Annotated in this window: 56 protein-coding genes (2 of these 56 only partly in view); 18 read left to right on the top strand and 38 right to left on the bottom strand. The window is 72.0% G+C overall.

The features are described from left to right. A protein-coding gene (locus tag OG439_RS42695) for a LysR family transcriptional regulator (RefSeq protein ID WP_326946079.1) crosses the window boundary here: on the bottom strand, positions 1–574 show its 5' portion. Its footprint begins 329 nt before the window's first position; 574 of the gene's 903 nt are visible here — the first part of the coding sequence; the start codon lies at positions 572–574; the stop codon falls past the left edge of the window. Positions 575–678: 104 nt separating this feature from the next. Between OG439_RS42695 and OG439_RS42690 the strand changes: the two genes are divergently transcribed. Continuing rightward, positions 679–1,647, top strand: coding sequence for a DMT family transporter (locus tag OG439_RS42690; RefSeq protein WP_247060669.1), 969 nt, complete (start codon positions 679–681; stop codon positions 1,645–1,647). Between the two features lie 24 nt (positions 1,648–1,671). Here the strand turns inward: OG439_RS42690 and OG439_RS42685 are convergent, their stop codons facing one another. Together OG439_RS42685 and OG439_RS42680 are read right to left on the bottom strand one after the other, a co-directional pair. After that, positions 1,672–2,340 carry a response regulator transcription factor gene (locus OG439_RS42685; protein WP_326946078.1) on the bottom strand — a complete coding sequence of 223 codons (669 nt, stop codon included), beginning with the start codon at positions 2,338–2,340 and terminating at the stop codon, positions 1,672–1,674. 40 nt (positions 2,341–2,380) lie between these two features. Continuing rightward, complete coding sequence (locus OG439_RS42680; protein ID WP_247060666.1) at positions 2,381–3,706, bottom strand: ATP-binding protein; 1,326 nt, start codon at positions 3,704–3,706, stop codon at positions 2,381–2,383. A 178-nt stretch (positions 3,707–3,884) separates the two neighbouring features. Between OG439_RS42680 and OG439_RS42675 the strand changes: the two genes are divergently transcribed. Both OG439_RS42675 and OG439_RS42670 read left to right on the top strand, forming a co-directional pair. After that, the gene (locus OG439_RS42675; RefSeq protein WP_326946077.1) at positions 3,885–5,180 is read left to right on the top strand and encodes a PspC domain-containing protein; all 1,296 of its coding nucleotides are present in this window, start codon (positions 3,885–3,887) and stop codon (positions 5,178–5,180) included. After that, positions 5,173–5,412: a hypothetical protein gene (locus tag OG439_RS42670; RefSeq protein WP_326946076.1), complete on the top strand. Its 240-nt coding sequence runs from the start codon at positions 5,173–5,175 to the stop codon at positions 5,410–5,412. The genes OG439_RS42675 and OG439_RS42670 overlap by 8 nt, the downstream gene beginning before the upstream one ends. 66 nt (positions 5,413–5,478) lie before the next feature. Here the strand turns inward: OG439_RS42670 and guaA are convergent, their stop codons facing one another. Next, positions 5,479–7,035, bottom strand: coding sequence for a glutamine-hydrolyzing GMP synthase (gene guaA, locus OG439_RS42665; RefSeq protein ID WP_326946075.1), 1,557 nt, complete (start codon positions 7,033–7,035; stop codon positions 5,479–5,481). Positions 7,036–7,160: 125 nt separating this feature from the next. Between guaA and OG439_RS42660 the strand changes: the two genes are divergently transcribed. Beyond that, entirely contained in the window at positions 7,161–7,706 is a 546-nt protein-coding gene (locus OG439_RS42660) for a DinB family protein (RefSeq protein WP_326946074.1), read from the top strand. 92 nt (positions 7,707–7,798) lie between these two features. Beyond that, positions 7,799–8,269, top strand: a complete 471-nt coding sequence (locus OG439_RS42655; protein WP_326946073.1) for a hypothetical protein — start codon at positions 7,799–7,801, stop codon at positions 8,267–8,269. Positions 8,270–8,300: 31 nt separating this feature from the next. On the opposite strand, the gene OG439_RS42650 is transcribed toward OG439_RS42655, so the two are convergent. Next, a complete protein-coding gene (locus tag OG439_RS42650; RefSeq protein WP_326946072.1) occupies positions 8,301–8,900 on the bottom strand; it encodes a rhomboid family intramembrane serine protease in 600 nt (199 codons plus the stop codon). Between the two features lie 74 nt (positions 8,901–8,974). On the opposite strand from OG439_RS42650, the gene OG439_RS42645 reads away from it, so the two are divergent. Both OG439_RS42645 and OG439_RS42640 read left to right on the top strand, forming a co-directional pair. Continuing rightward, complete coding sequence (locus tag OG439_RS42645; RefSeq protein ID WP_326946071.1) at positions 8,975–10,009, top strand: zinc-dependent alcohol dehydrogenase family protein; 1,035 nt, start codon at positions 8,975–8,977, stop codon at positions 10,007–10,009. Positions 10,010–10,075: 66 nt separating this feature from the next. Next, positions 10,076–11,521, top strand: coding sequence for an aldehyde dehydrogenase family protein (locus OG439_RS42640; RefSeq protein WP_326946070.1), 1,446 nt, complete (start codon positions 10,076–10,078; stop codon positions 11,519–11,521). A gap of 1 nt (position 11,522) precedes the next feature. Here the strand turns inward: OG439_RS42640 and OG439_RS42635 are convergent, their stop codons facing one another. The 3 genes from OG439_RS42635 to OG439_RS42625 all read right to left on the bottom strand — a co-directional run bounded on the left by OG439_RS42635 (position 11,523) and on the right by OG439_RS42625 (position 15,622). Beyond that, positions 11,523–13,058: an FAD-dependent oxidoreductase gene (locus OG439_RS42635; protein ID WP_442792254.1), complete on the bottom strand. Its 1,536-nt coding sequence runs from the start codon at positions 13,056–13,058 to the stop codon at positions 11,523–11,525. Between the two features lie 118 nt (positions 13,059–13,176). Beyond that, on the bottom strand, positions 13,177–13,899 hold the full coding sequence (locus OG439_RS42630; RefSeq protein WP_326946069.1) for a maleylpyruvate isomerase N-terminal domain-containing protein: 723 nt from the start codon (positions 13,897–13,899) through the stop codon (positions 13,177–13,179). A 10-nt stretch (positions 13,900–13,909) separates the two neighbouring features. Then, the gene (locus OG439_RS42625; protein WP_326946068.1) at positions 13,910–15,622 is read right to left on the bottom strand and encodes a GMC family oxidoreductase; all 1,713 of its coding nucleotides are present in this window, start codon (positions 15,620–15,622) and stop codon (positions 13,910–13,912) included. Between the two features lie 164 nt (positions 15,623–15,786). Between OG439_RS42625 and OG439_RS42620 the strand changes: the two genes are divergently transcribed. Next, positions 15,787–15,990 (top strand): DUF397 domain-containing protein, encoded by a 204-nt coding sequence (locus tag OG439_RS42620; protein WP_326946067.1) that lies wholly within the window; start codon positions 15,787–15,789, stop codon positions 15,988–15,990. Here the strand turns inward: OG439_RS42620 and OG439_RS42615 are convergent. The 4 genes from OG439_RS42615 to guaB form a co-directional block, all read right to left on the bottom strand. Beyond that, on the bottom strand, positions 15,974–17,107 hold the full coding sequence (locus tag OG439_RS42615) for a GuaB3 family IMP dehydrogenase-related protein (RefSeq protein WP_247060642.1): 1,134 nt from the start codon (positions 17,105–17,107) through the stop codon (positions 15,974–15,976). The genes OG439_RS42620 and OG439_RS42615 overlap by 17 nt on opposite strands. Positions 17,108–17,183: 76 nt before the next feature. Further along, positions 17,184–17,678 carry a hypothetical protein gene (locus tag OG439_RS42610; RefSeq protein ID WP_326946066.1) on the bottom strand — a complete coding sequence of 165 codons (495 nt, stop codon included), beginning with the start codon at positions 17,676–17,678 and terminating at the stop codon, positions 17,184–17,186. 2 nt (positions 17,679–17,680) lie between these two features. Then, positions 17,681–18,175: a hypothetical protein gene (locus OG439_RS42605; protein WP_326946065.1), complete on the bottom strand. Its 495-nt coding sequence runs from the start codon at positions 18,173–18,175 to the stop codon at positions 17,681–17,683. A 225-nt stretch (positions 18,176–18,400) separates the two neighbouring features. Continuing rightward, on the bottom strand, positions 18,401–19,912 hold the full coding sequence (guaB, locus tag OG439_RS42600; RefSeq protein ID WP_326946064.1) for an IMP dehydrogenase: 1,512 nt from the start codon (positions 19,910–19,912) through the stop codon (positions 18,401–18,403). 129 nt (positions 19,913–20,041) lie between these two features. Between guaB and OG439_RS42595 the strand changes: the two genes are divergently transcribed. After that, positions 20,042–20,437, top strand: a complete 396-nt coding sequence (locus tag OG439_RS42595) for a DUF5319 domain-containing protein (protein ID WP_247060636.1) — start codon at positions 20,042–20,044, stop codon at positions 20,435–20,437. A 67-nt stretch (positions 20,438–20,504) separates the two neighbouring features. Here OG439_RS42595 and OG439_RS42590 read toward each other — a convergent pair whose 3' ends face one another. From OG439_RS42590 to OG439_RS42570, 5 genes are all read right to left on the bottom strand, one after another. After that, positions 20,505–21,449 (bottom strand): anti-sigma-D factor RsdA, encoded by a 945-nt coding sequence (locus OG439_RS42590; RefSeq protein ID WP_326946063.1) that lies wholly within the window; start codon positions 21,447–21,449, stop codon positions 20,505–20,507. Continuing rightward, the gene (locus tag OG439_RS42585; protein ID WP_247063912.1) at positions 21,450–22,022 is read right to left on the bottom strand and encodes a sigma-70 family RNA polymerase sigma factor; all 573 of its coding nucleotides are present in this window, start codon (positions 22,020–22,022) and stop codon (positions 21,450–21,452) included. 397 nt (positions 22,023–22,419) lie between these two features. After that, a complete protein-coding gene (locus tag OG439_RS42580) occupies positions 22,420–23,016 on the bottom strand; it encodes a response regulator transcription factor (RefSeq protein WP_003073605.1) in 597 nt (198 codons plus the stop codon). A 131-nt stretch (positions 23,017–23,147) separates the two neighbouring features. Further along, complete coding sequence (locus OG439_RS42575) at positions 23,148–24,002, bottom strand: hypothetical protein (protein WP_326946062.1); 855 nt, start codon at positions 24,000–24,002, stop codon at positions 23,148–23,150. Between the two features lie 264 nt (positions 24,003–24,266). Further along, a complete protein-coding gene (locus OG439_RS42570; protein WP_326946061.1) occupies positions 24,267–25,211 on the bottom strand; it encodes a MerR family transcriptional regulator in 945 nt (314 codons plus the stop codon). Positions 25,212–25,402: 191 nt separating this feature from the next. On the opposite strand from OG439_RS42570, the gene OG439_RS42565 reads away from it, so the two are divergent. Next, positions 25,403–25,723: a WhiB family transcriptional regulator gene (locus OG439_RS42565; protein ID WP_305879369.1), complete on the top strand. Its 321-nt coding sequence runs from the start codon at positions 25,403–25,405 to the stop codon at positions 25,721–25,723. A gap of 271 nt (positions 25,724–25,994) precedes the next feature. On the opposite strand, the gene groL is transcribed toward OG439_RS42565, so the two are convergent. The 3 genes from groL to OG439_RS42550 all read right to left on the bottom strand — a co-directional run bounded on the left by groL (position 25,995) and on the right by OG439_RS42550 (position 28,611). After that, positions 25,995–27,608, bottom strand: a complete 1,614-nt coding sequence (gene groL, locus OG439_RS42560; protein WP_247060629.1) for a chaperonin GroEL — start codon at positions 27,606–27,608, stop codon at positions 25,995–25,997. Positions 27,609–27,705: 97 nt separating this feature from the next. After that, entirely contained in the window at positions 27,706–27,999 is a 294-nt protein-coding gene (groES, locus tag OG439_RS42555) for a co-chaperone GroES (protein ID WP_007031106.1), read from the bottom strand. 210 nt (positions 28,000–28,209) lie between these two features. Continuing rightward, complete coding sequence (locus tag OG439_RS42550) at positions 28,210–28,611, bottom strand: ArsI/CadI family heavy metal resistance metalloenzyme (RefSeq protein WP_326946060.1); 402 nt, start codon at positions 28,609–28,611, stop codon at positions 28,210–28,212. A 73-nt stretch (positions 28,612–28,684) separates the two neighbouring features. Here OG439_RS42550 and OG439_RS42545 point away from each other — a divergent pair, with 73 nt between their 5' ends. Continuing rightward, complete coding sequence (locus OG439_RS42545; RefSeq protein WP_326946059.1) at positions 28,685–29,017, top strand: metalloregulator ArsR/SmtB family transcription factor; 333 nt, start codon at positions 28,685–28,687, stop codon at positions 29,015–29,017. 72 nt (positions 29,018–29,089) lie between these two features. After that, positions 29,090–30,982: an N-acetylmuramoyl-L-alanine amidase gene (locus tag OG439_RS42540; protein WP_326946058.1), complete on the top strand. Its 1,893-nt coding sequence runs from the start codon at positions 29,090–29,092 to the stop codon at positions 30,980–30,982. A gap of 61 nt (positions 30,983–31,043) precedes the next feature. Here the strand turns inward: OG439_RS42540 and OG439_RS42535 are convergent, their stop codons facing one another. After that, on the bottom strand, positions 31,044–32,420 hold the full coding sequence (locus tag OG439_RS42535) for a glycosyltransferase family 2 protein (RefSeq protein ID WP_326946057.1): 1,377 nt from the start codon (positions 32,418–32,420) through the stop codon (positions 31,044–31,046). Further along, positions 32,417–32,926, bottom strand: a complete 510-nt coding sequence (gene xrtP / locus OG439_RS42530; protein ID WP_326946056.1) for an exosortase P — start codon at positions 32,924–32,926, stop codon at positions 32,417–32,419. The genes OG439_RS42535 and xrtP overlap by 4 nt, the downstream gene beginning before the upstream one ends. Before the next feature lie 312 nt (positions 32,927–33,238). Here xrtP and OG439_RS42525 point away from each other — a divergent pair, with 312 nt between their 5' ends. The 3 genes from OG439_RS42525 (at position 33,239) to wecB (ending at position 35,443) form a co-directional block, all read left to right on the top strand. Continuing rightward, on the top strand, positions 33,239–34,003 hold the full coding sequence (locus OG439_RS42525) for a choice-of-anchor P family protein (RefSeq protein WP_326946055.1): 765 nt from the start codon (positions 33,239–33,241) through the stop codon (positions 34,001–34,003). A gap of 11 nt (positions 34,004–34,014) precedes the next feature. Then, complete coding sequence (locus OG439_RS42520; RefSeq protein WP_326946054.1) at positions 34,015–34,197, top strand: LPXTG cell wall anchor domain-containing protein; 183 nt, start codon at positions 34,015–34,017, stop codon at positions 34,195–34,197. 94 nt (positions 34,198–34,291) lie between these two features. Next, entirely contained in the window at positions 34,292–35,443 is a 1,152-nt protein-coding gene (gene wecB / locus OG439_RS42515) for a non-hydrolyzing UDP-N-acetylglucosamine 2-epimerase (RefSeq protein ID WP_326946053.1), read from the top strand. 62 nt (positions 35,444–35,505) lie between these two features. Here the strand turns inward: wecB and tsaD are convergent, their stop codons facing one another. Genes tsaD through tsaB form a run of 3 tightly spaced genes read right to left on the bottom strand, consistent with a single transcriptional unit; the run spans position 35,506 to position 37,693 of the window. Continuing rightward, positions 35,506–36,552 carry a tRNA (adenosine(37)-N6)-threonylcarbamoyltransferase complex transferase subunit TsaD gene (gene tsaD, locus OG439_RS42510; protein ID WP_326946052.1) on the bottom strand — a complete coding sequence of 349 codons (1,047 nt, stop codon included), beginning with the start codon at positions 36,550–36,552 and terminating at the stop codon, positions 35,506–35,508. Further along, a complete protein-coding gene (gene rimI, locus OG439_RS42505; RefSeq protein WP_326946051.1) occupies positions 36,552–37,031 on the bottom strand; it encodes a ribosomal protein S18-alanine N-acetyltransferase in 480 nt (159 codons plus the stop codon). The genes tsaD and rimI overlap by 1 nt, the downstream gene beginning before the upstream one ends. After that, positions 37,028–37,693 carry a tRNA (adenosine(37)-N6)-threonylcarbamoyltransferase complex dimerization subunit type 1 TsaB gene (tsaB, locus tag OG439_RS42500; RefSeq protein ID WP_326946050.1) on the bottom strand — a complete coding sequence of 222 codons (666 nt, stop codon included), beginning with the start codon at positions 37,691–37,693 and terminating at the stop codon, positions 37,028–37,030. The genes rimI and tsaB overlap by 4 nt, the downstream gene beginning before the upstream one ends. 146 nt (positions 37,694–37,839) lie before the next feature. Between tsaB and OG439_RS42495 the strand changes: the two genes are divergently transcribed. Next, positions 37,840–39,264 (top strand): acyl-CoA synthetase, encoded by a 1,425-nt coding sequence (locus tag OG439_RS42495; protein WP_326946049.1) that lies wholly within the window; start codon positions 37,840–37,842, stop codon positions 39,262–39,264. Continuing rightward, complete coding sequence (locus tag OG439_RS42490; RefSeq protein WP_326946048.1) at positions 39,257–40,588, top strand: carboxyl transferase domain-containing protein; 1,332 nt, start codon at positions 39,257–39,259, stop codon at positions 40,586–40,588. The genes OG439_RS42495 and OG439_RS42490 overlap by 8 nt, the downstream gene beginning before the upstream one ends. Before the next feature lie 24 nt (positions 40,589–40,612). Here the strand turns inward: OG439_RS42490 and tsaE are convergent, their stop codons facing one another. The 8 genes from tsaE to glmS form a co-directional block, all read right to left on the bottom strand. Next, the gene (gene tsaE, locus OG439_RS42485; RefSeq protein ID WP_326946047.1) at positions 40,613–41,068 is read right to left on the bottom strand and encodes a tRNA (adenosine(37)-N6)-threonylcarbamoyltransferase complex ATPase subunit type 1 TsaE; all 456 of its coding nucleotides are present in this window, start codon (positions 41,066–41,068) and stop codon (positions 40,613–40,615) included. After that, positions 41,065–42,165 carry an alpha/beta fold hydrolase gene (locus OG439_RS42480; RefSeq protein WP_247060599.1) on the bottom strand — a complete coding sequence of 367 codons (1,101 nt, stop codon included), beginning with the start codon at positions 42,163–42,165 and terminating at the stop codon, positions 41,065–41,067. The genes tsaE and OG439_RS42480 overlap by 4 nt, the downstream gene beginning before the upstream one ends. Beyond that, positions 42,162–43,280, bottom strand: coding sequence for an alanine racemase (gene alr, locus OG439_RS42475; protein ID WP_326946046.1), 1,119 nt, complete (start codon positions 43,278–43,280; stop codon positions 42,162–42,164). The genes OG439_RS42480 and alr overlap by 4 nt, the downstream gene beginning before the upstream one ends. Positions 43,281–43,309: 29 nt before the next feature. Next, positions 43,310–44,401: an ABC transporter ATP-binding protein gene (locus OG439_RS42470; RefSeq protein ID WP_247060595.1), complete on the bottom strand. Its 1,092-nt coding sequence runs from the start codon at positions 44,399–44,401 to the stop codon at positions 43,310–43,312. 5 nt (positions 44,402–44,406) lie between these two features. Further along, positions 44,407–45,837: a xylulokinase gene (gene xylB / locus OG439_RS42465; RefSeq protein ID WP_326946045.1), complete on the bottom strand. Its 1,431-nt coding sequence runs from the start codon at positions 45,835–45,837 to the stop codon at positions 44,407–44,409. Beyond that, a complete protein-coding gene (locus OG439_RS42460; protein WP_326946044.1) occupies positions 45,827–46,660 on the bottom strand; it encodes a DeoR/GlpR family DNA-binding transcription regulator in 834 nt (277 codons plus the stop codon). The genes xylB and OG439_RS42460 overlap by 11 nt, the downstream gene beginning before the upstream one ends. Before the next feature lie 434 nt (positions 46,661–47,094). Further along, a complete protein-coding gene (locus OG439_RS42455) occupies positions 47,095–48,531 on the bottom strand; it encodes an NAD(P)H-hydrate dehydratase (protein WP_326946043.1) in 1,437 nt (478 codons plus the stop codon). 15 nt (positions 48,532–48,546) lie between these two features. Continuing rightward, positions 48,547–50,409 carry a glutamine--fructose-6-phosphate transaminase (isomerizing) gene (glmS, locus tag OG439_RS42450; protein ID WP_326946042.1) on the bottom strand — a complete coding sequence of 621 codons (1,863 nt, stop codon included), beginning with the start codon at positions 50,407–50,409 and terminating at the stop codon, positions 48,547–48,549. A 204-nt stretch (positions 50,410–50,613) separates the two neighbouring features. On the opposite strand from glmS, the gene OG439_RS42445 reads away from it, so the two are divergent. Then, complete coding sequence (locus OG439_RS42445) at positions 50,614–51,438, top strand: dienelactone hydrolase family protein (protein WP_326946041.1); 825 nt, start codon at positions 50,614–50,616, stop codon at positions 51,436–51,438. A 52-nt stretch (positions 51,439–51,490) separates the two neighbouring features. Here the strand turns inward: OG439_RS42445 and OG439_RS42440 are convergent, their stop codons facing one another. The 5 genes from OG439_RS42440 to OG439_RS42420 form a co-directional block, all read right to left on the bottom strand. Then, positions 51,491–51,964: a hypothetical protein gene (locus OG439_RS42440; protein WP_326946040.1), complete on the bottom strand. Its 474-nt coding sequence runs from the start codon at positions 51,962–51,964 to the stop codon at positions 51,491–51,493. Positions 51,965–52,009: 45 nt separating this feature from the next. Beyond that, a complete protein-coding gene (locus tag OG439_RS42435) occupies positions 52,010–54,628 on the bottom strand; it encodes a WXG100 family type VII secretion target (RefSeq protein ID WP_326946039.1) in 2,619 nt (872 codons plus the stop codon). Then, positions 54,628–54,939 (bottom strand): hypothetical protein, encoded by a 312-nt coding sequence (locus OG439_RS42430; RefSeq protein WP_247060586.1) that lies wholly within the window; start codon positions 54,937–54,939, stop codon positions 54,628–54,630. The genes OG439_RS42435 and OG439_RS42430 overlap by 1 nt, the downstream gene beginning before the upstream one ends. A gap of 149 nt (positions 54,940–55,088) precedes the next feature. Beyond that, the gene (locus OG439_RS42425) at positions 55,089–55,349 is read right to left on the bottom strand and encodes an acyl carrier protein (RefSeq protein WP_247060584.1); all 261 of its coding nucleotides are present in this window, start codon (positions 55,347–55,349) and stop codon (positions 55,089–55,091) included. Then, positions 55,342–56,383, bottom strand: partial view of a fatty acyl-AMP ligase gene (locus tag OG439_RS42420; RefSeq protein WP_326946038.1) — the 3' portion only. Its footprint extends 509 nt past the window's final position; only the last 1,042 of its 1,551 coding nucleotides appear in the window; its start codon lies beyond the right edge, outside the window; the stop codon is at positions 55,342–55,344. The genes OG439_RS42425 and OG439_RS42420 overlap by 8 nt, the downstream gene beginning before the upstream one ends.

Here is a 56,383-nt window from a genome sequence, read left to right as displayed (position 1 = left end):
CGGCGAACTCCGTCAGGTCGATGACGCGCTTGCGGGCCAGCGGGTGGGTCTTCGGCAGCACAGCGCGGTACGGGTCGTCCAGCAGGTGCACCAGCTCGACGCCCTTGCCGGGCGGGGTCTTGCGCGGGAAGACGGTGATCGCGACGTCGGCCTCGCCCGACTCGACGTCGGCCAGCGGGTCCAGGGGTTCGACGAGCTTGAGGTCGAGGCGCACGCCGGGGTGCTCGCGGCGCACCGCGGCGATGGCGGGCGGGACCAGCGACGCGCCGGCCGTCGCGAAGTAGCGGATGGTGATGCGGCCGATGCGGCCCTCCTTGAGCTCGGTGAGCGCGGCCTCGGCCCGCGCGAGCTCGGTGCTGAGCGTCTCGGCGTGTTCGGACAGCAGCGAGCCCGCCGGTGTCGGCCGGACGCCGCGCCCGACGCGTTCGAGCAGCTCGGTGCCCGCCTCGCGTTCGAGCGCGGACAGCTGCTGGCTGATCGCGGACGGCGTGTAGCCCAGGTTGCGGGCCGCGGCGGTGATCGACCCGCTGGTGATCACGGCGCGGAGGACCTGCATGCGGCGGACGTCGAGCATGGCCCCGATCGTACAGCTCGGCTTAAGTGTTCCTGCAGTTATTTGCGCTTGTCCTTACGTCTCGTGGGCGCGAAGCTGGCGATGATCGTTGAAGGAGGACAGGGGTGGGCGAGACGAAGACCCTGCTCAGGATCGCCGCGCTGGCGCTGATGTGGGGCTCGAGTTTCTTCTGGATCAAGCTGGGGCTGGGGATGTTCTCGCCGGTGCAGCTGGTCCTGGCGCGGCTCGTGCTGGGCGCGGCCATGCTCCTGCTGCTGTGCAAGCTGCAGCGGGCCCGGCTGCCGCGCGACCGGCGGACGTGGGGGCACCTGACCGTCGCGGCGTTCTTCCACAACGCGCTGCCGTTCCTGCTCTTCGCGATCGGCGAGACGACGGTCGACTCCGGCATCACCGGCGTCCTGAACTCGACGACGCCGCTGTGGGTGCTGCTCGCGGCGCCGATGATGGGGACGTCGTCGCGGATGACCGGGACGCGCCTGGCCGGGCTGCTCGTGGGCCTCGGCGGGATCCTGCTGATCTTCGCGCCTTGGCAAGCGTCGGGCCTGCTGAGCTGGGGCGCGCTGGCCTGCCTCGCGGCGGCGGCGAGCTACGGCTTCGCGTTCGTCTACGAGGGCAAGTACCTGTCGGGGACTCCGCTGTCGCCGTACGCGCTCTCGGCCGGGCAGATGCTGATCGCGAGCGGGTTCCTGCTGCTGGCGCTGCCGGCGGGCGGGTTCACGCCGGTGCACTTCTCGGTGGGCCCGCTGCTCGCGATGCTGGTGCTCGGCATCGGTTCGACGGGCATCGCGTTCGCGCTGAACTACCAGCTGCTGGCGAGCGAAGGCGCGGTGGCGGCCTCGGTGGTCGGCTACCTGCTGCCGGTGGTCTCGGTGCTGCTGGGCGCGGTGTTCCTGGGCGAGCAGCTGAACCTGCGGGTGATCGCGGGAATGGCCGTCGTCCTCGGCGGCGTCGCGTTGACCCGGCTCCAGAAGCCGGAGCGAGGGGTCCTGGAGGAGCCCGGTGACCAAGCGGATGGGCTTGGTGACGACACCACCGGCCGCACGTCCAGGCCTCTCGCTCCTCTGGCGGACTGAGGCGGTCCGACCGGCGACTCGGACTCAGACCAGGCGGCGGTCGGAGGCCCAGCGGGACAGCTCGTAGCGGTTCGACAGCTGGGTCTTCCGCAGGACGCTCGACACGTGCGTCTCGACCGTCTTCACCGAGATGAACAGCTCCGACGCGATCTCCTTGTACGCGTACCCGCGGGCCAGCAGCCGCAAGACGTCGCGCTCGCGGGGGGTCAGCAGGTCCAGCTCGGGGTCGTTGATCGGGGCCGAACCCGGGCGGTCGGCGAAGGCGTCCAGCACGAACCCGGCCAGCCGCGGGGAGAACACCGCGTCGCCGTCCGAGACGCGGACCACCGCGCGGACCAGTTCCTTCGACGAGATCGTCTTCGTGACGTAGCCGCGGGCGCCGGCGCGGATGACCGCGATGACGTCTTCCGCCGCATCCGACACCGAGAGCGCCAGGAACACGGTGTCCGGCAGCTCCGGGCGGACCCGGCGCAGCACCTCGGCGCCGCCGCCGTCGGGCATGTGGACGTCCAGCAGCACCACCTGGGGCTTCGTCCGGGCGATCCCGGCCACCGCCTCGGCGACCGAACCGGCCTCGCCGACCACGCGGACCTCGTCCGTGATCGAGTCGAGCTCGGTGCGGACGCCCGCGCGGAACAACGCGTGGTCGTCGACGAGGAAGACCTTGACCGGTTCCCGCTTGCTATCCGTCACGACTCTCCCTCACTGGCCCTGGCCCCCGAGCATAGCCGCCTCACGCCGCCCCCTTGCCCGCTTTCACCGGCATGGCGAGCTGCACTTCGGTGCCCTCGCCCGGCGCCGTCCGCAGCTTGCACGTGCCGCCGTGGCGGGTCATCCGGCCGCGGATCGAGTCGGCGAGGCCGTGGCGGTCGCCCGGGACGACGTCCGGGTCGAAGCCCTTGCCACGGTCGCGGACGAACACGGTGACCGACGTCGGCTCGACCTCGGCGTAGACGCTGACCTCTTCGACCCCGGCGTGCTTGGCGGCGTTGACGATCGCCTCGCGCGCGGCCTGGACCAGGGCGATCAGCGCCTCGTCCAGCTCGGCGTCGCCGACCACGACCTGGCCGACGGAGATCGCGAAGGTGTCCTCGACCTCGCCGCACGCCGTCGCGAGCGCTTCGGACAGCTGTCCCGAAGTCTGGGTCTCTTCACCTTCGGCGGTCTTCTCGACGGGCTTGCCGTAGCCGTTCGGGCCGTAGAGCCAGCCGCGCAGTTCACGTTCCTGGCTGCGGGCGAGGCGCGCGACCTCGCGCGGCTGCTCGCTCTGCTTCTGGATCAGCGCCAGCGTCTGCAGCACGGAGTCGTGCAGGTGGGCGGCGATCTCGGCACGTTCGTCGGTGCGGATGCGGGCCTTGCGCTCGTCGGACAGGTCGCGGACCAGCCGCAGCCAGAACGGCACGGTCAGCACGGCGACGCCGATCAGCGTCGCGATCACCGCGATCAGCGCGAACTGGACCTGGTCGAGGCTGCCGCTGCGGAGCACGACGACGCCGATGCCGGTGATCACCAGCGCGACGCCGGCGACGATCCGGATGGCCGCCGACCAGCCGCCGCCCCCGAGGAAGGCGCCGGCGACGCTGTCCTTCGCGCCGGTGCGCCAGCGACGGCGCTGCGACTCGTCGGCCTCCCGCCAGACGACGGCCGCACCGATCATGGCGACGGCGAGCGGCACGGCGACCCAGCCGCTGATGAACCCGGTGAGCGTCCCGCTGGCGACGGCGAGACCGACACCCAGCGCGATCAGCCCGAACGCCTGCTGACGCTCTTTCGACGTCGGCGTCCTCGCGGTTTCTTCGGACTGCTGCTGGACGAACACCCAGAGCAGGCCGTACGCGAGCAGACCGGCGCCGTTGAGGGCGGCCAGCAACGCGAACCCGGTCCGCACCCAGACAACGGGCACGCCGAGGTGATCGGCGAGACCACCGGCGACGCCGGCGATCGCCCGCCCGGACCGGCGCCGGAACATCTTCGGCGAGGGCGGGACGGTGACGGCCTGCGTCACCGTCTCGGGGACGACGACCTGGTCGTGGGACTCCTGCACGCCGTCCATGGTCACACGCGCGGACGTGGGGATGCATCGGGGAAACCCCCTGATCCGGTGGATCGACGCCCTTCCAGCCCGCGGAACGCCCGACGAGGCGAAAGCCAGTGGGCGGCCTCGGGGGACCTTCTCCGGGGAGAATCAGGGTCCTTCCCGGATGTCTCCGGGACCGCCGTCGCGCATGCTTTGGCCTATGAGTGGTGCGAGTGAGACACGGGCACCGAAGCCGAGTCCGTTGAACGGCTTCGAGGAGACCGTCAAGGACTTCTGGGGCAGCCGGCCGCGGCGGCCGCACGGTGGGCGCAAGGTCGCCGGGGTGGCCGCGGCGATCGGGAACCGGTACGGGATCGATCCCGTCGTGGTGCGGGTCGCCCTGGTGGTCGCGACGATCTTCGGTGGCTTCGGGGTGACCTTCTACCTGCTGGGGTGGCTGTTCCTGCCCGGCGAGAGCGACGACGTCTCGGGCTTCGAAGGGCTGATCGGGCGGGGGCGCTCGTCGGTGTCGCCCGCCTTCGCCGTGGTGCTGTCGATCCTGACCGTCGTGAGCGTCGGCGGGAGCTTCAGCGGCTCGTGGTTCGACGGCGGCGGCCTCATCAGCTTCGCGCTGCTCGGCATCGCGCTCTACCTGCTGCACCGCAGCCGGGGTCACGAGAACCGGCCGGCCCCGGTCACGCCGCGGTCGCCGGCCGCGGCCTTCACCGGGAACGGAGCCTTCACCATGACCGACACCGCGACCGCCGAAGCGCAGTCGCCGTCCCAGCGGGGCTGGGACCCCCTCGCCGCCGACCCGGCCGGCTGGGACCTGCCCGACGCACCGTCCTACCGGGAACCGCCGCCGCCCGTGCCGCCCAAGGCGTTCAAGGCACCTGTGCCCCGCCACCGCTCGAAGGTGGGCTCGGCGACGTTCGGCCTGGCCGTCGTGACCGCCGGTGGCGGCGTGCTCGCGAACCTCAACGGCGTCACCTGGTTCTCCGCGCAGCACATCATCGGGCTGGTGCTCGGGGTGGTCGGGATCGGCCTGGTCACCGGCGCGTTCGTCCGCGGCGGGCGGGGCCTGATCGGGCTCGCGGTGCCGCTGGCGATCGTCGGGATGATCCTGACGACGGCGCCGTTCCAGAACTTCGACTTCCGCGGCGGTGCCGGCGACCTCAACCTGACGCCCGTCGTGGCGACCGACGTCAAGCCGCTCTACCAGCACGCGGCGGGCGACATCGACCTCGACCTGACCAAGCTGCCCATCGGTTCGCCGATCACCACGAACGTGGTCAACGGCGCCGGCAACTCGACGATCACCGTGCCGGACACGGCGGACGTCACGTTCGACTGCCGTACCGGCGCCGGTACGGCGGAGTGCTTCAACCGGTCGACGGACGGCATCAGCCAGGACTCGCTGACCGGGACGGACTACGGCACCGACGGCGTCGGCGGCCAGAAGATCACCCTGCACGTGTCGAACACTGTGGGCGACGTGGAGGTGCGCCGTGGCTGACCAGAACCCTTACGCCTACGACAATCCCGCCGAGGCGGCGCCCGCGCGGCGCGGCGTGGACTTCTTCACCCTGATCGTCGGGGTCGCGACGCTGCTGATCTCGGCGTACGTCCTCTCGGACGGCGCGAGCTGGCTGCCGCACTTCGACTTCCGCTGGGTGATCGCGGGCGGCGCGGTGTTCGTGGGGCTGATGCTCCTGGGCGCGTCGTTCGGCGGCAAACGCCGACGCTGAGCCAAAACACACCACTCTCTCGAGGCCCCGGATCCCACGCCGGGGCCTCGAGTCCGTCTAAAGGCCTTACTCCCACTCGATCGTGCCCGGCGGCTTGGACGTGACGTCCAGGACCACCCGGTTGACCTCCGCGACCTCGTTGGTGATGCGGGTCGAGATCCGCTCCAGGACCTCGTACGGCAGGCGCGTCCAGTCCGCGGTCATCGCGTCCTCGGACGACACCGGACGCAGGACGATCGGGTGGCCGTACGTGCGGCCGTCACCCTGGACGCCGACGCTGCGGACGTCGGCCAGCAGCACCACCGGGCACTGCCAGATGCTGCGGTCCAGCCCGGCCGCCGTCAGCTCCTCGCGGGCGATCAGGTCGGCCGCGCGCAGGGTCTCGAGGCGCTCGGCGTCGACCGCGCCGATGATGCGGATGCCCAGGCCGGGGCCGGGGAACGGCTGGCGCTGGACGATCGTCTCCGGCAGGCCCAGCTCGGTGCCGACCTTGCGGACCTCGTCCTTGAACAGCAGCCGCAGCGGCTCGACGAGCTCGAACTGCAGGTCGTCCGGCAGGCCGCCGACGTTGTGGTGGCTCTTGATGTTGGCCGTGCCCTCGCCGCCGCCGGACTCGACGACGTCCGGGTAGAGCGTGCCCTGGACCAGGAAGCGGTAGTCGCCCTCGGCCTTGAGGTCGCGCTCGGCCTGCTCGAAGACGCGGATGAACTCGCGGCCGATGATCTTGCGCTTCTGCTCCGGGTCGGTGACGCCGGCGAGCGCGTCGAGGAAGCGGTCGCGGGCGTCGACGGTGACCAGGTTGACGCCGGTGGCGGCGACGAAGTCCTGCTCGACCTGGGTGCGCTCCCCCGCCCGCAGCAGGCCGTGGTCGACGAACACGCAGGTCAGCCTGTCACCGATGGCGCGCTGCACCAGCGCGGCGGCGACGGCGGAGTCGACGCCGCCGGACAGGCCGCAGATCGCGCGGCCGTCGCCGACCTGCTCGGTGATCCGCTGGACCTGCTCTTCGACGATCGACGACGTCGTCCACTGCGGCTTGATGCCCGCGATGTCGTGCAGGAAGCGGCGCAGCACCTCCTGGCCGTGCGGCGAGTGCGCGACCTCGGGGTGGTACTGGACGCCGGCGAAGCGGCGCTCGACGTCTTCGAAGCCGGCGACCACGGCGCCGTCGGAGGAGGCCGTGACGACCGAGCCCTCCGGGGCCTTGGTGACGCTGTCGTTGTGGCTCATCCAGGCGGGCTGGCGCGCGGGCAGGCCGGCGTGCAGGACCCCGCCGTCGCCGGTGACGCGGACCTCGGTGCGGCCGAACTCGCGGACGCCGGTCGGCTCGACGACGCCGCCGAGCGCGCTGGCGAGCAGCTGGTGGCCGTAGCAGATGCCGAAGATCGGGACGCCCGCTTCGGTGAGCTTCGGGTCCATGCTCGGGGCGCCTTCGGCGTACACACTCGAGGGGCCGCCGGACAGGATGATCGCCGAGGGGTTCTTCGCGAGGAGCTCTTCGACGGACGCGTTGTGCGGCACGACCTCCGAGTAGATCTGCGCCTCCCGGACGCGCCGGGCGATCAGCTGCGCGTACTGCGCCCCGAAGTCCACGACGAGAACCGGACCGGTGGGACTGGGCACCTGGGAACCTCCTGGCGACGGTGGGATTCGCCTCCATCGTCCCAGGTGGGCCGGGTCACCCGGGCCCCGCCCCCACCGTCGAACGAGGACAGCCGCTGTCCGCGAAAGGCTCTACGGTCTGCGGCATGACCGTCGATTGGACCACCCAGCTCGCCGACCAGCTCGACTTCCACTGGCAGAACTTCTTCCGCCCGAAGCTCGACGGCCTCACGGACGACGAGTACCTGTGGGAGCCGGTGCCGGGCTGCTGGACGGTGCGGCCGCGCAAGTCGGACGACGAACCCGGCTCGGGCGAGTTCACCATCGACTTCGCCCACCCCGCGCCCGAACCGCCCCCGGTCACGACGATCGCCTGGCGGCTCAACCACATCCTGGTCGGCGTGCTGGGCATGCGGACGGCGTCCCACTTCGGCGGTCCGGCGATGGACTACGACTCCTACGTCTACCCGGGAACGGCCGCCGAGGCGCTGGCCCAGCTCGACGAGCTGTACGGCCGCTGGATCGCGGGTGTGCGCGCGCTGGACGCCGAGGGCCTCGCCCGGCCGTGCGGCCCGGCGGAGGGCCCGTACGCCGCGGAACCGCTGGCCACGCTGGTCCTGCACATCAACCGCGAGACCCTCCACCACGGCGCCGAGGTCCTGCTGCTGCGCGACCTCTACCGCAACCGCTGACCGAAGATCCTTGTAACGCCGAGTCACCGCCGGTGCGACTCAACGGGTGGAAGGTGGCTCCGACCGGGACCGCCGCCGAGGGGGACCCGCGCATGCTCTACCGACTCCGCCCGTCCGGCCGGCTGACCTGGTGTGACGTGCCCGGGTACGCGGTCTGCCGCGCCGACGACCAGCCGCCGCCCGATTGGGAACGGCTGTCGTGGGTGCCCGCCGAGACGCGGGCGTTCAGCAACGACCTCCTGCGGATCGCCGTCCGGCATGGCGTGCGCTCGGGCAGCGGGATCGTCCTCGACGCCCGGCACACCGAGGACCTGGGCCGGGCCGACGAGCTGCGCTGCGACCGGATCGCCGCCGCCCACGCCCGGGCGGAGCTGCGCAGCGGCGCGGGCGGGCAGCCGGTGGGGGTGCTCGGCTCGGACACCCGGTGGGAAGCCCAGGACTGGGACCGCACCGAGGAAGCCGCGCGCAAGGCCGAGGCGGACCTCGCCGAGATCCTCGCCGTGCCCGTGCAGCCGCACCTGGTCGCGCACTGGCGTCAGCTCGGCGGTCACTACCCGGACTGAGTCGTGAGTGTTTAAGGCGGTTAGAACCGCCCTAAACACTCACGACGGGCCGCGGCAGGAGCACGAAGCCGAGCGCCATCCCCAGCAGGCAGGGCACGCCGTGGTTGTCGTGGACGACCGTGTCGACCACGGCCAGCACCGGCAACGCCCACGCCAGCACCCGGAACTGCACGGGCAGCACCACGCCGTAGCGGCGTGACGCCACGATGACCAGCGCGGCCAGCGCGCCGAGCAGGCCGGCGACGCACATCGAGTTGCCCGCGCCGACCGGGTTGAGCCAGACGTAGCTCATGAACTGCCCGAACCACCCGCAGCCGAAGTACAGCACCAGCCACCGCCACCGGCCGAAGGCGCGCTCGGCGAGCGTGCCGAACACCGCCAGCCAGAGCAGGTTCGAGACCAGGCCGAACGCCCAGGCGTCCTGGAAGAACATGCCGGTGAGCAGGCGGTACCACTCGCCATCATTGATGCGCGCGGCGTCGCGCACGACGTGGTCGTACAGCGGCGGGTGCACCAGCTGCGCGATCCCGCACGCCAGCGTCACCAGGAAGACCACGCCCGTCAGCACCGGCAGGCGGGGACCGGTGGCGAGGGCCCCGAACGGGTTGCGAGCTGCGGCGCGAGTGGTCATGACGGAAAATCTAGGGGCGACGACGTGGTCGCACCCCCGACGTTTGTCACGTTCCACCCGAGAAAGGCACCTGCATGCGAGCGACAGTCATCTACGGCGCCGGCGACGTGCGGGTGGAAACCGTCCCCGACCCGAAGCTGGTCGAGCCCACCGACGTCGTCCTGCGCGTCGTGCGGTCCTGCATCTGCGGCAGCGACCTCTGGCCCTACGCCGACATGAAGCCGAGCGAGCACGGCCGCCGCATCGGGCACGAGTTCCTCGGCATCGTCGAGGAGACCGGCGCCGACGTCACGACCGTCGCGAAGGGCGACCTCGCCGTCGCGCCGTTCCTCTACTCCGACAACACCTGCGAGTTCTGCCGGGAAGGCCTCCAGACGTCCTGCCTGCACGGCGGCGGCTGGGGCTCGAAGGGCGTCGACGGCGGGCAGGGCGAGGCCGTGCGCGTGCCGCAGGCCGACGGCACCCTGGTCAAGCTCCCGCACACCGAGGACGACGCGCTGCTCTCGTCGTTCCTCACGCTGTCGGACGTCTTCTCGACCGGTCACCACGCCGCGGTGAAGGCGCGCGTGAGCGCGGGCCAGAACGTCACCGTCATCGGCGACGGCGCCGTCGGCCTCTCCGCCGTCCTCGCGGCGAAGCGGCTCGGCGCCGACCGGATCGTCCTCATGGGACGCCACCAGGCGCGCACCGACCTCGGCCGCGAGTTCGGCGCGACCGACGTCGTCGCCGAGCGCGGTGACGAAGGCGTCGAGAAGGTCCGCGAGCTGACCGGCGGGCACGGGACGCACGCCGTGCTCGAGTGCGTCGGCACCAAGGGCGCGTTCGAGATGGGCATCGGGGCCGTGCGGGCGGGTGGCGCGGTCAGCCGCGTCGGCCTGCCGCAGTACGACGAGGGCCCGATCGGCGTGGGCGTGTTCCGCCGCAACGTCACCGTCACCGGCGGGGTCGCGCCGGCCCGGCACTACATCCCCGAGCTGCTGCCGGACGTCCTCGACGGCAAGTACCAGCCCGGCAGGGTCTTCGACCGGACCATCGACGTCGAAGGCGTCCCGGACGGCTACCGGGCCATGGCCGGCCGCGAGGCGCTGAAGGTGCTCATCAAGCCGTGACCCGTCCGGGTGGGGGTGGGCGGGGTGCGACTCGGCCGGACCCCCACCCGGATTACGTTGGTACGCATGGACATGATCACCCCCGAGCCGCGCCCCGCCTGGATCGCCGGCCGCCCCGAACCGGGCGCGACCACCCTCGTCGTGCACCACCCGTACGACGGCAGCGAGGTCGCTACGGTCGCGGTTCCCGGGCCGGAGCAGGTCGAGCGCGCGGTCGTCGCCGCGGTGGCGAGCGCGAAGGAGCTGCGACGGCTGCCCGCGCACGTCCGGGCCGGCGCGCTCGAGCACGTCTCCCGGGTCCTCGCCGCCCGCGCCGACGAGATCGCCGAGGTGATCACGGCGGAGAACGGCAAGCCGCTGAAGTGGGCCGAGGCCGAGGTGAACCGCGCGGTGTCGGTGTTCCGCATCGCCGCCGAGGAGGCCCGCCGCTTCACCGGCGAGGTCCAGCGGCTCGACACGGACCCCGCGGGCGAGGCCCGGCTGGCGCTGACCCGCCGCGTCCCGCGCGGGCCGGTGCTCGGCATCGCGCCGTTCAACTTCCCGCTCAACCTGGTGGCGCACAAGGTCGCGCCGGCCCTCGCGATCGGCGCGCCGATCATCGTCAAGCCCGCGCCGCGGACGCCGCTCTCGTCGTTGATCCTGGGCGAGATCCTGGCCGAGACGGACCTGCCCGAGGGCGCGTTTTCCGTGCTGCCACTGGGAAACGAGGAAACGCAGGCGCTCGTCGCCGACCCGCGGCTGCCGGTCGTGTCGTTCACCGGCTCCGGCCCGGTCGGCTGGTCGATCCGCGACGCCGCGCCGCGCAAGCACGTCGTGCTCGAGCTCGGCGGCAACGCGGCGGCCGTCGTGCTGCGCGACTGGCCCGACCCCGAAGGCGCCGCGCACCGCATCGCCACCTTCGGCAACTACCAGGCCGGGCAGTCCTGCATCGCCGTGCAGCGGGTGATCGTGGACGCCGCGATCGCCGGCGAGTTCGTGCCGGAGCTGCTGGAAGCCGTGCAGTCGCAGCGGACCGGCGACCCGTACGACCGCAACACCGACGTCGGCCCGGTCGTCGACGAGGCCGCCGCCGAGCGGATCGTCGCGTGGGTCGACGAGGCCGTCGCGGCGGGTGCGAAGCTGCTCACCGGCGGCACGCGGGACGGCGCGACCGTCGCCCCCACGCTGCTCACCGACGTCCCGCCGGACACGAAGGCGTGGGCCGAGGAGATCTTCGGCCCGGTGCTCGCGGTGTCCGTTGTGGACGGTGTGGACGAGGCCTTCCGGTCGGTCAACGACTCCGCGTACGGGCTGCAGGCCGGTGTCTTCACCACCGACGTCCAGCTGGCCTTCCACGCGTCGGCCGAGCTGGAGGTCGGCGGCGTGATCATCGGCGACGTGCCGTCCTACCGCGCCGACCAGATGCCCTACGGCGGCGTCAAGGGCTCCGGCGCCGGCCGCGAGGGCGTGCTCGCCGCGATGCACGACCTCACCGAGGAGCGCGTCACGGTGTTCACCGGCATCGACCTCTGACTCAGACCTGGATGCCCTGCCCGAACCGGAAGACGTTGAAGGGGTCGTACTTCTTCGCGACGTCCTGCAGCCGGTTGACGTTGTCGCCGTAGTAGGCGGTCTTCCAGTCGGGCAGGGCCGGGTCGATGTAGTTGACGTAGCCGCCGCCCGCGCCGGCCGCGGCGAGGCCCGCGACGACGTCGGCGACGGACTGGCTCACCTTGGCCTGGTTCTTCGCCGTCGCCTGCGCGTAGACCTGCACGCTGGCCAGCGCGTCGCGGTGCCAGAACGCGGTGGCGTTCTTGGCCGGTTCGCCGACCTTGCCGCCGAGGCCGTCGATGAGCAGGTCGGTGCCGGCGCGGCCGGTGGCGAGTGCGACGACCTTGGCCGCGTCGACCGGGGCCGTGATGATCCGCGACGACCCGAGGAACGACTGGCGGTCCGAGCTGCCCTCGAAGTACTTCATGGCGCCGAGGTAGTCGAGGCTGCGGACGGTGCGCTGCGTCGGCTTCGCGCCGGCGTTGGTCGTCAGGTTGTTCAGCAGCGTGTTCAGCCCGGACGCACCGCCGACGTAGCAGCCGCCGACCCGGCACTGGACCGGCGAACCGCCCGAAACGACCAGGTTCGCCCACAGCTCCGGCGGCATCGCGGGAATCCACTGCTGCCACGCGTTGAGCACGTCGGCCGCCGAACCGACCGGGAAGTGCAGCGAAAACACGGTCAGGTTCGGCGCCGGATCGGTGTCGAAGGTGAACTCGGTGACGACGCCGAAGTTGCCGCCACCGCCGCCGCGCAGCGCCCAGAACAGGTCCGGCTCGGACGTCGCGGACGCCGTCACGAGCTTGCCGTCGGCCGTGACGACCTTGGCGGAGCTGAGGTGGTCGCAGGTCAGGCCGTACTTGCGGGCGAGCACGCCGATGCCGCCGCCGAGGGTCAGCCCGGCGATCCCGACCGTCGGGCAGGACCCGGCGGGCAACGCGCGCCCGGCCGCGCCGAGCGCCGCGTAGACGTCCTTGAGCTTCGCGCCGGCACCGATCACGGCCTTGGTGCCCTGGACTTCCACCTTGTTCATCGCGGACAGGTCGATGACCATCCCGCCCTCGGGCACGGAGTACCCGGCGTAGCTGTGCCCGCCGCTGCGCGCGGCGATGCTCACGCGGCCGGCGATGGCCTGGACGCACGCCTGCACGTCCTGGGCGGTCGAGGCCTGGGCCACCGCGACGGGGTTGCGGCCGTCGAAGAGCGGGTTGAAGGCGTGCTTGGCGGTCTCGTAGTCGTCGTCGCCCGGGCGGAGGAGGCCACCGGTCAGCCGGGTGCGCAGGTCGTCCCAGTTCGGCGGCCCGGTCGGCGGCCTGCTGGTCGTCGGCGAGGCCGGGGGCGCGGTGGTGGGCGCGGTCGAGCCCACGGGCACCGGGCTGCCGCCGGTCGAGCAAGCCGCGGCGACCGCGCCTACCGCCGAAACGCCCGCGATCCGGAGGAACGCCCTTCGGTCCAGGTCCATACGGGGGTAGACGTCCGGCTGTCCGGCGGGTTGTCCCGCGTCCTGCTCGCTGTCCACATCGGACTCCTCAGCCCCGGGGGAAGCACCCGGCGCGGCCAGTCTAGGTCCGCCGGAGAACATCAACACGCTGAGCCGCCCCGGCTCGATGGGTACACGCGCCCGCGCCGCGGCGCGTTCAGGACCAGGCGGGAACGCGCGGCACGGCACCGTCCAAGGCGGACCCGTCGGACCGGCCGCTCAGCCAGGCCAGCAGCGCGCCGGGCGTGCCCGTGACGGTCTCCTTCGGCGCGTCGCCCATCGTCCACTCGAAGCCGTCGGTGACCAGGCGCAACGCCGGCAGGTGGGCACCGCGCGAGGTGATCGCGTGCTGGACGACGTCCTCGGTGAGCGGGCCGAGCAGGGCCAGCACCTGGTCGAGGTCGGGCCCGATCCCCAGGTCGGCGAGGTGGATGGTCAGCTCGGACAGCCGCATCCGCGCGACGACGGCGCCGGTCACGGGCCCGCCTTGGCGGTTGCGGGCCTCGCGCGCCCACGCGTCGTCCGGCATGGCCGCGGCGTACTGCTCGAACCGCCCGGCCGACGCGACGAAGTCCGCGAGGATGTCCGGCACCGCCTGCCGCGCACCGGCCTCGATGTCCGTCTCGCGCGCCTCGGGGCTGGCGTACATCGGCGTCTCGGCACCGGTGTTCGCCCAGGTCAGCAGGTTGCGCAGGCCATCGGCGTTGCGCGCGACGTGCGCCACGACGTGCGCCCGCGTCCAGCCGGGCAACGCACTCGGCGCGCGCAGTTCGGGCTCACCGAGCCCGCCGGCCACACGGGCCCATTCGTCGTCGAGCCGCCGCACACCGTCGAGCAGCGCGTGTGCCTTCCCGGATGCCTGTTCCGATGCCGTCGTCACGGGCCCGAGTCTAGGACCGCCGAAGGGCCGCCGGGGCGTCCGCCGGGACGGCCGGGTTCTTCGGCGCGATCGGCTCCAGCCGCACGTACGGCACGTCCTGTGCGGGGCGCTCGTCCGGTTCGCCCTTGTTCGGCCAGAACGAGAACGCCCGCTCCGCCTGGGCCGTGATCGTCAGGGACGGGTTCACGCCGAGGTTGGCCGTGATCGCCGCGCCGTCGACCACCGACAGGCCCGGGTAGCCGAAGACCCGGTGGTACGGGTCGATCACGCCCTCGTCCGTCGTGGCGCCGATCGGGACGCCGCCGATGAAGTGGGCCGTCAGCGGGATGTCGAAGATCTCGCCCCAGGTGCCGCCCGCGAGGCCGCCGATGCGGTCGGCCGTGCGCTCGTTGGCCTCGTGGCCCGCCGGGATGAAGCTCGGGTTCGGCTCGCCGTGGCCCTGCTTCGAGGTGTACTTGCGCCGGCCGAACAGGCCGCGCTTCGTGTACGTCGTGATCGAGTTGTCGAGGCTCTGCATCACCAGCAGGATCACCGTGCGCTCGCTCCAGCGGTAGCCGTTGAGCAGCTTCGCCGTCTGGAGCGGGTGCTTGACCATGAAGCCGACGGCCTGCCGCCAGCGCGGCACCGGCGAGGCGCCGTCGGTGGCGATGGTCTGCAGCAGGCTCATCGCGTTGCTGCCCTTGCCGTAGCGGACCGGCTCGATGTGGGTGTTCTCGTCCGGGTGGATCGACGACGTGATCGCGACCCCGCGGCTGAAGTTGCGGCTCTCGTCGACGTCGGTGCGCGCGGCGCCGATGATCGCCTCGGAGTTCGTCCGGGTCAGCTCGCCCAGCCGCCGCGAGAGCGCGGGCAGCGTGCCGGTGTCCTTCATCTTGTGCAGCAGGTTCTGCGTGCCCCAGGTCCCCGCGGCGAAGACGACCTTCTCGGCCGTGATGGTCGTCCGGAACCGGCGGGACGTCGTCCCGGTCTTCTTCAGTTCGACGTCGTAGCCGCCGCCCGACCGGGGGCGAACCGACGTCACCGTCGTGAGCGGGATGACCTGCGCGCCGTCCTGCTCGGCGAGGTACAGGTAGTTCTTGACCAGCGTGTTCTTCGCGCCGACGCGGCAGCCGGTCATGCAGGCGCCGCACTCGGTGCAGCCGGTGCGCGCGGGCCCGGCGCCCCCGAAGAACGGGTCCGCGGCCTGCTCCCCCGGCTTGCCGAAGTAGACGCCGACGGGTGTCGGGTGGAACGAGTCGCCGACGCCCATGTCCTTCGCGACGTCACGCATCACGACGTCCGACGGCGTGATGGTCGGGTTCGTGACGACCCCGAGCATCCGGCTCGCCTGGTCGTAGTGCGGCGCGAGCTCGGACTCCCAGTCGGTGATGTGCGACCACTGCTGGTCGGCGTAGAACGGCTTCAGCGGCCGGTACAGCGTGTTCGCGTAGACGAGCGACCCGCCACCGACGCCGGCGCCCGCGAGCACCATGACGTCGTTGAGCATGTGGATGCGCTGGATCCCGTAGCAGCCGATTTGCGGCGCCCACAGGTAGCGCTTGAGGTCCCAGGACGTCTTCGCGAACTCGTCGTCGGCGAACCGGCGCCCCGCCTCGACGACGGCGACCCGGTAGCCCTTCTCGGTGAGCCGCAGCGCCGCGACGCTGCCGCCGAAACCCGACCCGACCACGACGACGTCGTAGTCGAAACCATCTGCACTGGTGGTGGTGTTACTGGCAGTCACACCTTGAGCGTAACCCCGGGTCCGCTTCCTGACCAGAGGTAAGTTACTGGCCAGTCACCCGTCTGCACGCTTCTCGGACGGTGATTGTGGGTATACAAACAGTAGCTCGATGTTCACGTCGGCGAGACCCGTTCGGCGGGACACGATTTCCGGGAGGGACCGACATGGGCCCCCAGAAGCTCACCGGTTGGCGCAAGTCGAGCCACAGTCACTTCGAAGAGAACGCCTGCGTGGAGATCGGTTCCGCGCCCGGCGTCGTCGGGGTTCGGGACACCAAGCAAGCGGCACTCGGTGCCGCCCGCCCGGTGCTCGTCTACCCCGCGGAGGCCTTCGCGGCCTTCGTGCGGCACCTCACCGGCGAACGGTGAGCCCCACCCGCTGGAACTCCTTCAAATCCGAATAACCCGTCTTCGCCATCGCGCGACGCAGCGCGCCGAAGAGGTTCACCACGCCCTCCGCGTCGGACGACGGCCCGAACAGCAGGGTCTTGAGGTCGACGGCGTAGTCCGGCCCGGCCGCCACGCGCGAGCGCGGCAGCGACGGGTGCGCGGCCGCCGCCGTCCAGTACAGGCCCTGTCCGGGCGCGTCCGACGCGGCGGCCAGCGGTGAGCCGAGCATGACGGCGTCCGCGCCGCACGCGATGGCCTTCGCGATGTCCCCCGACGTCGTCATGCCGCCGTCCGCCAGCACGTGCACGTAGCGGCCGCCGGTCTCGTCGAGGTAGTCGCGGCGGGCGGCCGCGGCGTCGATGACGGCCGTGGCCATCGGCACGCCGATGCCGAGCACGCGGTCGGTGCTCGTCACGCCCGGCGTGTAGCCGTGGCCGACGATGACGCCGGCCGCGCCGGTGCGCATCAGGTGCATCGCCGTGCGGTAGTCGCTGACGCCGCCGGCGATCACCGGCACGTCGAGGCGGCCGATGAAGTCCTTGAGGTTCAGCGGCTCGGCGTCGCGCACCACGTGCTCGGCGGAGATGATCGTGCCCTGCACGACGAGGATCTCGACGCCGGCCGCGATCAGGTCCGGGGTCAGCTCGGCGGCGTGCTGCGGGCTGACGCGCGCGGCCACCGTGACGCCGGACTCGCGGACCGTCTTGATCGCCTCGGTCAGCAGGTCGAGCCGGATCGGCGCGGCGTGCAGCTCCTGCAGCACCCGGCCGACGGCGGTCGGGTCCTCGACGTCCTCGGCCGCGCGGACCAGCTGGAAGATCGCGTCCTCGACGTTCGGGTGCCGGGCCCAGAGCCCTTCGGCGTTGAGCACGCCCAGGCCGCCGAGCTCGCCGACGGCGACCGCGGTGCCGGGCGAGACGATCGCGTCCGTCGGGTGGGTGACCAGCGGCAGGTCGAAGCGGTAGGCGTCGATCTGCCACGAGGTGGACACCACCGACGACGACCGGGTCCGCCGTGAGGGCACGATCTCGACGTCGTCGAGGTCATACGCCCGCCGCGCGGTGCGGCCCATCCCGATCTCGACCAGGTCCCGCACGTGAAGCCTCCTCCGACGACGACAATCTGCCGTGCCCCATTGTCGCCAGTCCGTGTGGGTGACCCGCGCACGGGGGTTAGAACAGCAGGAACACGGGCAGTGCACCGGCTCCCAGCCCGGCCACCGCACCCGCCATCGCCGGGATCGGGCGCTTGGCGTCGGCGCACGCGCCGAGCGCGCCGGCCAGGAACCCGAGCCCGATCAACGCCGCGAGGAAGACCCCGAGACCGCCGGAGTCGACGGTGGTCCGCCTGCCGTCGGCCTCGATGGCCTGGACCTCCCGCCCGACATCGGAGATCTCCGCCCGGAGCCACGTCCCCGCCGACTGGCCGAGGTGCCGGTCCTTGCCCCAGACCTCGAAGTGCTCACCCGACGCCGTGCGGAGGACGAGGTGGTGCTGCTGGTCCTCGCCCGCACCCGGCTCGGTGCTCACCGGCCACTGCACGGGGTCCGCCGCCTCGACCACGGCTTCTTCCCAGCCGGACGGGCCGACGGCCTGGAGGAACCAGAACACGGCGAGGGTGGACGCCGCCCCGGCGACGACCGCCCACAACGCCGGCCTGACGTCCACGGCTACACGCGGACGAACACGGCGACCGGCGACAGGATCGCGCCCAGCGCCAGGGCCAGCCAGGTCGCCATCGGTGGATAGACGTTGAGCCGGACCGCGCCGAAGTAGACCGCGCCCAGCGCGAGCAGCGACGCGACGATCAGCAGCACCGGCCGGATCACGCCCGCCCGCAGGTCGAGCACGCCGCCGCCGGCCCGCAGGTAGGCGATGGTGCCGTCCGCGGTCGAGACGTCGAGCGCGACCGGCTGCCCCGGCGGCAGGTCGAGGCCGGACCCGACCGTGGTGATGCTGTAGTGCCGCCCGTCGGCCGCGTCGATGCCGATGGTGTGCCGGACGGCGCCGTCGTCGCCGCCGACCGGGAGCTCGCCCCGCTCGTGGGACGCCACGTGCCCGTCGACGCGGTAGGTGGGCGCGTCCCGGCCCGCGAGCACCTGGCACATGAGACAGACGACGCCGCCGAGGAACAGCGAGACGAGCGCGACTGCCGTGAAGAACACCCTGCGGAGCAAGCGCGTGAAGCGGCCGGCCGTCATGGCGTCCAGTGCACACCAAGGTGGCCACGGAAGGCGATAGGCCAGTTACCGTAAGCACTCTGGGTAACGAAGGTTCAGCCGAAGAGGCCTACGGCCCAGGCCGAACGGGGGCATTTGCCGCCGAAAGACCCGCGATCTTGTAATCAGAGCAGGTCGCGAGCGGTGCTGTGGGCACCGCTCGCGCCTCCCCTAGCGAGTCGTGTAGTTGGGGGCCTCGACGGTCATCGTGACGTCGTGCGGGTGGCTCTCCTTGAGCCCGGCCGCCGTGATCCGGACCAGCTGCGCCTCCTGCAGCTGCGGGATCGTCTCGGCGCCCGCGTAGCCCATGCCCGCGCGCAGGCCGCCGACCAGCTGGTGCACCACGTTGGCGAGCGGGCCGCGGAACGGGATCCGGCCCTCGATGCCCTCCGGGACCAGCTTGTCCTCGTTGAGCACGTCGTCCTGGGCGTAGCGGTCCTTGGAGTAGGACTTGCCCTCGCCGCGCGATTGCATGGCACCCAGCGAGCCCATGCCGCGGTAGACCTTGAACTGCTTGCCGTTGACCAGGATCAGGTCGCCGGGCGCCTCGGCCGTGCCGGCCAGCAGGCTGCCCAGCATCACCGTGGACGCGCCGGCCGCGATGGCCTTCGCGATGTCGCCGGAGTACTGGATGCCGCCGTCGCCGATCACCGGGATACCCGCCGGGCGGGCGGCCTGGTCGGCCTCGTAGATCGCCGAGATCTGCGGGACGCCGACGCCGGCGACGATCCGGGTGGTGCAGATCGAGCCCGGGCCGACGCCGACCTTGATGCCGTCCGCGCCCGCGTCGACCAGCGCCTGCGCGCCCGCGCGAGTCGCGACGTTGCCGCCGACGATGTCGACGGCGTCGCCCAGCTCCTTCTTCAGCAGCGAGACGGTGTCGACGACCGCGCGGGAGTGCCCGTGCGCGGTGTCGACCATCAGGACGTCGACGCCCGCGTCGGCCAGGGCCATCGCGCGCTTGTGGCCGTCGGCGCCGACGCCGACCGCGGCGCCGACGATGAGCCGGCCGTCCGGGTCCTTCGTGGCCTTCGGGTACTGCTCGGTCTTCACGAAGTCCTTGACCGTGATCAGGCCGCGCAGCTTGCCCGCGCCGTCGACGATCGGGAGCTTCTCGATCTTGTGCCGACGCAGCAGGCCGAGCGCGGCGTCCGCGGACACCCCGACCTGCGCGGTGATCAGCGGGGCCTTGGTCATGACCTCGGACACCGGGCGGCTGTGGTCGACCTCGAACCGCATGTCGCGGTTGGTGATGATGCCCACGAGGGTGCCGGCGGCGTCGGCGACCGGCACACCGGAGATGCGGAACTTCGCGCACAGGGCGTCGACCTCGGCCAACGTGGCGTCGGGCGCGCAGGTGACCGGGTCGGTGACCATGCCGGCTTCGGACCGCTTGACCACCTCGACGGCGGCGGCCTGCTCGTCGATCGGGAGGTTGCGCTGGAGCACGCCGATGCCGCCCTGGCGGGCCATGGCGATCGCCATCCGCGCCTCGGTGACGGTGTCCATGGCGGCGGAGACCAGCGGCACGCCGAGCGTGATGTTCCGGGTCAGCCGGGTGCCGGTGTCGACCATGCTGGGGACGACGTCCGATTCCGCCGGCAGCAGCAGCACGTCATCGAAGGTCAGGCCGAGCATGGCGAACTTGGCCGGAACGGGGGCGGTGATGCCGTCGCTGGTCATAGCGGGTGAAGGGCCTTCCTGGCGCGGGGTGAGCGGCGTCGCTGTGGCGACTCGGAGCCTTCCCCTCATGATATCCGGGTCCGGCCCCCGCCCCGGGTGGTGGGCGAGCCGCGAGGACCGACCGGTAGCGTGCAGGCCGTGGCGCATGACGTTCTGCCTCCGGACCCGTTCGCGGACGACCCGGACGACCCGGCCCGCGCGTTCCTCGACAACGAGGAGCGGCTGGACGAGCCGATCAGCGACCAGGAACGCACCGAGCTGCTGGCCGATCTCTCGGATCTGGCCGTCTACCAGGCGCTTCTCGAGCCTCGCGGGGTCCGCGGGATCGTCGTGGACTGCGGCGAGTGCGACGAACCGCACTACCACGACTGGCACCTGCTGCGGGCCAGCCTGGAGCAGCTGCTGGCCGACGGGCGGATGCGCCCGCACGAGCCGGCCTACGACCCGAACCCCGGCGACTACGTCAGCTGGGACTACTGCCGCGGCTTCGCGGACGGCGTCACGGCGAACGAAAGCGCGTACTGAGCGCCCCTGACCGAACGAAGAAGCCCCGGTGAGTTTCCTCACCGGGGCTTCTTCGGTATGTCGACGTCTACGGCGTATCGGTGACGCCCTGCTGGCCGGCCCCGCCGACCGTCTCGCTGCGGGGTGACGTGCCCGGGTCGTTGCCGCTCGCGGCCGTGGTGGTCGGCGTGGTCGGCGGCGGGGGTGTTGTCTCGGTGGTCGGCGGCGGGGGCGTCACGGTCGGCGTCCCGGTGCCCGGCAGGCTGGTCGTGCCGCCGCTGCTGCCCGGGATCGACGTCGCCGAGCCGGCCGGCGGCACCTGCGTCGCCGAGACACCACCGGGCGGAATCTGCGTCGACGTGGGCTGCTGGGTCGGGCCCTGCACCGGCGCGTCCGGGTTCTGGAGCTGGGCGGCGAGCTGCCGGTGCTGCTCCATCAGCTGGCCCTTGTTGTCCTCGTCGCTGACCTGCGAGAGCGCGGTCTGGGCGTCTTGGAGGGCCTGGCGGGCGGCGACGAGGTCGCCGCCGGCGATGGCGAGGTTCGCCTTCTCGAGGTCGAGCTTCGCGTTCGCGGCCGCCTCGACCGAGTGGGTGTGATCGGAGTACAGGACCTTCGCGAGGCCCCAAAGCGTGTCGCCGGGCTCCGCGGAACGCGCGGCCAGCCCGGTTCCGGTGAACGCGATCGCCAGCACAGCGGCGGCGACGGCGACCGGGACGAGCAGCCTGCGGCGGCGTCCGCTCGAGGCGTGCCGCTGCGCGAGAGCGGCGGTGGTGACGGTGCGTACCGCGGTGTCGACGTCGACCAGTTCGGCCAGTGGCTCACTGTCGATGTCTCTTCGCCACGCCACCAGCAACGCGTTGAGCTCCTGGTCGCCGAGGCCGTCGGCCAGGGCCGGGTCGGATCCGCCGAGCGCGTCGAGCAGGGCGTCGTCCGCCTGCACCGCCGTCAGATCGGCGGCGAACTCCGCCTCCGAACCCGACAGGCCGCCGGCCCAGACGTCATCCGGCTCGAAACCCTTTTCGTGACCGGTCACTCAGAGCACCTCCTCCGCGGCCAGGACCTTTCTCAGCCGCGCGAGCGCGCGGTGCTGAGCGACGCGGACGGCTCCGGGGGTGGACCCCACGGCGTCCGCGGTCTCCTCCGCCGACAGGCCGACGACCACGCGCAGCACCACGATCTCCCGCTGCTTGTCCGGCAGCACCTGCAACAACTGGGACATCCGCTCGTTCAGCTCACCCTGCAACGCCCGCTGCTCGGGACCGACGCCACCCTCGACCTCGTCGGGGATCTCGGCGACCGGTTCGGCGCGGTTGCGAGCCGCCGCGCGGTGCGCGTCGGCCACCTTGTGCTGGGCGATCCCGTAGACGAAGGCCAGGAAAGGGCGCCCTTGGTCACGGTACGAAGGCAATGCCGTTAGCACCGCGAGACACACCTCCTGCGCAACGTCGTCCGCCGAAGCGAACGATCGCTCCTGCCTGCCAACCCGAGCGCGGCAATACCGCACTACCAGTGGACGGATAGCAGCCAGCAGCCGCTCCACTGCCTGGGGATCTCCCTCGACAGCAGCGGCGACCGGTTCATCCAGTCCATCCCCCACATTGGCCATCGCAGACAACAGTCCCAGTGTTACGTGTAGGCGTGCAAAGAGTCCGGCTCGTGGCTGCCCGCGCCGCGGACCGGTGACCGTTACCGTACCTGCGGCCGGCTCGGACCGGCGCGCGCGGTGCTCCCCGGCGCGCCGCGCCTGCCGGCGCCGCGAAAATACGGATTAGCCTCTGAAGCCCACGATCGATGTCGTCGAATCAACGAGCGACCGGGACCACAGGTACGAGTTCCCGTCCGGAGGGCGGGAACCGGGGCGGGAGACCGCCCCGAGGGCTGCCCCGAAGGGCGCCGGAGTGTGATGGGGACCACACAGGTACGGGCCAGGACGATACGTCGCCCTGGCCCGCTGTCACCTGTATTCCGGCCGTGTCAGGATCGAGGAGAGTTCCGCGGAACGGTCAGCTGACCAGGCCGCGGCGGAAGCCGTGAGCCACGGCCTGCGCGCGGTCGCGCACGCCGAGCTTGCGGAACAGCCGACGGGCGTGGGTCTTGACCGTGTCCTCGGACAGGTACAGCTCGCGGCCGATCTGGCCGTTGCTCTTGCCCTGGCTCATCCCGCGGAGCACCTGAAGCTCGCGCTCGGTCAGCTGGACGCCCGGGTCGGACGGCTGACGGGGCGCGGGCACCGAGGTGCTCGCGAGGGTGTGGGCCAGTGCGGCGACCAGCTCCGGCCGGGACGCGTCCCAGCGGAGGTAGCCGCGGGCACCACCGGCGATGGCGGCAGCGATGCTGCCGGCGTCGTCGGGGGCGCCGAACACGATGACGTTCGCCTGGGGGTTCGCGGAGACGAGCCGCCGGGTGGCTTCGACACCTGTCGGGACCGCGCGTTGCGTCCCGACCAGCACGACGTCGACGGGCTGACGGGAGTACCGGGCCAGCAGCTCGTCACCGTGCGCTACGCAGTCGATGCGACTGACCCCAGGGACCGCGGACATCACTCGGGTGAGCCCTTCACGGACACTGCGTCGGTCGTCGCAGATCAAGACCGTCGTCACGGGGTTTCCTTCCTGCAGCCGGGTGACATTCCACTTCCCCTATCGGACGCTTTAGCCCGAACCTTGACACGATCCGGTGGCTTTTTTTGAAACTTCTTAGCCCGGATGCCGGAACACCCCATTCCGACGGCTCAACCACCCGGGGCGGGGACCCATGGCGATTCCCCCGCGATCCTCCTCCCGCAAGGATCTGCGCTTCGTAACACTGCGTGCAACACCTCGGCGACTCTGAATCGATACTCCTCGGCGTGTCCTGGGCGCAGGTCGGCCGCGACGAGGGCGGCGGGCCACAAAAGTGAAAGCAATTCGCATTCTTCGGCCGCCGCCATTGCCTTTCCGACGAGAGCGTCCGAAATGTTCCGGTGATCGGGTGCTCCGGCCGCCCGCAGGGCCACGGCCAGCACAATGCCGGATTTGGTCGCGTGGCGGCGGGCGCCGCGGGCGACGGCGGTTTCGAACGCGCGCTCGGCGGGCGCCACGGCGGCGGCGCCCTGACCTGCGGCGAGCTCGATCTCGGCGCCGACCCAGCCGCAGCGGACGTCGGCCCGCCACCCGGCGTCCTGCGCCGCGGCCCGCGCGGCCAGCCGCCGCGCGGCGCTCAGCCGGCCCAGGGCGAGGTTGTCGGCGGCCAGCCCGAGCAGCGCGTCCGCCCGGGCGCCGGCGGCGTCGAGGCCGTCCGGGTCGGGGTCGCCGCGCAGGGTCGCCGCGCGCGCGAAAGCCTCGCCGTCGAGCGCGCGGGCCCGTGCGTGGCCACCCAGCTGCCGCCGGTGCGCCGCGAGGGTGCTGGCGGCCAGGGAGCCGAGCAAGGGGTCGCCCGCGGCACGCAAGGGGTCCAGGAGCGCCGCGGCGGCCGCGTACCGCCCCTGGGCCCCCAGGACGACGGCGGCGAGCAGGCGGGCGCGTGGCGGCCCGGTACCGCGCAGGACGGCGGGGTCGGGCCGCGGGTCACTGCCGAAGGCGGCGGCGCGGAGGGCGGGTTCGTGCACCCGTCCTTTCTAGCGCCTGCCACCGACAAGAACGTGATCGAAGTGCCCTGGGCCTGGATCGACTCGAATCGAGCCGGCCCGGGGCCGCGGCTCGCTCCGGAGTGCGGGCGGATCGGCCGAATGGCCGTAGGGGACGGATCGAGCCACAACCAGCGCACGACGCGCTGCGTGGGCGGCGCATTGGTCTCGGCACTGCCGTGAGGGACACCCTCATGGCCTTGAAAGCCGTGAAGGTGCCCTTCACGGCGTTCCGCGCGGGCCCGGCTAGTGGTGGACGCCGACCAGGACGTGCTCGATGCGGTCCGCCGCGCCCTGCAGGTCCGGGAGGTGCTCCACCTTGTCCGGCAGCCCGGACGGGTCCCAGCCCGGGCCGCAGGCGAACAGCCGGCTCCGCTGGCGCCCGCGCGAGACCCGGGCGAACAGGCGGGTGTCCGCCATCCCGTGGCGGTGGGCCCACAGCACCACCGCCGCCGGCGCGCTGCGGCGGACCGCCACCGCCAGGACGTCCGCGGGCAGCGGGACCCCGAACAGCTGGGCGCCGATCCGCCGGCCGGCCAGTGACGCCGCGAGCGCGTACATCGGCATCGTGTCGCGCTCCTCCGGGACGCAGCCGAGCAGCACCGGGCGGGTGTTGCGCGGCTCGTCGAGCACCGGGGTGGCGCGGATCAGGGCGGCGTACACGCACTCGGCGAGCAGGTACTCGACCTCGGCGCCCGCGCTGGCCCCGCGCCAGCGGGCCCGCAGCGCCGACAGGACCGGTTCGAGGACGCCCGTCCAGGCGGGCAGCACCCCCAGCTCGGCGACGGTGTCGGCGAGCATGCGCTGCACGGCGTGGACGTCCATGGCGAGCGCGGCGGTGCTCAGCCGGCGCGCGAGGCGGGAGCGGACCTCGTGGCCGTCGTCGGCGGTGCCGGGGTCGGGAGGCTCCTCGGGCTCCTCCGGCTGCGGTGAGCCGGAGCGCGGGATCTGCTCGAGGGCGTAGCGCGCGGCCTCCGCCGTCGACGCGCCGCTGAGGAGGGCCCGCTGCATCAGTTCGAGCCGGCCGATGTCGGAGGTGCCGTAGCGGCGGTGACGGCCGTCGGTGTGGCGGCTGGGGCCCAGGCCGTAGCGCCGGTCCCAGGTTCGGAGGGTGGACGGCGCGACCCCGAGCCGGCGGGCGACCGAGGCCACCGGCAGGGTGGGTTCTTCGGTACCCGACCCAGCTCCCACGAGCCTCAATATCCAGGCACTCACCGAGGTCGGCAACCGGAGGCAGACCCCCCGCTCACACATCCGGGGGATGCCTAACGGCTGAATCGAACCGAATCGCTTGAACAACTATTGGCGCGCTTCTAACGTTACGGCCGTTGCACCGAATGGAGTATCGGCACCACAGCAGAGCAGCTAGCGGCATCGACCGAATGACGGAGGCGGTCAGGATGGCAGACACGCGCAGGCTCCCAGGACCCAACGCCGACATGTGGGACTGGCAGCTGGAGGGGTCGTGCCGGGGGATGGACAGCGCGTCCTTCTTTCACCCGGACGGCGAGCGCGGCCCGGCGCGGGCACGGCGGGAGGCCAGGGCGAAAGCCGTGTGCCTGAGCTGTCCCGTTTTGGAGATGTGCCGCAGCCACGCGCTGGCGGTGCACGAGCCCTACGGCATCTGGGGCGGACTCTCGGAGTCCGAACGCGAACACTTGATCAAGGCCGACAAGCGAACGCTCAGCATGTCGGGCGGCTGAAGGCCCACGAACATCGGAGGGCGGCGCCGGGTGGGGTGGCCGCCCTCCGTGCTTTCCGGGTGAGTTCTGCCCGGGACGGGACCGGGGCGGCATCCCTCACGGGGTGCCGCCCCGTTTTCGCGCGCGCCGAGCGCATCAGTCGGCCGCGCACGCGTCGAGCGGGTACGCCCACGCATCCGGCGCTCGACCGAAGAACGGCCTCCACCTGCGCGTACACGAGAAAGGGCGGCACCCCTTGCGGGATGCCGCCCTTCTCGTGCTCAGGACTGCGTCAGTGCGAGTGGCCGTGGCCCGCTGCGGCGGACTCTTCCTCGGCCGGCTTCTCGACGATCGACGACTCCGTCGTCAGCACCAGGCGTGCGATCGAGGCGGCGTTCGCCACCGCGGACCGGGTCACCTTGACCGGGTCGACGATGCCGGCGGCCAGCAGGTCCGTCAGCTCGCCGGTGGCGGCGTTGAAGCCGTGTCCCCAGCTCTGCTCCCGCACCTTGTTCACGATGACCGCGCCCTCGTGGCCCGCGTTGGTCGCGATCCAGAACAGCGGGGCGGACAGCGCGTCACGCACGATGCGGACACCGGTCGCTTCGTCGCCCTCGAGGCCGAGGCCGTCTTCGAGCTCCTTGACCGCGTGCACCAGCGCCGAGCCGCCGCCGGGCAGGATGCCCTCTTCGACAGCCGCCTTGGTCGCCGCCACGGCGTCCTCGATGCGGTGCTTGCGCTCGTTCAGCTCGGTCTCGGTGGCCGCGCCGACCTTGATCACCGCGACACCGCCGCCCAGCTTCGCGAGCCGCTCCTGCAGCTTCTCGCGGTCCCAGTCGGAGTCGGTGGTCTCGATCTCCTTGCGGATCTGCGCGATCCGGCCCTGGATGGCGTCCTTGGCCCCGCCGCCGTCGACGATCGTGGTGTCGTCCTTGGTGACGACGATCCGGCGGGCCTTGCCCAGCGAACCGAGGTCGGTCTCGGACAGCTTCTGGCCGATCTCCGCGGAGACGACCTCACCACCGGTGACGAACGCGAGGTCGTCCAGGAACGCCTTGCGACGGTCACCGAAGAACGGCGCCTTGACGGCGACGGCGGTGATCGTCTTGCGCAGCGAGTTCACCACGAGGGTGGACAGCGCTTCGCCGTCGACGTCCTCGGCGATGATCAGCAGCGGCTTCTTGGCCTCGACGACCTTCTCGAGCACCGGCAGCAGCTCCGCCAGCGACGAGACCTTCTCGCGGACGAGCAGGATGTAGGCGTCCTCGAGGATCGCCTTCTGCTCCTCCGGGTTGGTCGCGAAGTGCGCCGAGAGGAAGCCCTTGTCGAACTGGACGCCCTCGGTGATCACCAGCTCGGTCGCCAGGGTCGACGACTCCTCGATGGTGATGACGCCGTCTTCGCCGACCTTCTCGACGGCTTCGCCGAGCAGGGCGCCGATGTTGGCGTCACGCGAGGTGACGGTGCCGACCTGCGCGATGCTCTCGCGGCCCTTGACCGGGGTCGCCTTGCTCTTGAGGACCTCGATGACCTTCGCCGCGGCGGCTTCGATGCCACGGCCGATCGAGGTCGGGTTCGCGCCGGCCGCGACGTTGCGCAGGCCGACCTTCACCAGCGACTGCGCGAGCACCGTCGCGGTCGTGGTGCCGTCGCCGGCGACGTCGTTGGTCTTGGTGGCGACGCTCTTGGCGAGCTGGGCGCCGAGGTTCTCGAACGGGTCGTCGAGCTCGATCTCACGGGCGACGGTCACGCCGTCGAGGGTGATGGTCGGGCCGCCGAACTTCTTGTCGAGCACGACGTGGCGACCGCGCGGGCCGAGGGTGACCTTGACCGTGTCGGCGAGCTTGTTCACCCCGCGCTCCAAGGCGCGACGAGCGTCCTCGTCGAATCTGATCTGCTTGGGCATAGCGTGTTCCGCTTACCTTTCGGTGGGTCTGGAACGCACGAACGCCCCGCTCCCCGGCTTGTGCGGGGCCCGGGGCGTCATGCGCTGCGAGCGGACGTCAGTTGATGACGGCCAGCACGTCGCGGGCGGACAGGATCAGGTAGTCCTCACCGTTGTACTTGACCTCGGTGCCGCCGTACTTCGAGTAGATGACGACGTCGCCGACGGAAACGTCGAGCGGGACGCGGTTGCCCTTGTCGTCGATCCGGCCCGGGCCCACGGCCAGAACCTTGCCCTCCTGGGGCTTCTCCTTGGCGGTGTCGGGGATGACGAGACCGGAAGCGGTCGTCTCCTCGGCCTCACTCGTCTGGACAACGATCTTGTCCTCGAGCGGCTTGATGTTCACGCTCACCGGGTTGACCTCCACGGTCGTCGAAAGCGTTGGCAGGTTGTGGTTACGGCTCTACCACCCCCGCCGTCGCGGGTGCCGGGGCTGTCGGGCCGTGCGATTAGCACTCTAGCCACGGGAGTGCCAGTCTCGCAAGGAGGGTGCGTCTTGCCGGTGAGAACGCGCCTGACCGGCGGCTTTGTTCCGCCGCCCCAGCCGCCGGTCAGGCGCCGCTCAGGAGCAGCAGCCCCCGGACGGCGCCGCGCTCTCCGCGTCGGCCTTGACGACGTAGACCTCCCACGGCTCCCGCCCCGGCCCGTGCACCCACACCTTGTCCTGGACGGCGTAGCAGCAGGTGGTGCCGGTCTCGGTCCGGGTTTCGAGGCCTTCGCCGGCGAGCCGCCCGGCGGCCGACCCGACCTGCTCGGCGGACTCGACCTCGACGCCGAGGTGGTCCAGGACCGTGGCCTGCCCGGGCTCGCCTTCCAGGAGGACGAGCTTGAGCGCGGGTTCGGCGACGGCGAAGTTCGCGTAGCCGGGACGGCGCTTGGCGGGGCCGGTACCGAACAGCTTCGAGTAGAAGCCGATCGAGCCTTCGAGGTCGCCGACCCGCAGAGCGAGCTGTACTCGGGACACCACTGCCTCCTTGGATAGATGGTCGTCTAAGCAGAGCATTGCGCCTTGGATAGACATCCGTCAAGATAGAGAAGTGTCGAATCAGCTCCCCGTCGCCTGCTGCGCGCCGCTCGTCCGCGAGCCGCTGACCGAACCGCAGGCCGTGGAGCTGTCCGCGTTGTTCAAGGCGATGGCCGACCCGGTGCGGCTGCGGCTGCTGTCCCTGATCGCCTCCCACGGCGGCGGCGAAGCGTGCGTGTGCGACCTGACCGAGGCTTTCGACCTGACCGGCCCGACCATTTCGCACCACCTGAAGGTGCTTCGGGAGGCCGGCCTGATCACCGGCGAACGGCGCGGGACGTGGGTCTACTACCGCGTCCACCCCGAGGTGCTGGCCCGGCTGGCCGCCGTGCTCGTCCCCGCCTGAGCGCGGGCTCTTACCCCCAGCGTGAGTTTCTGGTTAGGTTCTCACCGTCTGGCACCTGAACCCTGGGGGTTTATGCCCATGTCGTCTCGTTCGCTCTCCAGAACGGCGGCGCTGGCCGCCGCCGTCGCCCTGCTCGGCGGGGCCCTCACCGGCCAAGCCCATGCCGCGACCACCACCACCGATCAGCGGCAGCGGGACTTCGCCGCCGCGGCGGCCGAGTTCGGGGTGCCGGTGGACGTCCTGCTCGGCGTCTCCTACCTCGAATCCCGGTGGGACTTCAACGCCGGGACGCCCAGCGCGTCCGCCGGGTACGGCCCGATGCACCTCACCGACCTGCGGGAAGCCGGGGTCGCCGGCAGTCACCACGACGTCGGCAGCGAGGACCCGCGCGGCGACGACGCGCGGCCCGCGTTGCACCCGGCCGCCGGGCCCGACGTGCCGCCGCAGACCGGGCTGCAGACCGTCGACGAGGCCGCGGCGCTGACGAAGACCGACGCGCGGACCCTGCGCACCGACACCCGGCAGAACATCCGGGGCGGCGCCGCGCTGCTCGCGAAGTACCACGCCGGCGGGACCGGCTGGTACGACGCCGTCGCGCACTACAGCGGCTCGACCGGCGACGCCGCGCAGACGTTCGCCGACGAGGTCTTCGAGACGATCAAGAGCGGCATGAGCCGCACCACCGACGACGGCCAGCAGGTCACCCTCGCCGCCACGCCGGGCCTCGCGCTGCCGAAGCACGCCGAGGCCGCGGTGAACCCGGCGAACGTCGAGTGCCCGCGGACCGTCACCTGCGAGTCCGTCCCGGCGCCCTACCAGGAGCTGCCGAACGACGACTACGGCAACCACGACCTGGCCAACCGGCCGGTGAGCCAGAAGATCGACCACATCGTCATCCACGACACCGAGGGCTACTGGGACAGCGTCCTCAAGCTCGCCCAGGACCCGACGTACGTGAGCTGGAACTACACCATCCGCTCGGCCGACGGCCTGATCGCGCAGCACGTCCCGACCAAGGACGTCGCCTGGCACGCGGGCAACTGGTACATCAATGCGAAGTCGATCGGCGTCGAGCACGAGGGCTTCGCCGCGAAGGGCACCTGGTACACCGAGGCGATGTACCGCTCGAGCGCGAAGCTCATCGGCTACCTGGCGCGCAAGTACGACATCCCGCTCGACCGCGCGCACATCATCGGCCACGACAACGTGCCGGGCACGGTCCCGTCGACGATCGCGGGCATGCACTGGGATCCGGGCCCCTACTGGGACTGGTCGCACTACTTCGACCTGCTGGGCGCGCCGCTCGGCGGGTTCGGCCTGCCCGGCTCGTCGCTGGTCACCATCGACCCGGACTTCGCGAAGAACCAGCCGCTCTTCACCGGCTGCGACACCGCCGGAACACCTTGCGCGCCAAGGGGTTCCGAGGCCGTAATGCTGCACTCGCAGCCCAGTGACGCCTCACCGCTGCTGGTCGACATCGGCCTGCACCCGGCGGGCGGACCGTCCACAACGGACGTCTCCGACGTCGGCAGCCGCGCCGCCACCGGGCAGCAGTTCGCCGTCGCCGGCACCAGCGGCGACTGGACGGCGATCTGGTACCTCGGCCAGAAGGGCTGGTTCCACAACCCGCACAACGCGCGCGTCGCGAAGCCCGCGATCGGCCTGGTCGTGACGCCGAAGCCGGGCCTGGCCACGATTCCGGTGTACGGGCGCGCCTACCCCGAACCCGAGGCCTACCCGGCGAACCTCACTCCGCAGGCGATCACGCCGCTGCCGTACACGCTGGCCGCCGGGCAGAAGTACTCGTCGGCCGGGGTGGTCGGGTCGGAGTACTACTCGGCGACCACGTTCGACGTTGCCGACCACGTGGTCGTGAAGGGCAAGCTCAAGTACGTCCAGATCCAGTTCGGGCACCGGATCGCGTTCGTCAAGGCGGACGACGTCCGGTTCCTGCCGGCGTTCTAGCCCAAAGCCGTGAAGGCCTCCTTACCGGCTCTTATGGCCGGTAAGGGGGCCTTCACGGCTTTCAGGCGTCGAGCGCGACCTTCGCTCCCCCGGACCGCTCGGTGTTGCGGCGTGTCTTCGCCCAGCCGTTGCGGCGGCGGATCAGCCGGAACAGCGCTCGCCACGACGTCACGTAGAACGTGTAGATGTACGCCGCGTACGCGAAGCCCAGGCCGATGCCCCGCAGCACATTGCGGCTGCGCAAGCACTTCAGCTGGTAGATCGGGCCCCAGACCAGGAACGGCAGCAGGCCGAACGAACCGTAGATCGCGAACAGGATCCAGGCGCCGCCGGTGAACCACGTCCACATCTGCGCCGGGTCGCCGGCGGTGCTGAAGATCAGCAGCAGGAACGGGATCGGGTACAGCAGCGACCCGAGCAGCTGCAGCCACGGCTGCGCGAGGTAGTACATCATCTCCGCCGCGCCGAGCGTGCTGACGTGCGGCGAGTCCCAGATCCGCCGCAGGTACCGCGCGCACTGCATGGTGCCCTGGCCCCAGCGCGTGCGCTGCACCAGGAACCGCCGCAGGCTGTACAGACCTTCCTGCGCCACATGGGAATCGGGGGTGAATCCGGTGCGCCAGCCCGCGGTCAGCAGGTGGACGCCGAGCTCGAAGTCCTCCAGCAGCGAACCGCGCCACGGCTGTTCGCCGGGGCCGGCGATCGAGTCGAGCGCGGTGAGCCGGGTGAACTGGCCGTTGCCGCCCATGGAGATCGTGCCGGTGAAGCCGCGCGACGTCTGGATCGCCGCGATCGCCGTCCGGAACTCCAGGTCCTGCAGCTGCGCGAGCTTCAGCCCGAACCAGCGGCCGGCCGGGTTGCGCGTCGGCGGCGGGGTTCCGACGTTGCTCATCCAGACGTCGAGCTGCACCGCGCCGATCCCCGGGTCGCCGAAGAGGTAGTCCGCCGCGCAGACCTCGAGGCAGTTCGGCGCCGGGCGGCCGTCGGCGTCGACCACCACGACCACGACGTCGTCGCGGGCCGCGTCCGGTCCCATCCAGTCGTTCAGGGCCCGGTAGGCCGCGTTGAGCGCGTCCCCCTTGCCGGTGCGGGCTTCGGGCCGGACGCGCGGCACGAGGTGCAGGTACGGGTCGTAACCGCCGTTGCGCCGCCACAGCATCCGGACGACGCGGGCGGTGCGGTCCTCCGAGTCGTCGTCGACGACCCAGACGTGCGCGTGCCGGAACGTCGTGCGCAGGTAGCGGATCGTCTCGCGGATGACGGTCTGCTCGTCGCGGCACGGGACGAAGAAGTGCCACGTGAAGTCCGCCGGGTCACCGACCGGGCCGGGCTTGCGGCGCAGGTACGGCACGACGATCAGCACGACGTAGACCAGGAACGCCACGCTCATCGTCAGCGCGAACGCCTGGGTGATCGCCAGCAGGACCTTGCCGCTCATGCGTTCTTCTTCCGCGTGGCCAGCCAGACGAACAGGACGAGCGAGACGGCGCCGCCGAACACGCTCACCATCGAGCCGAGCAGCGTGTGCCCCCAGTAGTAGCCCTCGTCCGGGCCGAGCTGGTGGACCAGGCCGACGATCGTGAGAATGCGCAGCTGGTTCACCAGCACCACGACGACCGCGGAAACGCCGAGGGAAAAGAACAACCGGCGCGCATTCGCGGGCCGGAACCAGAGCATGGCCGTCGTCACAACGAGCAGTGGCAGCAGAAGAAACGCCGACGAACATTCCGGGGTCATTCTCAACCCGAATGGAGCAGCGCCGCTCAACCCAAAGTAAACGGACTCTCGATCACCGGCGACATAAACACCCGATGTAGTGATGATGTTGAGGATCGCGCCCGCCAGCTGTACTTCCAGCTCGCGGTACAGCCGCTCGGCCAGCACCACGACGGCGCCCGCGGCGGCCAGCGCACCCAGCCCCACGACCAGCGGGAACTTCGCCATCCCTGAGTTCGGAGCGCTCGCTACGGCCACGACGTTCCTCTCGGTGTCGATTTCTCATGCAGGTTCAAGCGGCCATTCGGCAGGTGCGGCGGCGAACTTGCTAGACCGTCCGAGTGATGCCGTATTCGACCTGCGAAGACGTCCGAAAGCATTACCCGATCCGGTGATTCGGTGAATTTCGTGTGCTATTCGAGGTCGTGTTGGCGATAGTCGATTCGCGTGCCGACTCGAGGCTGGCCGGACCGATCCGCGCCGGAGTCGGACACACCACGCGAACCCCCGAGAAACTCAGCGAATTCGGAGGACCAGTTGATGAAGAGCTCCCTCGTGCGCCGTGGCGGACTGCTCGCCGCGGTCGTGGCGAGCGTCGTGCTCGCCGGCGCGGCCCCCGCTTCGGCGGCCCCCGGCGACGGTTCCGCGTACGGCGTCAGCGTGAACGTGACGCTGCTCGGCCAGCCCGCGGTGAAGGTCGGGCCGCTCGCGGCCGCCAACACCGCGGGCCCGACGACGAACACCGTGGCCAGCGCCAACGCGGCCGGGATCCTGACCGCCGGGGTGATCACCGCCGAGGCCAAGCGCGACGACGAATCCGGTGCGGTGACGGCGAAGGCGACCACCGCCGACGTCGGCCTGCCGCTGCTCAAGGCCGCGCTCGGCACCGTCGGCGTCAAGACCGTCGAAGCCGTCTGCACCGCCACCCAGGAAGGCGTCAAGGGCAGCAGCACGCTGGCCGACGCGAAGCTCGGCAGCATCGGCGCGGTCGACGCCAACCCGGCGCCGAACACCCAGGTCAAGGTGACCATCGGCCTGGTCAACGTGGCGACGATCATCCTCAACGAGCAGATCCAGAACAAGGACGGCAGCCTCACGGTCAACGCCCTCCACGTGAAGCTGCTCGGCGGTGTCGTCGGCGCGCTCGGCTCGGGCGACGTGATCGTGTCGTCGGCGACCTGCGGCCCGGCCGCGCCGCCGATGCCGCTGGCCTCCGGTGCCGGCCTGTGGGTCGGGCTCGGCCTGCTCGGCGCCATCGCGCTGCCGATCGGCACGCGCATTCTCCGCAACCGCCGCACGGCCTGAGTGAGGTCCGGATGTACAAGATGCCGGGCGCGGGCGTCGGCGTGGCCGGTGGCGGGGTGGGCACCCTCGCCGCCACCGGCGCCGACATCGGGTGGTGGCTGGCCATCGGCGTGCTGCTGGTCCTGCTCGGGACCGTCGCGCTGATCGCCGTCCACCGCCGCAACCGCCGGCTCTCCCAGGCGCGGGAGCACTGAGGCCGGGGCCGTCGGCGTGCGCCCCTCGCACGCCGGCGGCCCTTGGCAGAGATTTTCGTGGAAACTGGACGATGTGGAAAAGAGGCACCGCGGGGTGGATGTGATGTTGCTGGCCGGGACCCGCCCGGAAGCGCTCAAACTCGCGCCGCTGGCGCTGGCCATGGACGCGCACCCGACACTCCGGCCGATCCTGGTCCACAGCGGCCAGCACGCGAGCATGGTCGAGCAGGCGCTGCTGCCGTTCGGCCTGGTCGCCGACGCGTGGCTGGACGTCCCGCCGCGCGTCACCGGCGGGCAGGCGGAGCTCGTGGCGGGCCTGCTGCCGGCGCTCGACGACGCGCTGCGCCGCTACGCCCCGGCCGCGTTGGTCGTCCAGGGCGACACGACGACGACGCTGGCGGGCGCGCTGGCCGCGTTCTGGCTGGGCATCCCGGTGGTGCACCTGGAGGCCGGGCTGCGCACGCACGACCTCACGGCGCCGTTCCCCGAGGAGGGCGCGCGGCAGATGGTGTCGCGCCTGGCCGCGCTGCACCTGGCGCCGACGCTCAGCGCGGCGGCCGAGCTGCGCGCGGAAGGCGTTGCGCGGCAACGCATCGCGGTCACGGGCAACACGATCGTCGACGCGGTGCTGGAGATCGCGGCCCGCGACCTCCCGGCGCGCGACACGGCGCTGGCCCTGCTGGAGATGGAGATCGCGGAGGCCGGCGAGCGGCTGGTGCTGGTGACGTCACACCGCCGCGAGTCCTGGGGCGAGCCGCTGGAGCGGACGCTCGCCGCGGTGCAGCTGATCGTCGCCGAGCACCCGGACGTCCAGGTGCTGTTCCCGGCGCATCCGAACCCGCAGGTCAGGGCCCAGGTGGACGCCTCGCTGGGCGGCCTGCCGCGGGTGACGGTGACGGATCCGCTGGAGTACCCGGACCTGGTCCGCGCGCTGCGGCTGGCGTCGCTGGTGCTGACGGACTCGGGCGGCATCCAAGAGGAGGCGCCGACGTTCGGCACGCCGGTGCTGGTCCTGCGCGACGTCACCGAGCGCGCGGAGGTCGTCGACGCGGGGTGCGCGTGGCTGGTGGGCACGGACACGGCCCGCATCGCCGACACCGCGGCCCGCCTGCTGCGCGGCGAGCTGCGCACGGCCCAGGTCGGAAACCCTTACGGCAACGGCAATGCGGCGGTCCTGGCGGTGGCGGCGATCGAGGAGCTGCTGGGCGTCGGGACGCCGGCGCACAGGCACGCCGCGGCTTCCTAGGACCAAGACTCGTCGTGAGTGGTAATGCGGGTTCTAACCCTCATTACCACTCACGAGCGGTACTAGAGCGAGATGACGGTGACCGGGAGGGCCGGGTTCGCGCTGAAGTCCAGCGCCGCCGTGGGGCGCTTGGCCGCCACCACGTGGGCGCCCAGCGCGGCGATCATCGCGCCGTTGTCCGTGCACAGCCGCGGCCGCGGGACGCGCAGCTCGATGCCCGCCGCGGCACAGCGTTCCGCCGCCAGCGACGACAGCCGCGAGTTCGCCGCGACACCGCCGGAGATGACGATCGTGCCGATCCCCTGCTCCTTCGCCGCGCGGATCGCCTTCGCCGTCAGCACGTCCGCGACGGCTTCCTGGAACGACGCCGCGACGTCGTCCACCGGGATCTCCTCGCCGCGCCGCTGAGCGCCTTCGACCCAGCGCGCGACCGACGTCTTCAAGCCGGAGAAGGAGAAGTCGAACTTCGCGTCACGCGGGCCGGTCATGCCGCGTGGGAACGCGATCGCCGACGGGTTGCCGTTCTTCGCGGCCTTGTCGATCGGCGGGCCGCCCGGGTACGGCAGGCCGAGCACGCGCGCGACCTTGTCGTACGCCTCCCCCGCCGCGTCGTCCACAGTGGACCCCAGCTCGGTGATCGACGACGCGATGTCGTCGACGCGCAGCAGCTGCGTGTGCCCGCCGGAGACCAGCAGCGCCAAGCACGGCGTCGGCAACGGCCCGTGCTGCAACGTGTCCACCGCGATGTGCCCGGCCAGGTGGTTGACGCCGTAGAGCGGCACGTCCAGCGCCGTCGCGTACGCCTTCGCCGCGGAGACGCCGACGAGCAGCGCCCCCGCGAGACCCGGCCCCGCCGTCACGGCAATGGCGTCCACATCGGACAGTGACAGCCCGGCTTTCTCGAACGCGCGCGAAGTCGTCGGGACCATCGCCTCGAGGTGCGCGCGGCTGGCGACCTCGGGCACGACGCCGCCGAAGCGCGCGTGCTGCTCGACGCTCGAGGCGACCTCGTCGGCCAGCAGCTCGAGCGTGCCGTCGTCGTGCAGGCGGACCAGGCCGACGCCGGTCTCGTCGCACGAGCTCTCGATGCCCATGATGATGCGCGACATCAGCCCGCCACCTCGTCTCGCGTCCGCGCGGGGCGGACCATCGTGTACGCGTCGGCGCCGGAAGGCTGGTAGTAGCGCTTCCGGATGCCGAGCCGTTCGAAGCCGTGGCGCTCGTACAGCCCGAGCGCGGTCGTGTTGTCCGTGCGGACCTCGAGGAACACCGGCGCCTCGAACTCGTCGGCGCGCTCGAGCAGGGCCAGCAGCAGCGCCTTGCCGATACCCTGGCCCTGGTACTCGGGCGCGACGCCGAGGGTGTGCACGGTCGCCTCGTACTCGCCGCGACGCCGGCCGAGAACGGCCAGCCCGGCGTAGCCGAGGAGCTCGTCACCCTCGTCCGGACGAGCGGCCAGGTAGAAGTGGCCGATGTCCAGCTCGGAGTGGAACGCGTGGGCGTTCCACGGGTCGTCCCCGGGGAAGAGGATCTTCTCGATCTCGACGCAGCGGGCGATGTCCTTGCGGCGCAGGGGATCGAGTCTCACGGCGCGGTCACCCGTTTCGGCGCCGACGGCTCGGCGGCGTCGGGGCGCCGCAGGTACAACGGCGTCAGCGGCGCGGGCGTCTCCTGCGCGAGCAGGGCGCTCCGAGCGGCCTTGACCAGCCCGGCGGGTGACGGGAAGCGCGGCTCGATCGGCCGGACGTCGAGCACCGCGCCGTAGAGGACCGCGCCGTCGCCGGCCGCGGCCTTGACGTCGGTTTCGAGGTCGGCCGGGCGCTGGACGTCGGGACCGTGCGTGCGCGCGCCGGACGCGTCGTAGGCCGCCCAGTAGACCTCGCGGCGGCGGGCGTCGGTGAGCACGAGGAACGGCTTCTCGCCCGGGGCGACGTCGGCGGCGATCGCGTCGAGGCTGCCGACCGGGTACACCGGGATGCCGAGCGCGTGGCCGAAGGCGGCCGCGGTGGCCATGCCGGCGCGCAGGCCGGTGAACGGCCCGGGACCGACGCCGACGACGATGGCGTCGAGGTCCTTGAGGGTGACGCCGGCGGCTTCGGCCGCGGCCAGCGCGTGCGGCGTGATCAGCTCGCCGTGGGCGCGCGGGTCGACGGTGACGCGGTCGCCGCGCGTCTTGACCCGGTCGCCGTCCAGTGCGACGACGCCCGCGGTGACCGCCGGGGTCGAGGTATCGATCGCCAGTACCAACACGGTGTCCCAGCCTACGACCAGGCCGGGATGTCGCATTCGCGGGCCCGGATCACCGGTGAAACCGGTCGCTGCGGGGGTCTTATCCGCACGGTAACGTGCGAATCGGGGTTCGCAGGAGCGAGTCCCCCGAGCTGGAGGTCCCCGCGGTGCCCGACCCGTTGTTCCCCGCCCTCACGTCAGCCTCGGGCAACGAAGCCCTCCGATTCGGCGAACAGGCCCTGACCTACGCCGAGCTCGCCGCCGTCGCCGGCGGTCTCGCCGCCGAGCTGCCCCGCGGCCGCGTCGCCGTGTGGGCGACGCCGACCCTGCACACCAGCGTCGCCGTCGTCGCCGCCCTGCTCGCCGGGGTGCCCGCGGTGCCGCTGAACCCGAAGATCGGCGAGCGCGAGCTCGCGCACATCCTCGCCGACAGCGAGCCGCAGCTGGTGCTGGCCGAACCCGGCGTCGAGCTGCCTGCCGGGCTCGCCGGCCTGCCGCGGCGGGACATCCCGCTGACCGGGCCGGCCACGCCGCTGCAGGAAGAGCCGGACGCCGAGGCGCCCGCGTTGATCGTCTACACGTCGGGGACCACCGGGCCGCCGAAGGGCGTCGTCCTCCCCCGCCGTTCGATCGCGACCACGCTGGACGCCCTCGAAGACGCCTGGGCGTGGACCGCCGACGACGTCCTGGTGCACGGACTCCCGCTGTTCCACGTGCACGGCCTGATCCTCGGCATCCTCGGCCCGCTGCGCCGCGGCGGCTCGGTCCGCCACCTCGGCCGGTTCTCGACCGACGGCGTCGCCCGCGAGCTGAAGGCCGGCGCGACCATGGTGTTCGGCGTCCCGACGATGTACCACCGCATCGCCGGTGAGGTCGGCGGCGACGAAGCCTTGGCCGACGCGTTGCGCGGCGCGCGGCTGCTCGTCTCGGGGTCGGCGGCGCTGCCGGTGCACGACCACCAGCGGATCACCGAGGCGACCGGCCAGCAGGTCGTCGAGCGCTACGGCATGACCGAGACGCTGATGAACACCAGCGTCCGCGCGGACGGCGAACGCAAGCCCGGCACCGTCGGCGTCCCGCTCGGCGGCGTCGAGCTCAGGCTGATCGGCGACGCCGGCGAGGTGCTCGACGACGTCGAGACCGTCGGCGAGATCCAGGTGCGCGGCCCCAACCTCTTCACCGAGTACCTCAACCGCCCGGACGCCACCGCGGCCGCGCTGGCCGACGGCTGGTTCCGCACCGGCGACATGGCCACGCGCGACGCCGACGGGTACGTCAAGATCGTCGGGCGCAAGGCGACCGACCTGATCAAGAGCGGCGGCTACAAGATCGGCGCGGGCGAGATCGAGAACGCGCTGCTGGAGCACCCCGGCGTCGCCGAAGCGGCCGTCACCGGCGAGCCGGACGACGACCTCGGCGAGCGGATCGTCGCCTGGGTCGTCCCGGAGGGCGAGCGGCCGTCGGCCGAGGAGCTGGCCGACCACGTCGCCCGGCTGCTCGCGCCGCACAAGCGCCCGCGGGTCGTCCGCTACCTGGATGCCTTGCCGCGCAACGACATGGGCAAGGTCCTGAAGCGAGCGCTCGGTGACTAGGCGGCCGGCGCGCGAGGTCGTCGACACGATTTCGACCGGCTTCGAGGAGTTCACGACGCCGCTGCGCGAGGAGCCCGCCGACGGGCCGATCGACTGGCCGGGCTACCGCGAAGCACGCTTCGCCGCCGAAGAGCGCACCGGTGAGAAGGAGTCGGTCGTCTGCGGGACGGCGAAGATCGGGGACGCCGAGGCCGTCGTGATCGCGTTCGAGTTCGGGTTCCTCGGCGGCTCGCTGGGCCAGCGCACCGGCGACCGGATCGAGGCGGCGTTCGCGCACGCCCGCGACGTCCGGCTGCCGGTGGTCTCGCTGATCGCGACCGGCGGCAGCCGCATGCAGCAGGGGATGCGCGCGCTCATGCAGCTGCAGCGCGTGGCGCGGGCGGCGGCGCGGACGCGCGCGGCGGGCGTCCCGCAGATCGCGGTGCTGCGCGACCCGACGACCGGCGGCGGCTGGGCGACGCTCGGCGCGGGCGCCGACGTCATCCTCGCGCTACCCGAGGCCCAGGTCGGCTTCGCGGGCTCGCGGGTGCGGCCGGCCGGCTCCCCCGAGGCCTACACGGCCGAGGCGAAGCTCGCGTGGGGTCAGGTCGACGCCATCGTCGCGCCCGAGGACCTCGGGCCGGCGTTGGAACGCCGGCTGCGCTTGCTGACGTCCCCGTCGAACGCCGCGGCGCCACCGCCCCGGGCGCTGCGCGAGGCGGCGCTGCCGGACACGGGCTGGGACGCGGTCCAGGCCGCGCGGTCCCCACGCCGGGCGCGAGCCGTCGAATACCTGGACGCGTACTTCGACTGGCGCGAGGACATCAGCGGCGACCGCTGCGGCGGCGTCGACGACGGCGTCCGCTGCGGCTTCGGCTGGCGCAACGGGAGGACGATCGCGTACGCGGCCCAGTGCGGCACACCGACGCTGCCGTCGGGCTTCCGCACGGCGGCGCGTCTGGTCCGGTTGGCGTCACGGCTGGCGATCCCGGTGCTGACGCTGGTCGACACCCCGGGCGCGGCCAACGACGCGGCGGCGGAACAGGCGGGCGCGGGCGGCGCGATCGCGGACCTGTTCGAGGCGGTCGCGACGGCGTCCGCCCCGGTGACAACGCTGGTGATCGGCGAGGGCGGTTCGGGCGGCGCACTGGCGTTCGCGGCCCCGGGCTCGACGTGGGTGACCCCGGACGCGTACTTCTCGGTGACCTCACCCGAAGCGGCGGCGGCGATCCTGAAGCGTCCCGCGTCGGAGGTCCCGGAGCTGGCCAACCAGCTACGCCTGCGACCACAGGACCTGGTGCAGCTGGGCGTGGCCCGCGCGGTCGTCTCGGTGCAAGAGTCGTGAGTGTTCAGGGCGGTTAGAACCGCCCTAAACACTCACGACAGTCCGTGCCGACCATGAGCCGTGGGGTTCCAGCGTCACCTCGCGGACGTCGTCGTCGCGGCGGTCCAGCCGGACCACCAGGTAGTCCGACGACAGCCGCTCTGCCGAGCCCTCGCCCCATTCGACGACGATGGCCGAACGCTCCAGGTCCGTGTCCAGGTCCAGGTCGTCCAGCTGGGACAGGTCGCCGCCCAGGCGGTACGCGTCGACGTGCACCAGCGGCACGCCGGCGGCACCCGCCGGGTGGACGCGGGCCAGCACGAACGTCGGGCTGCTCACCCGGCCGCCGACGCCAAGGCCGTCCGCGATGCCGCGGGTCAGCGTGGTCTTGCCCGCGCCGAGGGGCCCGGCGAGCAGGACCAGGTCACCCGCGCGCAGGGAGCGGCCGAGCGAGCGGCCGAACTCCATCGTGTCTTCGGGTGTCGGGAACAGATACGTCAACGCTGCCACCACCAGTTCCGCCGGGCCGAGTCCTCGCCGTCCACACCGGAGCAGCGTTGCAACAAGTCGATCAGGTGGCTGGTCACCAGGTCCGGCTGCTCCAGCAGCACCATGTGCCCGGCGCCGCGGACGCGCACCAGCTCCGCGTCGGGCAGCTCGGACGCGATCCGCTCGGCGTGCGCGAACGGCGTGAAGCGGTCCGAATCACCGCCGAGCACCAGCACTTCCGCGGTCTTCAGCCCGGCCAGCGCCGCGTAGCGGTTGTGGCTGCCGAGCGTGTCGACGAAGTTCACGAGGCCGCGCACCGGCGTCACTTCCAGCATCTCGAGCATGAAGTCGACGAGCCGGGGTGCGACGTCGCGGCTGCCGAACGCCAGCCGGCGCACGGCCTGGCGCGTCAGCTGGCCACCGGCCGCGCGGACGAACTCGACCAGGCCCGGCTGCCAGCCTGCGAGACCGCCGGCGGCGCGCGTCAGCGGGTTGTACTTCGAGAGCAGCGAACGCGGCAACCCGCGCGCCCCGACTTCGCCCGCCGCCGTCGCGATGAAGGCGACGCCGGCCACGCGGTCCGCGAACAGCTGCGGGAACTCCGCGGCCAGCTCCATGATCACCATGCCGCCCATCGAGTGCCCCACCAGCACGATGGGCCCCGTCGGCACCAGCGACCGCAGCACGACGTCGAGGTCGCGGGCCAGCTGCTCGATCGTCGAGTTCTCCGCCGACGCCGCGCCGGACAGGCCGTGGCCGCGGTGGTCGTAGTAGACCTGACGCACGCGTGGCAACCGCAGCTTCGCGAGGTCGCGGCGCTGGAAGTGGAAGCACCGCCGCGAAAGCGCGAAGCCGTGCACGCCCACGACGGTCAGTTCGGGCTCGCCGCCGTCTTCCGGGTCGATCTCCTCGACCGAAAGCGGGGTGCCGTCGTCGGCCGCGACCGTGGACGTGCGATCCGGCTTCAGCTCCCCCAGGGGCTCGTCCACGTACGGGTCCTCACTGTGCCGCCGCTGCTGGGCGGCGACCGCGATGGCGGCCGCGGCGGTCCCGGTGGCCACGGCTCCGACGCCGCCGGCGATGGCCAGCAGTCGACGTGAAGGTGTCACGAGGCCGCCCCCAGATACCGGCGCGCCACCCGCGGGCGGTACATCGACGTCACGATCTCGTAGTCGATGGTGCCGAGCTTGTCGGCCCATTCCCGCGCCGTCGGCTCACCGCGCGTCCCCGGTCCGAACAGGACGACCTCGGCGCCGACGTCCGGCTCGAAGTCACCGCAGTCGACGATCAGCTGGTCCATGCAGACGCGCCCGGCGACCGGCCGCCGTTGCCCGCCCAACCAGACGTCCATCCGGCCCGACAGCGACCGCGGCACGCCGTCGGCGTACCCGGCCGGCACCAGGGCCAGGTTCGTGTCGCGCGCCGCGGTCCAGGTGTGCCCGTAGGACACCGATTCCCCGGCCTCGACGCGCTTGACCAGCGCGACGGCGGACCGGAACGTCATGGCCGGGCGCAGGTCCTCGGCCTGCGGCACCGGGTTGAGCCCGTACATCGCGATGCCCGGCCGCACGACGTCGAAGTGCAGGTCCGGCCGGGTCAGCAGGGCCGCGGAGTTCGCGAGGTGGCGCAGCGGGTCGAGCCCGGCGGCGCGGGCGACGTCGTAGGCGTCGTCGAAGCGCTTCGCCTGGGCGTCGATCGACGGGTGGCCCGGCTCGTCCGCGCACGCGAGGTGCGACCAGATCGCGACGACGTCGACGCGCGGTTCGGCGGCCGCCGCGGAAACCAGCTCGGCCCAGCCCGCGGGCGGGCAGCCGTTGCGCGAGAGGCCGGTGTCGATTTTGAGGTGCACGCGAGCCCGGGTACCCGCGGGGACGGCGGCGGCGATGCGACGTAGCTCACCGACCGAGCTGGCGGCGAGGTCGACGTCCGCCTCGACGCCCGCGGCGAAGTCGACCTCGGGCACGTCCAGCCAGCTGAACAGCCGGGTGGTGATCCCGGCGCGGCGCAGGTCGAGGGCCTCGCCGAGCGAGCAGGTGCCGAGCCAGCTCGCGCCGGCCTCGACCGCGGCGCGCGCCACCGGCAGCGCGCCGTGGCCGTAGGCGTCGGCCTTCACCACGGCCATCACTTCGGCGCCGGGCGCGCGGGCGCCCAGCAGCGTGAGGTTGTGGCGGATCGCGTCGAGGTCGATGTCGACCTGGGCGCGGGGAGAACTGGAGGGCGTCATGACGCCCGCCAGTTTCCCATGACCCGAGGTCAGGACAGGCGCGCCCCGGACGTGGCGGAGAACACGTGCAGCTCGTCGGGACGGATCCGCAGGTGCAGGGTGTCGCCCATGGCCGGCGGCTTGCGCGGGTCGACCCGGGCCACGACGTTGGACTTGGTGCCCTCGGCGTCGGTCTCGGCGAGCTTGCCGTAGACGTAGGCGTCCGAACCGAGCTCCTCGACCAGTTCCACCTTGATCGGCACGGTGCCGTCTTCGGTGGCCGACACCTCGAGCGACTCCGGCCGGAAGCCCAGCGTCACGGTGTCGCCTTCGGCGGCGGCGATGATCTCGCGGGTCAGCGGCACGCGCGCGCCACCCACCTCGGCGCCGTCGGTGGTGAGCTTCGCGGTGACGAGGTTCATCGCGGGCGAGCCGATGAAGCCGGCGACGAACGCGTTCGCGGGCTTGTCGTAGAGCGCGCGCGGGGTGTCGCACTGCTGCAGCAGGCCGTCCGACAGCACGGCGACGCGGTCACCCATCGTCATGGCCTCGACCTGGTCGTGCGTGACGTACACGGTCGTGACGCCGAGGCGGCGCTGGAGCGCGGCGATCTGCGTACGGGTCGACACACGCAGCTTCGCGTCGAGGTTCGACAGCGGCTCGTCCATCAGGAAGACCTGCGGCTCGCGGACGATCGCGCGGCCCATGGCGACGCGCTGGCGCTGACCACCGGAAAGCGCCTTCGGCTTGCGGTCGAGGTAGTCCTCGATGTCGAGCAGCTTGGCCGCGTCGAGCACCTTCTGCTTGATCTCGGACGCGGGGCGCCCGGCGATCTTCAGCGCGAAGCCCATGTTCTGCCCGACGGTCATGTGCGGGTAGAGCGCGTAGTTCTGGAACACCATCGCGATGTCACGCGAGCGCGGCGGCAGCTGCGTGACGTCGCGGTCGCCGATCCAGACGGCGCCGTCGTCGATGTCCTCGAGGCCGGCGAGCATGCGCAGGCTGGTCGACTTGCCGCAGCCGGACGGGCCGACCAGCACCAGGAACTCGCCGTCGGCGATCTCCAGGTCCAGTGCGTCGACGGCCGGGCGGTCGCTGCCGGTGTAACGCCGGGTCGCCTTGTCGTAGGTGATGGAAGCCATCGGGGTCAATCCTCTCCGAAAGTCCGCCGGACCCCGTGCGCGGCTTCGCGCGCTTCGAGGTGGCGCTGCTGGATCCGGTGGCCCTCGGCGCGCTGCGCCTCGGTCGGCTCGTCCAGCTCGAGCCGCGTCTTGTTCTTTCCTTGCCAGGACGGGGGTTCCGCACCGGAAGTCAGGGCCCAGGCCGCCTGCCGCGCCGCGCCGATGGCGACGTACTCGGCGACCTCGGGCAGCTGCACGGGCACGCCGAACACGAGCGGCGCGACCGCGCGGACGGCGGCCGACTGCGCCCCGCCGCCGATCAGCAGCACGCGGTGGACGTCGAGGCCGTGCGCGCGAACTGCGTCGAGACCGGCGGCCAGGCCGCACAGCATGCCTTCGACGGCGCTGCGCGCGAGGTTCTCCGGCGTCATGTTGGCCCGGGTCAGGCCGGCCAGCGAGCCGGTGGCGTCGGGCAGGTTCGGGGTGCGTTCGCCGTCGAGGTAAGGCAGGAACGTCAGGCCGCCGGCCCCGGGCTCGGCGCGCAGGGCGAGCCGGTCGAACTCGCTCAGCGTCGCGCCGAGCATCGTCGCGGTCGACGTCAGGACGCGGGCGGCGTTGAGCGTGCAGGCCAGCGGGAGGAAGCGGCCGGTGGCGTCGGCGAACCCGGCGACCTCGCCGCTGGCGTCGGCCGCGCCGGTCTCGGCGACGCCGAACACGGTGCCGCTGGTGCCCAGCGACACGACGACGTCACCCGGCTGCAGTTCGAGCGCGAGCGCGGCGGCCATGTTGTCGCCGGTGCCGGCGGAGACGAGCACGCCGTCCTTCGTGTGGCCGGCCGTGTCGGCCGGGCCGAGCACGGTGGGCAGCTCCGGCGTCCGGCCGCCGAAGGCGTGCGCGAGGACGTCGAGGCGGTAGGCGTTGTCGGACGGCGAGAAGTAGCCGGTGCCGGACGCGTCACCGCGGTCGGTGACCGGGTCGCCGCCGGTGAGCTTCCAGGTCAGCCAATCGTGCGGCAGCAGCACGCGGGCGACGCGGTCGGCCAGCTTCGGCTCGTGGTCGGCGAGCCAGCGCAGCTTCGTGACGGTGAAGCTGGCGACGGGCACCGACCCGACGGACTTCGCCCAGACGGACGGCCCGCCGAGCTCGTCGATCAGGTCGAGCGCGGCCTGCGCCGAGCGGTTGTCGTTCCAGAGCAGCGCGGGCCGGACGACGTCGCCGCCTTCGTCGAGCGTCACCATGCCGTGCTGCTGGCCGCCGATGCCGATGGCCTTGACGTCGTCGAGCAGCCCGGAGGTCGCTTCTTGGAAGGCGCCCCACCACGCGGCGGGGTCGACCTCGGTGCCGTCCGGGTGCGGCGCGCGGCCGGTGCGCACGATCTCCCCGGTTCCGGCGTCGCACACGACGACCTTGGTCGACTGCGTGGACGAATCGATGCCGGCCACCAGCTCAGCTGTCATACGGCTGCCCCTCCTCGACGTGTTCGACGATCTCGATCGCCGTGCCCGCGTTGAGCGCGGCCTCGATCTCCTCGGTCGGCGTGGTCTCGCCGGTGATCAGCAGGTCGTAGTCCCCGACGTCGCCGTGCGCGTAGGTCGCGGTGCGGCCGAACTTCGAGTGGTCGACGACGAGGACGCTGTGGTTCGCGATCTTCAGCGCGGTCTTCTTCAGCTCCGCGTAGTCGCGATCGGGGTGGTAGAGCCGCCCGATGGCGACGGCGGTGACCGACACGAAGGAGACGTCCGCGCGGATGCTGTCGAGCAGGTTCAGCACCTCGGGCCCGGCGCAGGAGTCGTACTCGTGGCTGTACCGCCCGCCGGCGAGCACGACGTCGACCTTCGGGCCGAGCAGCCGGGCGGCGTGCAGCGAGTTGGTGACGACGGTGAGCGCGTCGATCTCGGCGAGCCGCTTGACCAGCGGAAGGAGGGTGGTGGAGTCGTCGACGAAGACGGTCTGCCCGGGCTGGACATGGTTCGCGGCGGCCTCGCCGAGCGCGTCCTTCTCGCCGTGGTGCAGGGTGTCGCGGAAGCGGGCGGCGGTCTCGATGGTGAGCGCCGGGTAGGCCTCGACCTTGCCGCGCAGCTTGCGCAGGAGACGACGTTCGTCGAGGTCGTCGAGGTCGCGGTGCATGGTCATCAGGCTGACCTTGAAGCGTGCGGTGAGGTCGTCGATCCGGGCTTCACCCTGCTCGATGACGTGATCGAGGATGTCCTGCCGCCGCTGTTCGACGACAGCATCGGACGGCCGGGTCTTCCGGTCTCCAGACGCTGTGCCGCCGCTCACACGCACTTCTTACCAGATTTAACGCCCGGAGTTAACAAAGAACTCGATAACTCTTCGCGCGCCGGTCGCTCGGGCGCAGGTTCGCGGGCTTGGTTGGAGTGGCACGAACGGCCCGTTCGCGACGCTCGCCCAGGCTCGAACGGGCCACTCGCGACGCTCGCCGGGCGCGAACGGGCCACTCGCGACGCTCGCCGGGCGCGAACGGGCCACTCGCGCCCGCCTGCCAAGGCACGAACGGGCCACTCGCGACCCTCGCCGGGCACGAACGGGCCACTCGCGCCCTCCCGCCAAGGCACGAACGGGCCACTCGCGACGCCTCCCCGGCACCAACGGGCCACTCGCGACCCTCGCCGGGCACCAACGGGCCGTTCGCGCCCCTCGCACGCCGTCCCCGCCAAAGCGGCACTTTCACGTGAAAGTGCCGCTCGGTCTGCTCAGGACGTCAAGGACCGGACCGCGCGGATCGCTTCCGGGATCGCGTGGACCAGCGCCGACGACGACGTCGGGGCGTTCTGGGCCGCGATCGCGCCCGCCAGGGAGTGCACGTGAGCCGCCGCGGCCGCCGCCAGCCACGGGTCCACGCCCGCCGCCAGCAGGGCGCCGATCAGGCCTGACAGCACGTCGCCCGAACCCGGCGTCGCCAGCCAAGCTCCGTGCGGCTTGTTGACCGCCACCCGGCCGTCCGGGGCCGCGATCACCGTGACGTACCCCTTCAACAGCACCACCGCGTTGTACCGCCGGGCCGCGTCGCGGGCGGCTTTCACCCGGTCCGCGCCTGGGGCACGACCCATCAGCCGCGCGTACTCGCCCGCGTGCGGGGTCAGGACCAGCGGCGTGTCCGGGTCGCGGGCGTCCAGGACCTCCGGGGACTTCGCGATGATCGTCGTGGCGTCCGCGTCCGCGCACACCGGCAGACCCCGGCCCAGGACGTACCGGACGACGTCGCGGCCCTCCGAGCCCGTGCCGATGCCCGGGCCGACCGCCCACGCCTGCACCCGGCCGGCGTCGGCGACCGTGCCCGTCGCGATGACCTCCGGCCACTGCGACCGGACGACGTCGGCCGCGTGGCCGGCGTACCGGACCATCCCGGCCGTCGCGCGGACCGCCGAACCCGCCGTCAGCACCGCCGCGCCCGGGTAGGTCGCCGAGCCCGCCGCGACGCCGACGACGCCCTGGCTGTACTTGTCGTCCTCGGGGCCCGGCACCGGCCAGGCCGTGGCGACGTCGACGACGTCCAACTGGTTCAGCGAGGGTTCCCCCAGCTCGAGCCCGATGTCGACCAGCACGACCTCGCCGCACCACGTCGGCGCCAGCACGTGCACCGGCTTGCGGGCGCCGAAGGTGACCGTCAGCGTGGCCCGCACCGCCGGGCCGTCGACGGCGCCGGTGTCCGGGTCGACGCCACTGGGTAGGTCGACCGCCACGATCGGCGCTTCGACGAGGGAGACCAGCCGCGCGGCTTCGGGGCGCAGTGAGCCCGAAGCGGAGATCCCGACGATCCCGTCGACCACGACGTCGGCCCGGGCGATCCACTGTGGACCGTCCTCGGCGGACACGACCCGGCCGCCCGCGCGGCGCAACGCCGCGAGCCCGGCCTCGTGCGCTCGCGAACCCAGCAGCACAGCCGTGACGGCGACTCCGCGACGGCGCAGGAAAGCCCCGGCCCACAAGGCGTCGCCGCCGTTGTCACCGGAGCCGACCAGCAGCACGACCCGGCGGCCGGACACCGTGCCGGTGTGCTCGGCGAGGAACTCCGCCAGCCGCACGGCGAGCCCGAACGACGCGCGCCGCATCAGCTCGCCCTCGGGCGTGACGGCGAACAGCCGCCCCTCCGCCTCGCGAATCCGTTCCGTGGTCCAGATTCCCTGCACGGCGAAGGCCTCCCGTTATTCGACGGTGACAGACTTCGCCAGGTTACGCGGCTTGTCGACGTCGTACCCGCGGGTGCGGGCGATCTCCGCGGCCAGCACCTGCAGCGGCACCGTGGACACCAGCGGCTGCAGCAGCGTCGGCACCGCGGGGATCTCGATCAGCTCGTCCGCGAACGGCCGGACCGTCTCGTCACCCTCTTCGGCGATCACGATCGTGCGCGCGCCGCGGGCCTGGATCTCGCTGATGTTCGACACCAGCTTCGAGTGCAGCACCGCGCGGCCCTTGGGCGAGGGCATCACGACGACGACCGGCAGGCCGTCCTCGATCAGCGCGATCGGGCCGTGCTTGAGCTCGCCGGCGGCGAAGCCCTCGGCGTGCATGTACGCGAGCTCCTTGAGCTTCAGCGCGCCTTCGAGGGCGACCGGGAACCCGACGTGGCGGCCGAGGAACAGCACGGCCTTCGAGTCGGCGATCCGGCGGCCGAGGTCCCGCACCTGGTCCACAGTGGACAGGACCTTCCGGACGGCCGCGGGCATGGCCTCCAGCTCGGCGAACTCGCGGGCGACCTCGTCCGGGTACTTCGTGCCGCGGGCCTGCGCCAGCGCCAGGCCGACCAGGTAGTTCGCCGCGATCTGGGCGAGGAACGCCTTCGTCGAGGCGACGCCGATCTCGGGGCCGGCGTGCGTGTAGAGCACCGCGTCGGACTCGCGCGGGATCTGCGCGCCGTTGGTGTTGCAGACGGCCAGCACGCGCGCCTTCTGCTCGCGGGCGTGCCGGACGGCTTCCAGCGTGTCCGCCGTCTCGCCGGACTGCGACACGGCGACGACGAGCGTCGCGCGGTCGAGCACCGGGTCGCGGTAGCGGAACTCGCTGGCCAGCTCGACCTCGACCGGCAGGCGGCACCAGTGCTCGATGGCGTACTTGGCGACCAGGCCGGAGTGGTAGGCCGAGCCGCAGGCGACGACGAAGACCTTGTCGACGTCGCGCAGGTCCTGGTCGGAGATGCGCTGCTCGTCGAGGATGATCCGGCCGTTGTCGAAGTGCCCGCGAAGGGTGTTCGCCAGCGCCTCGGGCTGCTCCTCGATCTCCTTGAGCATGAAGTACTCGTGGCCGCCCTTTTCGGCGGCCGAGAGGTCCCAGTCCACGGTGAACGGCTTCGCCTGGGCGGCGTCGCCGTGGAAGTCGGTGACCTCGTAGCCCTCGCGGGTGATCACGACGAGCTGGTCCTGGCCCAGCTCGACGGCCTCGCGGGTGTGCTCGATGAACGCCGAGACGTCGGAGGCGACGAAGTGCTCGCCCTCGCCGACGCCGACGACCAGCGGTGACGACCGGCGCGCCGCGACGATCGTGCCCGAGTGGTCGGCGTGCGTCACGACCAGCGTGAACGCGCCTTCGAGACGGCGGCAGACGGCGGCGACGGAGGCCGCGAAGTCCCCGGCGGTCTCGCCGCCGGTGTACGCCCGCGCGATCAGGTGCGCGGCGGTCTCGCTGTCGGTGTCGCTGGCCATCTCGACGCCGTCGGCTTCCAGCTCGGTGCGGAGGGCGGCGAAGTTCTCGATGATGCCGTTGTGCACGACCGCGACGCGCTCGGAGGCGTCCCGGTGCGGGTGCGAGTTGCGGTCCACCGGGGCACCGTGGGTGGCCCAGCGGGTGTGGCCCATGCCGGCGGTACCGGCGAAGCTGCCGCGGCCGACCTTGTCCAGCTCGGCTTCCAGGTTGGCGAGCCGGCCGGCCTTGCGCTCGACGTTCAGCGCGCCCGCGCCGTCGAGGACCGCGACGCCGGCCGAGTCGTAACCGCGGTACTCCATGCGCCGGAGCCCGCCGAGAACGACGTCCAGGGCCGGGCGGTGTCCGACATATCCCACGATTCCACACACGCGCACCAGCCTAACGAGGGACATTCAGCGGGCTGACCGGGCACGTGAACCGCCCGCGACCTGCGCGGACGGCGTCCCACATGGTCCGGACCAATGCGAAAAGGGTGACGTACGCAGCGTGAGCGTCCGGTTCCGCTCCGCGCTTTCGGCGGCCCCGGTGCGGCGAGCGAGCCGGGGCCGGGTGCGGGCAGTAGGGTTCCGGCCATGGCCAGCAAGCCCAAGCAGCTGCTCGCGGAGCTCAAGCACCCGGGTCCGCACGAGGTCCTCCGGGGCAACCTCGCCCTGGTCGGCCTGCCGGGCGTGGTGTACACGCCCCGCGCCGGTCTCGGCCTGCCCGCCGTCGCCTTCGGGCACGGGTGGCTGCAGCCGCCCGACCGGTACCGGCAGCTCCTGCACCACCTCGCCAGCTGGGGCATCGTCGCCGCGGCGCCGGCCACCCAGCGGGGGCCGCTGCCGTCGCACCGGCTGCTCGCCGCCGACCTGCTGACCACCCTCGACGTCGTCACGACGGTCCGCCTCGGCCCGGACGGCATCAGCGTCGACCCGGCGAAGCTCGGCCTCGCCGGGCACTCGGCCGGCGGCGGCTCGGCCGTGCTGGCCGCGGCGCAGGACGCGCAGGCCGAGAACCCGCGGATCCGCGCCGTCGCGACGATCGCGGCCGCCCAGACGCTCCCGCCGGCGAGCGAGGCCGCGCGCGGCATCACCGTCCCGGGCCTGCACCTGGCCGCCGAAGAAGACCTGGTCGCCCCGGCCGTCGGCCACGCCGAGGCGATCTCGGACAACTGGGGCGGCGACGACGTCCAGCTGCGCACCCTCGGCAAGGCGTCCCACCTCGGCGTCGCCGAGGGCCGGCACTGGTCGCAGCTGATCATGCACGGCAAGCCGCACCGCGGCACGCAGCAGCTCACCCGCGCGCTGTTCACGGCGTTCTTCCTGACCCACCTGACCGGCACCGACAAGTACCGGCCCCTGCTGGAGGCGGACGTCAAGCGCGCGACCATCGAGCGCGAGGACGAACCCGCGCACTGACCACACGAGAAAGGCCCGGCGAGGTTCGCCGGGCCTTTCCGCTGTCAGGACCTCAGACCAGCCAGCTCGTGCTGGAGAAGTCGTCCTCGTCCTCGACCGGACGCGCGTGCCGTCCCCGCGGGCGCTGCGGCTCGGGGGCCGGAGGCGGTGGCTCCGGCGTAGGCACGGGCGCCGTCACCGGCTCGGGCCGCGGCGCGGCCGCGGTCGGGGCCGGAGCCGCGGGGAAGCTGTTCGTCGGCGTCGAGTCCTCGTCCTCGCCGCCGAACTGCATCAGCGACTCGCGGCCCTTGTCGGCCAGGGTCTTCTCCGTCGCCCAGCCGCCCGCGCTCTGCTTGCGCTTGTTGAGCTCGTCCATGTGCTCGGCGTACTTCTGCGCGGCACCCAGCTCGTTCTTCAGGCCCTCGCGCGCCTGCGTCTCGGCCTCCGCGACGCGCCGTTCCCGCAGCCCCCGCTGCTCGTCCTGCTCGCGCGCCGCGGCGTCCATCGTGGAGATCGCCGCGCGGTACCGCTCTTCGGCGCTGCTCATCGCCCCTCCTCAGCTCTCACTCGAAAGCCCTCCCAGAAAAGCCCGTCACCGGTCGTACCGGATCGAGCGCTCACCCTCGTCGTCCAGCGAGCCGCTGATCCGGCCCTTCGCCCCGCTCGTCTCGAAGACGCCGCCTTCGATGCGGTACTGGCTGGGGCCGCGCTGCTGGTCGCCACCGCCGCCACCCCCGGGCGAGCCACCCATGCCGCCCATCATCCCGCCCATGCTCCCCATCCCGCTCATGCCGCTGGCCGAGCCGCTCGCGGCCGCCTGGTGCATGCCGGGGTCGACCGGGGTCGCACCGAGCCCGCCGCCGTCGGCCGCGGGCAGCGACGCGTCGCTGCCCGTCTGGGCGCCCGGCTCCAGCGACACCGCGCCGGCGAAGTCGGCCGTGGTGTGGCCACCGGTGACGGCGGAGCCGAAGTCGCTCGCCCCGGCCGTGGTCGTCGAGTCGCCGCCACCGCCGGCCCCGGCGTCGGCCGTGGCCAGCGCCGGTTCGGCCGTCGCGTCGGTGCCGAGGTCACCGGAGAAGTCCATGCCCCCCGGCGCGCTGAACCCGCCACCACCGCCGCCGGCCGACGCGCCCTGCGTCATGCCCGGGTCCGGGTTGTCCGGCGACGGGTCCTTCGTCAGCGGCGGCTCGGCGTCCGCGTCGTGCCGGATCTCGGCGGCGACGCCACTGCCGCTGTCCGGCCCGCCGGCCGCGCCGTCGGACCCCCCGGTGCCGCCGGGGGTCGCGCCGGACGTACTCGTGTCGGACGCCGCGCCGGTGCCGTCGGCCTTGAGGTCGCCGGCCTTCGGGCCGTCCTTCGAGTCCAGCGTGTAGGTGGTCGGCTCACCCTTGCCGTCGTCGACGGTGACGACCGTCGGCCCGCCGGGGCCTTCCGGCCGCTCGGCGGTGATCTTCAGGTTGCCGTCCTGGATGTGGATCTTGCCGTCGGCGCCCGGCTTGTAGCTGCCGTCGGCCGAGGGCTGCCCGTCCTTGACGGCGTGGCTGCCCTGCGGCCCGAAGGCGGCGTCTTTCGCGCCGTCCTTGCCGTCGGCGCCCTTGGCCCCGGCCTTGTCGTCGTCACCCCAGTCGAGGGGGTAGTCCTTCTTGTGGCCCTGGCCGTCGTCCACCGTGATGTCCATCTTGCCCTGCTTGTCGGGCTCGGACATCTCGATCGTGTTGTCGCCCTTCTTGACCGACACGGTCTCCGTGTCGTCGGCGTCCTTGATGGCCTCGCCGGTCTTCGGGTCGATCGGGTACGGCTCGCCGGTCGACGGGTCGACCTCGAGGGGCTTGCCGGTGACCGGGTTGGTGCCGGCGTCCTCGGGTTTCGGCGCGGCGTCCTCCGGCTTCGGCGGCTCGCTCGCGGACGGCGTCGTGGTACCGCCGCCCCCGCTGCCGGTGCCGCCACCACCCGTGCCGGGCCCGCCGCCGGTGCCGGGGCCGCCGCCACCGGTGTTGGAGTCCTTGCCCCCGCCGCCGGTGCTGGTGTCCTTGCCGCCGTCACCCTTGCCCGTGTCCGGGCCGGCGCCCTTGGCCTCGGTCAGCTGGTTGGTGTAGCCGGACAGGTACTGGTCGAGCGCGCCCCACTGCTGGTCGATCGTGTCCTTGGCGGACTTGCAGGAGCCGTTGAACGCGTTGATCAGGCCCTGGTACTCGGTGGTGAACGCGCCGTCGCGCCAGTAGCGGCAGACCTGGCGGCCGTACTCCTTGTTCTCGTCGTTGAAGCCGCAGTCGTCGTTCTGCAGCCGCTCGGCGAGGTTCGTCTGGTTGCCGTTCTGCGCGTTGACGCCGTCGACCCAGCCGGCGACCTTCATGAAGTCGTCGAACTCGCCGGTCTCGCCGTTCGCGATCTTGAGGACGTCACGGGCCATGGAGATGTCGGCCTGGGCGATCGTCGTGCGGTGCAGCGCGAGGACCTCGTCGACCTTCTTCTTGACGGCGTCGAAGACGTGCCCGACGGTCTCCGGGAGCAGCTTCGCGGCGCCGTCGATCTGCTGGGAGAGCTCCTTGGCGTGCGGCTTGATCGCCTCGTCGTACTTGATCTCGGCCGCGTTGGCGCCCTTGCCCTTCCACTCCCCGAAGAGGGTCTGGAGCTCGGTGTCGCTCTTGGAGAGCGTGTCCTCGACGACCTTGTGCGCCTTGCCCAGGTCGTCGGCGTCGGTGAGGAACTTCTGGTACTGGATGCCGCGGTTCTCGTGGAACTTGTCCTTGAGGTCCTTCTGCGGGTCGAGCTGGCCGGTGCCGCCCTTGATCTTGTTCCAGATGTCGGTGGTCCACAGCACCAGGAAGTCGACCGTGACGTTGCCCTGGTCGAGCTGCTCGTCGGAACTCTTCGCGCCCGCGTTGAGCGTCGGCTTCGCGATTCCGTCGAGGTTCTTCTTCGCCTGGTTCTTGCGGTCGGTCTGGGCCTGCTGTTCCTTGCCCTTGGCCTGCGATTCCTGCTGGGCTTCCTTCAGCCGGTCGTCGACCTCGCCGTCGGAACCGGTGGGATAGAGCGGCGTGGTGGCCCAGTTCCGGTCGGAATACCCGTCGATGTATTCCTTGGCGTACTTTTCTTCTTCGTCGTTGAAGTTCCAGGTGTCCTTGTCGTACGCCTCCATGAGGGCGGATTTCTTTTCCATGGAGACGTTCGGGTCGTCGAGGACCTTCTTGATGTCAGCCCATTCGGCCATTACTTGCTCCCCGCCGCGTTGGCCTGCGCACCCGCGTCCGATTCCTGCGTGGTGTACTTCCCGCCCGCGGTACCGATGCCACTGCCGAGGTTCATCAGCGCGTTCGACAGCCCGGTCATACCCGCGCCGATCTCGTCGATCCCGGCCTTGTACTTGCCGAAACCTTCCTGGTGGACGCGGCCGAAGTCCGCAGCCACGATCGCCGTCGGCGCGACTTTCTTCGCTTCGCCCGCCGGGTCGTCCGCGACGTCGTTGAGGCGGATCTGCGCCCGCGTCATCGCTTCCGAACTCGCCGTATAACCGTCTGGCATGGTGGCTGCCCCCTTCGATCCCACAGTCCCTGGCACCTGTTCGAAGACTGTGACGCGCCCGGACGCCGATCGGTGCCGTCGCAGATGCACACAGAGTCTAGCGTTCGGCCGTCTGGCCAGCCGCGACTTCGGAAAAGTGCACCCGGGAGTCACCCGGTGGCGCGCTGTGCTTCGACGGCTTCGGAAATGACCTCGGCGACGCCCCGGACGTCGACCAGCCGGTCGAGCTCGTCCAGGTCGACGGAGACGCCGAAGCGGACCTCGACCCGCGCGAGCAGCTGGATCCGCTGCCGGGACGTCAGGCCGATGTCGTCGAACGGCGTCGAGTCGGCGAGCCGGTCCGGCGGGAGCTCCAGCGCGAGCGCGACGATCTTCCGGATCTCGTCGGCGTAGGCGGCCGCGTCAGTCATGGCGCCCATTCTCACCCCACCAGCGGTCCCGGGCCGCGGCGCGGGAGACCTTGCCGCTGGAGGTGCGCGGCACCGCGCCGGGCCGGACCAGCCACAGGCCGCGCAGGGGCAGGTCGTGGCCCGCCGACACGGCCCGGCGGACGGCGGTGGCCACGGCGTCGTCGTGGTCCGCGGCGCCGACCACGGCCGCCACGCCCTCACCGCGGCCGTCCCGCACCGCGAACGCCGCGACCCGGCCGGCCCGGACGGCGGGGTGCGCGGCCTCGATCGTCGCCTCGATGTCCTGCGGGTGGTGGTTGCGCCCGTCGACGATGATCAGGTCCTTCAGCCGCCCGGTCACGTACAGCAGGCCGTCGTGGACGAAGCCGAGGTCGCCGGTGCGGAGCCAGCCGGGCTCGGCGAAGGCGTCACCGCGGTCCGGCCGGCCCCAGTAACCGTCGGCGACGTTGGGCCCGGCCACCCAGATCTCCTTGTCGACAACCTGGACGCGCTGGCCGTAGGGCCGGCCCACCGACACCAGCCGCTCGCCGTCGAAGTCCGTGATCGTCGGCCCTTCGTCGCCCGCGCTGGCGACGAACACCGTCGCCTCCGCCAGCCCGTAACACGGCTTCTGCGCGGCCCGGGGCAGCCCGAACGGCGCGAAGGCGCGATCGAACGCCTCGACGGTGGCCGCGCGGACCGGCTCGCTGCCGTTGAGCACCGAGTTCACGTGCGACAGGTCGACGTCTTCGAGCTCCCCGGCGGCTTCCGCGGCCAGGTCGAAGGCGAAGTTCGGGGCCGCCGTGATCGCGCCCGGGTGCCCGGCCAGCAGCCGGATCCAGCGGAGCGGGTCGCGCACGAACTCCATCGGCGTGAAGAACACCGAGTGCGCGCCGAGGAACACGGGCGTGCCGATGAGCAGGACCAGGCCCATGTCGTGGAAGAACGGCACCCAGCCGGCGAGGTGGGTCGACGCGTCGGCGTGGTAGCACCGGGTGGTCTGCCAGCAGCTGGCCACCAGCGCGCGGTGGGAGATCACGGCGCCGGCCGGACGG

Origin of the sequence: Amycolatopsis sp. NBC_01307, assembly GCF_035975215.1 — a bacterium.
Taxonomy (GTDB): domain Bacteria; phylum Actinomycetota; class Actinomycetes; order Mycobacteriales; family Pseudonocardiaceae; genus Amycolatopsis.
This window is presented reverse-complemented; position numbering and strand designations above follow the sequence as displayed.

Excerpts from the sequence above, each read along its gene's own strand:
- OG439_RS42675 (WP_326946077.1), top strand. The coding sequence starts at position 3,885 with ATGAGTGGTGCGAGTGAGACACGGGCACCGAAGCCGAGTCCGTTGAAC.
- OG439_RS42660 (WP_326946074.1), top strand. The coding sequence starts at position 7,161 with ATGACCGTCGATTGGACCACCCAGCTCGCCGACCAGCTCGACTTCCAC.
- OG439_RS42655 (WP_326946073.1), top strand. The coding sequence starts at position 7,799 with ATGCTCTACCGACTCCGCCCGTCCGGCCGGCTGACCTGGTGTGACGTG.
- OG439_RS42650 (WP_326946072.1), bottom strand. The coding sequence starts at position 8,900 with ATGACCACTCGCGCCGCAGCTCGCAACCCGTTCGGGGCCCTCGCCACC.
- OG439_RS42645 (WP_326946071.1), top strand. The coding sequence starts at position 8,975 with ATGCGAGCGACAGTCATCTACGGCGCCGGCGACGTGCGGGTGGAAACC.
- OG439_RS42640 (WP_326946070.1), top strand. The coding sequence starts at position 10,076 with ATGGACATGATCACCCCCGAGCCGCGCCCCGCCTGGATCGCCGGCCGC.
- OG439_RS42620 (WP_326946067.1), top strand. The coding sequence starts at position 15,787 with ATGGGCCCCCAGAAGCTCACCGGTTGGCGCAAGTCGAGCCACAGTCAC.
- guaB (WP_326946064.1), bottom strand. The coding sequence starts at position 19,912 with ATGACCAGCGACGGCATCACCGCCCCCGTTCCGGCCAAGTTCGCCATG.
- OG439_RS42585 (WP_247063912.1), bottom strand. The coding sequence starts at position 22,022 with ATGGCCAATGTGGGGGATGGACTGGATGAACCGGTCGCCGCTGCTGTC.
- OG439_RS42565 (WP_305879369.1), top strand. The coding sequence starts at position 25,403 with ATGACGGAGGCGGTCAGGATGGCAGACACGCGCAGGCTCCCAGGACCC.
- groL (WP_247060629.1), bottom strand. The coding sequence starts at position 27,608 with ATGCCCAAGCAGATCAGATTCGACGAGGACGCTCGTCGCGCCTTGGAG.
- OG439_RS42540 (WP_326946058.1), top strand. The coding sequence starts at position 29,090 with ATGCCCATGTCGTCTCGTTCGCTCTCCAGAACGGCGGCGCTGGCCGCC.
- OG439_RS42535 (WP_326946057.1), bottom strand. The coding sequence starts at position 32,420 with ATGAGCGGCAAGGTCCTGCTGGCGATCACCCAGGCGTTCGCGCTGACG.
- xrtP (WP_326946056.1), bottom strand. The coding sequence starts at position 32,926 with ATGGCGAAGTTCCCGCTGGTCGTGGGGCTGGGTGCGCTGGCCGCCGCG.
- OG439_RS42525 (WP_326946055.1), top strand. The coding sequence starts at position 33,239 with ATGAAGAGCTCCCTCGTGCGCCGTGGCGGACTGCTCGCCGCGGTCGTG.
- OG439_RS42520 (WP_326946054.1), top strand. The coding sequence starts at position 34,015 with ATGTACAAGATGCCGGGCGCGGGCGTCGGCGTGGCCGGTGGCGGGGTG.
- tsaD (WP_326946052.1), bottom strand. The coding sequence starts at position 36,552 with ATGTCGCGCATCATCATGGGCATCGAGAGCTCGTGCGACGAGACCGGC.
- alr (WP_326946046.1), bottom strand. The coding sequence starts at position 43,280 with ATGACGCCCTCCAGTTCTCCCCGCGCCCAGGTCGACATCGACCTCGAC.
- OG439_RS42470 (WP_247060595.1), bottom strand. The coding sequence starts at position 44,401 with ATGGCTTCCATCACCTACGACAAGGCGACCCGGCGTTACACCGGCAGC.
- xylB (WP_326946045.1), bottom strand. The coding sequence starts at position 45,837 with ATGACAGCTGAGCTGGTGGCCGGCATCGATTCGTCCACGCAGTCGACC.
- OG439_RS42445 (WP_326946041.1), top strand. The coding sequence starts at position 50,614 with ATGGCCAGCAAGCCCAAGCAGCTGCTCGCGGAGCTCAAGCACCCGGGT.
- OG439_RS42440 (WP_326946040.1), bottom strand. The coding sequence starts at position 51,964 with ATGAGCAGCGCCGAAGAGCGGTACCGCGCGGCGATCTCCACGATGGAC.
- OG439_RS42435 (WP_326946039.1), bottom strand. The coding sequence starts at position 54,628 with ATGGCCGAATGGGCTGACATCAAGAAGGTCCTCGACGACCCGAACGTC.
- OG439_RS42430 (WP_247060586.1), bottom strand. The coding sequence starts at position 54,939 with ATGCCAGACGGTTATACGGCGAGTTCGGAAGCGATGACGCGGGCGCAG.
- OG439_RS42425 (WP_247060584.1), bottom strand. The coding sequence starts at position 55,349 with ATGACTGACGCGGCCGCCTACGCCGACGAGATCCGGAAGATCGTCGCG.